The sequence below is a fragment of the Pseudolactococcus piscium genome, assembly GCF_002441695.1.
Lineage (GTDB): Bacteria > Bacillota > Bacilli > Lactobacillales > Streptococcaceae > Pseudolactococcus > Pseudolactococcus piscium.
Genome location: NZ_JXJW01000016.1, coordinates 1 through 57,671, shown reverse-complemented (window position 1 = coordinate 57,671; position 57,671 = coordinate 1). Strand labels below are relative to the sequence as shown.

General features: G+C 33.9%; 63 protein-coding genes, 1 tRNA gene, 1 other RNA gene and 1 pseudogene (1 of these 66 running past the window's edge). 41 read left to right on the top strand and 25 right to left on the bottom strand.

What is annotated here, in order from left to right:
* Together RU86_RS08605 and RU86_RS08600 are read left to right on the top strand one after the other, a co-directional pair.
* Positions 1-189: the 3' portion of a MerR family transcriptional regulator gene (locus RU86_RS08605; protein WP_096814943.1), read on the top strand. 186 nt of this gene lie to the left of the window's left edge; only the last 189 of its 375 coding nucleotides appear in the window; its start codon lies off the left edge, out of view; the stop codon is at positions 187-189.
* 194 nt (positions 190-383) lie between these two features.
* Positions 384-1,325 carry a DMT family transporter gene (locus RU86_RS08600; RefSeq protein WP_096814942.1) on the top strand — a complete coding sequence of 314 codons (942 nt, stop codon included), beginning with the start codon at positions 384-386 and terminating at the stop codon, positions 1,323-1,325.
* Between the two features lie 379 nt (positions 1,326-1,704).
* On the opposite strand, the gene RU86_RS08595 is transcribed toward RU86_RS08600, so the two are convergent.
* The 6 genes from RU86_RS08595 to RU86_RS08565 form a co-directional block, all read right to left on the bottom strand.
* Positions 1,705-2,484 (bottom strand): hypothetical protein, encoded by a 780-nt coding sequence (locus RU86_RS08595; protein ID WP_096814941.1) that lies wholly within the window; start codon positions 2,482-2,484, stop codon positions 1,705-1,707.
* Between the two features lie 63 nt (positions 2,485-2,547).
* A complete protein-coding gene (locus RU86_RS08590) occupies positions 2,548-3,018 on the bottom strand; it encodes a MarR family winged helix-turn-helix transcriptional regulator (RefSeq protein WP_096814940.1) in 471 nt (156 codons plus the stop codon).
* 319 nt (positions 3,019-3,337) lie between these two features.
* Positions 3,338-4,093 (bottom strand): ABC transporter permease, encoded by a 756-nt coding sequence (locus tag RU86_RS08580; protein WP_096814939.1) that lies wholly within the window; start codon positions 4,091-4,093, stop codon positions 3,338-3,340.
* On the bottom strand, positions 4,090-4,794 hold the full coding sequence (locus tag RU86_RS08575; RefSeq protein ID WP_179296255.1) for a hypothetical protein: 705 nt from the start codon (positions 4,792-4,794) through the stop codon (positions 4,090-4,092). The genes RU86_RS08580 and RU86_RS08575 overlap by 4 nt, the downstream gene beginning before the upstream one ends.
* Complete coding sequence (locus RU86_RS08570; RefSeq protein WP_096814937.1) at positions 4,791-5,702, bottom strand: ATP-binding cassette domain-containing protein; 912 nt, start codon at positions 5,700-5,702, stop codon at positions 4,791-4,793. The genes RU86_RS08575 and RU86_RS08570 overlap by 4 nt, the downstream gene beginning before the upstream one ends.
* Positions 5,703-6,081: 379 nt before the next feature.
* Positions 6,082-6,705: a class I SAM-dependent methyltransferase gene (locus RU86_RS08565; protein WP_096814936.1), complete on the bottom strand. Its 624-nt coding sequence runs from the start codon at positions 6,703-6,705 to the stop codon at positions 6,082-6,084.
* 481 nt (positions 6,706-7,186) lie between these two features.
* On the opposite strand from RU86_RS08565, the gene RU86_RS08560 reads away from it, so the two are divergent.
* From RU86_RS08560 to RU86_RS12505, 6 genes and pseudogenes are all read left to right on the top strand, one after another.
* Positions 7,187-7,543, top strand: a complete 357-nt coding sequence (locus RU86_RS08560; RefSeq protein WP_096814935.1) for a hypothetical protein — start codon at positions 7,187-7,189, stop codon at positions 7,541-7,543.
* Positions 7,544-7,563: 20 nt separating this feature from the next.
* Positions 7,564-7,896, top strand: coding sequence for a hypothetical protein (locus RU86_RS08555; protein WP_245810509.1), 333 nt, complete (start codon positions 7,564-7,566; stop codon positions 7,894-7,896).
* A 504-nt stretch (positions 7,897-8,400) separates the two neighbouring features.
* Positions 8,401-9,657, top strand: coding sequence for an MFS transporter (locus tag RU86_RS08550; protein ID WP_096814933.1), 1,257 nt, complete (start codon positions 8,401-8,403; stop codon positions 9,655-9,657).
* Complete coding sequence (locus RU86_RS08545; RefSeq protein WP_096814932.1) at positions 9,644-10,609, top strand: ThiF family adenylyltransferase; 966 nt, start codon at positions 9,644-9,646, stop codon at positions 10,607-10,609. The genes RU86_RS08550 and RU86_RS08545 overlap by 14 nt, the downstream gene beginning before the upstream one ends.
* 243 nt (positions 10,610-10,852) lie before the next feature.
* Positions 10,853-11,434: a transposase gene (locus RU86_RS12370; RefSeq protein ID WP_245810508.1), complete on the top strand. Its 582-nt coding sequence runs from the start codon at positions 10,853-10,855 to the stop codon at positions 11,432-11,434.
* Positions 11,344-11,824: pseudogene (locus RU86_RS12505) on the top strand (transposase); the annotation flags it as partial. The gene RU86_RS12370 and the pseudogene RU86_RS12505, both read left to right, overlap by 91 nt.
* A gap of 418 nt (positions 11,825-12,242) precedes the next feature.
* On the opposite strand, the gene RU86_RS08535 reads toward RU86_RS12505, so the two are convergent.
* Together RU86_RS08535 and RU86_RS08530 are read right to left on the bottom strand one after the other, a co-directional pair.
* Positions 12,243-12,536, bottom strand: coding sequence for a hypothetical protein (locus tag RU86_RS08535; protein WP_096814931.1), 294 nt, complete (start codon positions 12,534-12,536; stop codon positions 12,243-12,245).
* 338 nt (positions 12,537-12,874) lie between these two features.
* Entirely contained in the window at positions 12,875-13,552 is a 678-nt protein-coding gene (locus tag RU86_RS08530; RefSeq protein ID WP_096814930.1) for a LytTR family DNA-binding domain-containing protein, read from the bottom strand.
* 397 nt (positions 13,553-13,949) lie between these two features.
* Here RU86_RS08530 and RU86_RS12115 point away from each other — a divergent pair, with 397 nt between their 5' ends.
* Positions 13,950-14,120: a hypothetical protein gene (locus tag RU86_RS12115; RefSeq protein ID WP_179296254.1), complete on the top strand. Its 171-nt coding sequence runs from the start codon at positions 13,950-13,952 to the stop codon at positions 14,118-14,120.
* Between the two features lie 140 nt (positions 14,121-14,260).
* Here RU86_RS12115 and RU86_RS08525 read toward each other — a convergent pair.
* The 6 genes from RU86_RS08525 to RU86_RS08500 all read right to left on the bottom strand — a co-directional run bounded on the left by RU86_RS08525 (position 14,261) and on the right by RU86_RS08500 (position 20,578).
* Positions 14,261-14,333 (bottom strand) — tRNA-Lys (locus RU86_RS08525).
* A 116-nt stretch (positions 14,334-14,449) separates the two neighbouring features.
* A complete protein-coding gene (locus RU86_RS08520; RefSeq protein ID WP_096814929.1) occupies positions 14,450-15,004 on the bottom strand; it encodes a TMEM175 family protein in 555 nt (184 codons plus the stop codon).
* Between the two features lie 197 nt (positions 15,005-15,201).
* Entirely contained in the window at positions 15,202-16,386 is a 1,185-nt protein-coding gene (locus RU86_RS08515; protein ID WP_096814928.1) for a tyrosine-type recombinase/integrase, read from the bottom strand.
* 326 nt (positions 16,387-16,712) lie between these two features.
* Entirely contained in the window at positions 16,713-17,714 is a 1,002-nt protein-coding gene (locus RU86_RS08510) for a virulence RhuM family protein (protein WP_096814927.1), read from the bottom strand.
* A 266-nt stretch (positions 17,715-17,980) separates the two neighbouring features.
* Positions 17,981-19,036, bottom strand: coding sequence for a DUF6287 domain-containing protein (locus tag RU86_RS08505; protein WP_096814926.1), 1,056 nt, complete (start codon positions 19,034-19,036; stop codon positions 17,981-17,983).
* 939 nt (positions 19,037-19,975) lie between these two features.
* Positions 19,976-20,578, bottom strand: coding sequence for a helix-turn-helix domain-containing protein (locus RU86_RS08500; protein ID WP_096814925.1), 603 nt, complete (start codon positions 20,576-20,578; stop codon positions 19,976-19,978).
* A 156-nt stretch (positions 20,579-20,734) separates the two neighbouring features.
* On the opposite strand from RU86_RS08500, the gene RU86_RS08495 reads away from it, so the two are divergent.
* The 9 genes from RU86_RS08495 to RU86_RS08455 all read left to right on the top strand — a co-directional run bounded on the left by RU86_RS08495 (position 20,735) and on the right by RU86_RS08455 (position 26,472).
* Entirely contained in the window at positions 20,735-20,956 is a 222-nt protein-coding gene (locus RU86_RS08495; RefSeq protein WP_096814924.1) for a helix-turn-helix domain-containing protein, read from the top strand.
* Positions 20,957-20,976: 20 nt separating this feature from the next.
* Positions 20,977-21,639, top strand: coding sequence for a Rha family transcriptional regulator (locus RU86_RS08490; protein WP_096814923.1), 663 nt, complete (start codon positions 20,977-20,979; stop codon positions 21,637-21,639).
* A 264-nt stretch (positions 21,640-21,903) separates the two neighbouring features.
* Complete coding sequence (locus tag RU86_RS08485) at positions 21,904-22,158, top strand: hypothetical protein (RefSeq protein ID WP_096814922.1); 255 nt, start codon at positions 21,904-21,906, stop codon at positions 22,156-22,158.
* On the top strand, positions 22,145-22,429 hold the full coding sequence (locus RU86_RS08480; RefSeq protein ID WP_425435919.1) for a hypothetical protein: 285 nt from the start codon (positions 22,145-22,147) through the stop codon (positions 22,427-22,429). The genes RU86_RS08485 and RU86_RS08480 overlap by 14 nt, the downstream gene beginning before the upstream one ends.
* A gap of 11 nt (positions 22,430-22,440) precedes the next feature.
* Entirely contained in the window at positions 22,441-22,860 is a 420-nt protein-coding gene (locus RU86_RS08475; protein WP_096814920.1) for a hypothetical protein, read from the top strand.
* A gap of 60 nt (positions 22,861-22,920) precedes the next feature.
* Complete coding sequence (locus tag RU86_RS08470) at positions 22,921-23,250, top strand: hypothetical protein (protein ID WP_096814919.1); 330 nt, start codon at positions 22,921-22,923, stop codon at positions 23,248-23,250.
* Positions 23,251-23,254: 4 nt separating this feature from the next.
* Entirely contained in the window at positions 23,255-24,073 is an 819-nt protein-coding gene (locus tag RU86_RS08465) for a bifunctional DNA primase/polymerase (protein WP_096814918.1), read from the top strand.
* A gap of 10 nt (positions 24,074-24,083) precedes the next feature.
* A complete protein-coding gene (locus RU86_RS08460; protein ID WP_096814917.1) occupies positions 24,084-25,715 on the top strand; it encodes a DNA primase family protein in 1,632 nt (543 codons plus the stop codon).
* Positions 25,716-26,160: 445 nt separating this feature from the next.
* On the top strand, positions 26,161-26,472 hold the full coding sequence (locus RU86_RS08455) for an antiterminator Q family protein (protein WP_096814916.1): 312 nt from the start codon (positions 26,161-26,163) through the stop codon (positions 26,470-26,472).
* A 303-nt stretch (positions 26,473-26,775) separates the two neighbouring features.
* Here the strand turns inward: RU86_RS08455 and ssrS are convergent.
* From ssrS to yajC, 7 genes are all read right to left on the bottom strand, one after another.
* Positions 26,776-26,969, bottom strand: a non-coding RNA gene (ssrS, locus tag RU86_RS08450) — 6S RNA.
* A 399-nt stretch (positions 26,970-27,368) separates the two neighbouring features.
* On the bottom strand, positions 27,369-29,222 hold the full coding sequence (locus RU86_RS08445) for a proline--tRNA ligase (RefSeq protein WP_096814915.1): 1,854 nt from the start codon (positions 29,220-29,222) through the stop codon (positions 27,369-27,371).
* A gap of 171 nt (positions 29,223-29,393) precedes the next feature.
* The gene (rseP, locus tag RU86_RS08440) at positions 29,394-30,635 is read right to left on the bottom strand and encodes an RIP metalloprotease RseP (RefSeq protein WP_096814914.1); all 1,242 of its coding nucleotides are present in this window, start codon (positions 30,633-30,635) and stop codon (positions 29,394-29,396) included.
* 1 nt (position 30,636) lies between these two features.
* On the bottom strand, positions 30,637-31,812 hold the full coding sequence (dxr, locus tag RU86_RS08435) for a 1-deoxy-D-xylulose-5-phosphate reductoisomerase (protein ID WP_096814913.1): 1,176 nt from the start codon (positions 31,810-31,812) through the stop codon (positions 30,637-30,639).
* A gap of 58 nt (positions 31,813-31,870) precedes the next feature.
* Complete coding sequence (locus RU86_RS08430; RefSeq protein WP_096814912.1) at positions 31,871-32,665, bottom strand: phosphatidate cytidylyltransferase; 795 nt, start codon at positions 32,663-32,665, stop codon at positions 31,871-31,873.
* Entirely contained in the window at positions 32,662-33,411 is a 750-nt protein-coding gene (uppS, locus tag RU86_RS08425) for an undecaprenyl pyrophosphate synthase (protein ID WP_179296256.1), read from the bottom strand. Before uppS ends, RU86_RS08430 begins: the two co-directional genes overlap by 4 nt.
* A gap of 156 nt (positions 33,412-33,567) precedes the next feature.
* Entirely contained in the window at positions 33,568-33,924 is a 357-nt protein-coding gene (yajC, locus tag RU86_RS08420) for a preprotein translocase subunit YajC (RefSeq protein ID WP_096814910.1), read from the bottom strand.
* A gap of 255 nt (positions 33,925-34,179) precedes the next feature.
* Here yajC and RU86_RS08415 point away from each other — a divergent pair, with 255 nt between their 5' ends.
* Entirely contained in the window at positions 34,180-34,926 is a 747-nt protein-coding gene (locus tag RU86_RS08415; protein ID WP_179296253.1) for a DUF975 family protein, read from the top strand.
* 94 nt (positions 34,927-35,020) lie between these two features.
* Here the strand turns inward: RU86_RS08415 and RU86_RS08410 are convergent, their stop codons facing one another.
* The gene (locus RU86_RS08410; protein ID WP_096814908.1) at positions 35,021-35,566 is read right to left on the bottom strand and encodes a DNA-3-methyladenine glycosylase I; all 546 of its coding nucleotides are present in this window, start codon (positions 35,564-35,566) and stop codon (positions 35,021-35,023) included.
* 145 nt (positions 35,567-35,711) lie between these two features.
* Between RU86_RS08410 and trhO the strand changes: the two genes are divergently transcribed.
* A complete protein-coding gene (gene trhO / locus RU86_RS08405) occupies positions 35,712-36,671 on the top strand; it encodes an oxygen-dependent tRNA uridine(34) hydroxylase TrhO (RefSeq protein ID WP_096814907.1) in 960 nt (319 codons plus the stop codon).
* A 119-nt stretch (positions 36,672-36,790) separates the two neighbouring features.
* Here the strand turns inward: trhO and RU86_RS08400 are convergent, their stop codons facing one another.
* Entirely contained in the window at positions 36,791-37,036 is a 246-nt protein-coding gene (locus RU86_RS08400; RefSeq protein WP_047916452.1) for a GlsB/YeaQ/YmgE family stress response membrane protein, read from the bottom strand.
* Between the two features lie 512 nt (positions 37,037-37,548).
* On the opposite strand from RU86_RS08400, the gene RU86_RS08395 reads away from it, so the two are divergent.
* From RU86_RS08395 to RU86_RS08385, 3 genes are all read left to right on the top strand, one after another.
* Positions 37,549-38,646, top strand: coding sequence for a DNA adenine methylase (locus RU86_RS08395; protein WP_096814906.1), 1,098 nt, complete (start codon positions 37,549-37,551; stop codon positions 38,644-38,646).
* Positions 38,627-39,412, top strand: coding sequence for a protein NO VEIN domain-containing protein (locus RU86_RS08390; protein ID WP_096814905.1), 786 nt, complete (start codon positions 38,627-38,629; stop codon positions 39,410-39,412). The genes RU86_RS08395 and RU86_RS08390 overlap by 20 nt, the downstream gene beginning before the upstream one ends.
* Positions 39,413-39,573: 161 nt before the next feature.
* Positions 39,574-40,020, top strand: a complete 447-nt coding sequence (locus RU86_RS08385; protein ID WP_096814904.1) for a hypothetical protein — start codon at positions 39,574-39,576, stop codon at positions 40,018-40,020.
* 40 nt (positions 40,021-40,060) lie between these two features.
* Here the strand turns inward: RU86_RS08385 and RU86_RS08380 are convergent, their stop codons facing one another.
* Together RU86_RS08380 and RU86_RS08375 are read right to left on the bottom strand one after the other, a co-directional pair.
* Entirely contained in the window at positions 40,061-40,501 is a 441-nt protein-coding gene (locus tag RU86_RS08380; RefSeq protein ID WP_096814903.1) for an ImmA/IrrE family metallo-endopeptidase, read from the bottom strand.
* The gene (locus tag RU86_RS08375) at positions 40,502-40,837 is read right to left on the bottom strand and encodes a helix-turn-helix domain-containing protein (RefSeq protein WP_096814902.1); all 336 of its coding nucleotides are present in this window, start codon (positions 40,835-40,837) and stop codon (positions 40,502-40,504) included.
* Positions 40,838-42,377: 1,540 nt separating this feature from the next.
* Between RU86_RS08375 and RU86_RS08370 the strand changes: the two genes are divergently transcribed.
* The 18 genes from RU86_RS08370 to RU86_RS08285 all read left to right on the top strand — a co-directional run.
* The gene (locus RU86_RS08370) at positions 42,378-42,575 is read left to right on the top strand and encodes a hypothetical protein (protein WP_096814901.1); all 198 of its coding nucleotides are present in this window, start codon (positions 42,378-42,380) and stop codon (positions 42,573-42,575) included.
* Between the two features lie 130 nt (positions 42,576-42,705).
* Entirely contained in the window at positions 42,706-43,017 is a 312-nt protein-coding gene (locus tag RU86_RS08365; protein ID WP_031367055.1) for a hypothetical protein, read from the top strand.
* Complete coding sequence (locus RU86_RS08360) at positions 43,017-43,547, top strand: DUF961 family protein (protein WP_096814900.1); 531 nt, start codon at positions 43,017-43,019, stop codon at positions 43,545-43,547. The genes RU86_RS08365 and RU86_RS08360 overlap by 1 nt, the downstream gene beginning before the upstream one ends.
* Positions 43,548-43,575: 28 nt before the next feature.
* Positions 43,576-45,165 carry an FtsK/SpoIIIE domain-containing protein gene (locus tag RU86_RS12110; RefSeq protein WP_179296252.1) on the top strand — a complete coding sequence of 530 codons (1,590 nt, stop codon included), beginning with the start codon at positions 43,576-43,578 and terminating at the stop codon, positions 45,163-45,165.
* A 303-nt stretch (positions 45,166-45,468) separates the two neighbouring features.
* The gene (locus RU86_RS08350) at positions 45,469-45,669 is read left to right on the top strand and encodes a hypothetical protein (RefSeq protein ID WP_096814899.1); all 201 of its coding nucleotides are present in this window, start codon (positions 45,469-45,471) and stop codon (positions 45,667-45,669) included.
* Positions 45,647-46,909: a replication initiation factor domain-containing protein gene (locus RU86_RS08345; protein ID WP_096814898.1), complete on the top strand. Its 1,263-nt coding sequence runs from the start codon at positions 45,647-45,649 to the stop codon at positions 46,907-46,909. Before RU86_RS08350 ends, RU86_RS08345 begins: the two co-directional genes overlap by 23 nt.
* The gene (locus tag RU86_RS08340; protein ID WP_245325884.1) at positions 46,902-47,216 is read left to right on the top strand and encodes a hypothetical protein; all 315 of its coding nucleotides are present in this window, start codon (positions 46,902-46,904) and stop codon (positions 47,214-47,216) included. The genes RU86_RS08345 and RU86_RS08340 overlap by 8 nt, the downstream gene beginning before the upstream one ends.
* A gap of 82 nt (positions 47,217-47,298) precedes the next feature.
* On the top strand, positions 47,299-47,583 hold the full coding sequence (locus RU86_RS08335; protein ID WP_003139569.1) for a hypothetical protein: 285 nt from the start codon (positions 47,299-47,301) through the stop codon (positions 47,581-47,583).
* 45 nt (positions 47,584-47,628) lie between these two features.
* A complete protein-coding gene (locus RU86_RS08330) occupies positions 47,629-48,126 on the top strand; it encodes a hypothetical protein (RefSeq protein ID WP_096814896.1) in 498 nt (165 codons plus the stop codon).
* 54 nt (positions 48,127-48,180) lie between these two features.
* Entirely contained in the window at positions 48,181-49,236 is a 1,056-nt protein-coding gene (locus RU86_RS12355) for a toll/interleukin-1 receptor domain-containing protein (RefSeq protein WP_245810506.1), read from the top strand.
* 1 nt (position 49,237) lies between these two features.
* Positions 49,238-49,552: a helix-turn-helix domain-containing protein gene (locus tag RU86_RS08320; protein ID WP_245810505.1), complete on the top strand. Its 315-nt coding sequence runs from the start codon at positions 49,238-49,240 to the stop codon at positions 49,550-49,552.
* A gap of 215 nt (positions 49,553-49,767) precedes the next feature.
* Positions 49,768-50,391: a hypothetical protein gene (locus tag RU86_RS08315; RefSeq protein WP_096814895.1), complete on the top strand. Its 624-nt coding sequence runs from the start codon at positions 49,768-49,770 to the stop codon at positions 50,389-50,391.
* Between the two features lie 131 nt (positions 50,392-50,522).
* Positions 50,523-53,474 (top strand): prealbumin-like fold domain-containing protein, encoded by a 2,952-nt coding sequence (locus RU86_RS08310; protein WP_096814894.1) that lies wholly within the window; start codon positions 50,523-50,525, stop codon positions 53,472-53,474.
* Positions 53,475-53,543: 69 nt separating this feature from the next.
* Complete coding sequence (locus RU86_RS12500; RefSeq protein ID WP_096814893.1) at positions 53,544-53,894, top strand: helix-turn-helix domain-containing protein; 351 nt, start codon at positions 53,544-53,546, stop codon at positions 53,892-53,894.
* Entirely contained in the window at positions 53,887-55,104 is a 1,218-nt protein-coding gene (locus RU86_RS08300; protein WP_096814892.1) for a conjugal transfer protein, read from the top strand. Before RU86_RS12500 ends, RU86_RS08300 begins: the two co-directional genes overlap by 8 nt.
* Position 55,105: 1 nt before the next feature.
* Complete coding sequence (locus RU86_RS08295; RefSeq protein ID WP_061775292.1) at positions 55,106-55,336, top strand: hypothetical protein; 231 nt, start codon at positions 55,106-55,108, stop codon at positions 55,334-55,336.
* A gap of 1 nt (position 55,337) precedes the next feature.
* Positions 55,338-55,712 (top strand): hypothetical protein, encoded by a 375-nt coding sequence (locus RU86_RS08290; protein WP_031367045.1) that lies wholly within the window; start codon positions 55,338-55,340, stop codon positions 55,710-55,712.
* A gap of 4 nt (positions 55,713-55,716) precedes the next feature.
* Positions 55,717-57,671: ATP-binding protein (locus tag RU86_RS08285; RefSeq protein WP_096814891.1), on the top strand; the 1,955-nt coding region annotated here is incomplete at its 3' end.

Below are 57,671 nucleotides of genomic sequence, written 5' to 3'. Positions count from 1 at the left end.
CTAACAAAAATAATTGATTATGCTAGACTACGCGAAAAAGGCGATAGTACCATGCTAGATAGGATAAACATTTTGGTAGAACAAGAAACGATTTTACAACTTGAACAAGATAAATTACAAGCACATATTACATTTCTACAAGATAAAAAAGCATACTATGAAAACCTGCTAGACAATCCTAAAAAATAAGCAGTTAAGCAAAAATTCTGATAAGCCATTTCCTTGCTTAAAGTAAAAACCTATTATATGATTAACTAATCGGTTACATATTAACAGACGAAATAGGTATAAAAAACGACATGATGACAACAGTTTCCCAAGTCATTATATGATAGACATTTATACCAACAAAATTTAACTAATAGTTAGGAATTTTTATTGTCATGCATAACAAAACAAAAGCATATCTGGCCGCACTATCAAGTGCTTTAATCATAGGATTATCATTTTTATTCGTAAAAACAACGCTCTTATATGTCTCCCCACTAGACGCATTATCTCATAGATTCACGGTTGCATTTATCGTTGCTTCAGCATATCTACTTATTTCAAAGAAAAAATTAAATTTAAACATTCAAGATTGGCTATTCATATCGCCATTATCACTCCTATACCCAATACTTATGTTTTTATTCCAGGTACTTGGCTTAAGTCAAACATCTTCATCTCAGGCGGGAATGATACAAGCGAGTATTCCTATATTTACATTAATATTAGCAACCATCATATTACGAGAAAAACCTGCTTTGAAGCAAATATTATCCATCATCATTTCAGTTTCAGGGGTTATGATTATCATATCTATGAATGGTGTCAACTCTAAAGATACCAGTATCATAGGCGCAGTGTTAATTTTACTATCGACACTTTCCAATGCCTTTTATAATATCCTAGCGAAAAAATATGTTGCTAAATACGCTTTATTATCAGTGACATATGTCATGACTACCATTGCCTTTGTCGTGTTTAGCGTTTTATCCTTATCAAATCATATAGTTAAAGGCACTTTAGACCACTATCTATTACCTTTTACGAATCAAAATTATACCTTATCTATTTTGTATTTAGGGATCCTATCATCATTGCTTACGTCACTTATTTCAAATTACGCTCTATCTATATTGCCACCTGCACAAATGAGTATATTTAGTAATGTGTCTGTCCTAGTAACTGTACTAGCAGGTATCATTATTTTAAACGAAACGTTGACTAGCCTTCATCTACTTGGTGGCGTATTAATCATACTAGGGGCAATAGGAACAAATTTCTTTGGTGCTAAGAAAAAGAAACTAGAGGTTAACGCGCTTACTAAGCATAAAATATAATGCTTATCTTTAAAAACTGACATATACCTGAGGTTCTGTAGCATTTACGGTTGGGGAAGCGATTCCTTCATCTTTTTTACTGCACCAAAAAAGCCATGAAATCAGCTAATTTGGTGTTACTACGCAACATATTTAGAAGATTACATGGCCCACTATGATTCTATTACACTTTACCTCAAATAGCTACCTTCTCACTAAGACATATGATCCCAAAACTGCATTTCTTCAAAGTCTATTGGACGGTATAACTAATGAAAAAATCATAAGTAAAAATAACTGTGTATAGATTTTATGATACCAATCAGATGAAAAGTCTAGTTGAACCAATCATAATGATTTGATACGCTTTATCCAGCTAATACCTGTATTTCACTACTGATTATTTTATACCATTTATGATATAGCCTATCCAATGACGAAATTCACAAGCTAAATGATATTGATGCATGCGAAAATTGTAGTTGGGTAATGCTTTTGGAAACTCGATAACGGCTTTAAATTTAATGACACCATCTTCTTGCTTAAGTTGATGATTCATAGCCCCCAGAACAAGTCCATCCTCAAGTACTGCAGATCCTGCTAGTCGCATCGTATATCCTTTGGTAAACTCTGAATGAACCTCTGATGCGGCATCATAGTTGCCCCAGAATCTGAAGGGTACTGGTGAGTTAGCAGGGGTTTCTAATACTTCAGAAGTGTTCCCTTTATCCCCCAGTAAAACGTAGTGGTCTGGATTTACAGCAAGATTCATAAAGAAATGTTTCTTTGTATTATTCATTAGTATATCTTGCATCGCATCAAAGAAAGCTTGAATCGTCATATCTGTTTCAAAAGAAAAGTCAGCTACACAGAACTTTCTTTTTCCTCTTGATAACTTTACCATCGTATGTGCTGCAAAATCTCCTAGCTTAGTACCTGTACTAAGCATTTTTCTAACTTCATCTGGAGATTTCGTCATCTTAACCTCTGCTAAATGCCTTCTTGCTTCATCCAACGTGTCTAAACTTAATAAATTTTTATCAACTTTAAACCCTTTTTTTCCTAAAAAACGATATACCTTTTTTAATCTTTTTAGTTCATAATTATCTATCTCTTCGTGAGATATATCTTTATTATTGATAAAAATCTTGATTTTTTCTAAATTATTTTCTATTTTCATGTCAATTACCTCCCTTTTGTATAGCACCTATACAATATGTGATTTTTTTCCCAAGCATACCAACTATGCTTGGGATTTAACGGTATTATCTAAAAATGTTTCTGTAACTTTGAGGAAATCTAAAATGACATCAACTTGATCTACTTCCAAATTACTGAAATAATTGATAAAATTACGATTGAGATTTTCATGGAATTGGCTATGTAATGCAATAATATATTTTCCTTCTTCAGTAATCTGAAGTAAAATATCTCGGTCATTTAAAAGAGATTTTCTCTTCTCTAATACGCCTTTTCTCTCTAACTTATTAGCAAGTTGAGAGATCATTCCTCTAGTAACATTGGAAGTTCTTGCAAGTTCACTCATATTTTGATTTGGATTCTCATCAATCTTTACAAGTAAGTGAATTTCTGCTCTATATAGTTTTTTTCCATAGCGCGTTTTAATCCCCACATCTTCCAACGTATTTACTTGTTCGACAAGTTTTTCAAAATATGCTAACATATCCTCATAAATAATCTTTTTTTCTACCATAATCCCTATTGTATAGCATGTATACAATGATGTCAAGAAAAATGCTATGAAAAGAAATCTTTAGATACATCGAAACCTACTACAATACAAAGAGGATGCATTCAGTTCTTGATTACAAGTCTCCAAAAGATTTTGAAAAATATAATTATTAAATTCTCTTAACTCTGTGTCTAGTTTTTCGTTGACTTTCCAAATAATTATTCGAGCATTTGTCGAGTTTTATGGGTGCACATCATGTTGCTGTCTATACTTTTTTGATACCCTTTGCAGTAAGCAGACTTCTTATGTACTAAATAAACCTATGGACAAGTCTATTTCCCTAAGCATTATCCCACTTCCAGTTCTTAGAGGAAATAATTTTAACACCTAATACCAGGATAACGGTGATAAAAGATATCAGACCTAACTTACTATATAAAGAAATATCTAAAAAATAAGCCAACTGGAGTAATTGCCTAAAACCATCGATGCCATAAAAAAATGGGTTAATATAAACTAAATATCTAAGTGGTACCGGAATATAGTCAACTGGATAAATATAACCCGAGAAAAATTGGATGATACTAAAAATATAAAAAGTTGTTTTAATGTTATTTTTCTGAACAGCAAAATAAGCAATCACAAACCCAATGCAATAACTTTGAATTGTCAAAATGACGATGACAAATACTGTCTCTAATAAATGACTTGATAACACAGTGATATGAAAGATGAAAATTGAGAGACTAAACGTTAAAATCGTTGAAAAGGAGGAAATAATTATCCATGGTATCATGTTCCCAAGGACAATCGTATTTGGCTTAATGCCTATCACTTGATAATAATTCCCTCGTCCCTTTCTTTTCTCTTCCAAGGCATAGATGCTGCACATGATCACATTATTACCTATAAATAAGGTCAATAAAAATGAGGTTAAAATAAAAATGGTCTTGTCGTTTTGTGATGTTCCTACTATCGTCATAATCAAAAATGGTAGCAGTGTTGTCATCGTTCTAACTTGGATAGATAACGTGTCAATACTATTTTTCAACAACAACTTAAATCTAATTTGCGATAAATATAAGAGAGATATCATTTTTCTCCTACCTTAAAATTTTTATTAGTCATATATATTATCAAAGATACAGATGCTATGAATAAAATTGGTTCCAACCCTGAATACGCTGATTCTCTATTCAGTAAAGAAAAAGGAAATGCTGTCGGAATTAAGTAAAAAATTATTGCACTTTGCCCCAAAAAATGAATTGGAAACATGACCCCTGAAACAATAAATAATAAATCAATCAAACTATTAAAAATGTTGAAAATCTGTTTCTCTTTAAATCTGATTTGTAAGGAATTAATAAAATTTACAGAGATAAATACAGAGAAAATAATCAACAACAAAGAGATGACTGATAACTGATTGACAGTTACTATTTTCAAAAACATGAGTACTTCAATCAATATAGCATATAAAATAGCATGCATTGCAAATAGTAGACCATTAGATATTACCCTAAATTTGTAATAGGAGTTTCCTGTCAATTTGATATAAGTCACATAATTATTTTTCAACTCATAATCTGATATAAAGTAGCTATCAAACATAACCGTTGTACAACACACCCAAATAATGACCGATATCATGATATTATTTTGACCTAGTTTTAAAAAACGCGTTAAAAAAAGGATTGGGAAGAGCAAAGAAAATGGTATTCTAACAAACGTTTGTATCATATTTTGCTTGTCTAATAAAATTTTTTTCATCAAAAGTAAGTTAATCGCACCAATCATTTGATCCATTCTCCACTTTCAATTCTGAAAACATCTGATAAATTGGTAGCTCTTGTACCAAATCGAATAATCTGGTCACAAGGTATACTTATCTCATTAGGACTAACTAGCCTTTGAATCAAACTATTTTCAGGCGTATCAGAAAAAAATAACTGCTCATTTCTTGAAAGGTGATTTTTTATCTCCTGTTCATTACTGACATCAAAATCAATGAACTGCAATGTTTTAGGGTAGCTATTCAGTAATGCCTCTTTACTCTGGGAAAAAACAATTGAAGCATCCGAAACCATTGTCACCGTATCAGCATACTGACTAACCTCAGATAAATTGTGTTCCACACTGATAATCGTTAGACCATCTTTTTGCTTTTTTTTCAATATACCATACATCCTTTTAATCTGTATAATATCTAACCCAGTTGTCGGTTCATCAAGAAAAATAATTTTAGGATCATTCAAAAAAGCCCGAATAAAATGTAGTTTTTGTAACATACCATTTGAATATGCTGACAATGTTTTTTGCAAATCTTCTTTTGATAATTCAAAATCATTCGCTAAATTTTTAATTTTTTTACTTGCTTCCAACTTCTTAATGCCATAAAGTCTAGCAAAGAAAAGACAATTTTCCCATCCGGTCAACTCTGGAAAAAGTTGTCTGGTATCAGAAGAAACATAATTAATTGATTTCAAGTACTGTTTTTGGTTCTTTAAAGTAATCACAGCATCATTATTTTTTAAAAGGCCCGAATTAAGTTTATTGAGACCAATCAATGCCTTTAGCAATTGTGTTTTCCCTGACCCATTTTTCCCGATAATGATGTGATATAAGCCCGAATCAAAACTAAGATTGATATTATTTAAATAAAATGACCCTTTCATTATCTGTCCATCAATAACCTCAAGACTCATTTTTTCTCCTTAATATATCTTCAAGATAGCCATATAAATCGATATCAGTTTGCTGTGGCCTAACCTGAATTTTTTCGTTTCTTTTTCTATTACAAAATAGTTAGCAACAAAATCATTGTACGATATTTCACAATAAAAATCAATTTTTATTCAAGTCATGTTCTTCATTCGAACTTGATTATCGATTATTTAGGAACACTTATGTTTTCATTCATAAAAAAGCGTTACACCAAGATGTAAAGTCCTTTTTAGTATGTCCCAATTTCATGAATTACTCTCATTTTTAAATGAGTTTAAAATGTTAGAGGATGCCTTTATCTATATATGATACTTAATCGCTGCATCATAGACCATCTGTTTTAGTTCATTGCAAAATTAACTATTCTTTCATAATTTTATAGAAAATCCATCCTCTATTCTTTTTTGTTTGTATTAAATTCAAATTTAACTTATCCAGGTATACTTCAAAATCCTCTCTAGACTTTAAGTCTGGTAAGAAATAGTTTATTTTAGTATACTCACACCCTATCACTAATATCCCGTCTTTAGACATAATTCTTTTTATTTCTAAAAAACTTTGATGTAAATCTTCCCAATGAAAATGGTTTTGAAAAGCACAAATTAATTCAAAGTATTCAGAAGGATATGGTGTTTCTTTAATATCTCTTTTTTCAAACCTTATATTATTTTCTAAATTTTTGGTTTTAGCCTGTTCAATTGCTTTGTCAGATATATCTATTCCGATGATTGAATTACAAAAAAAATGATGACTAATGTACTTTGTTGTAGCACCATTGCCCACGCCTATATCTAAGACGTGATCATATTTTCTTTTATCTAAAAAAGATAGACTCCATTCTGTCATGGGTAAATAAGCATTGTTCCATATTTTCATCATCAAACTTCCGATAATTCCTGTGGGCTTTTTTGACTGTGCTAATAAATAGTTGAAACTTACATACAAGATGATTACTAGGATAATAACTACAAAAAAAAATTTCATACTTCTCCTTTTAAAAATTGAAATAAAATTCAAATTTCTGTTTTAAATCTTTTCTAAAATAAATAGTATGATAAAAACAACTAAAAAACAATTGATAACTATATACGTTGCTTACTATCTGGCACTCACACTTATCATATTCGCTTGAATCTTGTCAGACTATCGCTTATTGACATGCAAAAAACTGCCTAAATGATGGGCAATTCTTTGATTTAATCATAACTAAATAATCGTTTAGAGATAAATAAGTATTGCATAAATAATTGACAAATATTCTAAAGATTCGTATAATTCTAGGAGTATAGTAGGTAATAGGTAGTTCTTTCTGCTCATAAAACTGATCAGTTTTTAACAGCTCTTGTTCTTTTTGTTGTGCAACTTTGTCTATACTTGCTAAGTAAGTTAATGGGAAGATGTATATGTTGAATTTTAGAGATTTAGGCGCTCACTATCGAAAGTGAGGGAAGCTAGGGGCTACTCCATGGGAGATGTCACAGGTGATAATTTGAATAAATCGCAAGTATCAAGATTTGAAAATGGAACACAAATGTTATTATTAGATGGTTTCATGCATGCAATTAACGGCTTAAATATGACCGTTAGTGAATTTTTTCTAACGATTGGCAATTTTGAAGTAGGTAATCTGCAAATATTTGGCGAGAAAATACAAGATTTAATCAATGCACAAGATATAGATGGGCTTGAAGCGCTGATTATCAGAAAACCACGAACAAATGAAAAAAAGATTTTTAATATCAAGGTCAAGTGCGCTATTCATGAGTTATCCGGGCAAAACTTACTGACGGTGAGGAGACTCAATTTATTGATAAATATCTGACAGATTGTGAAGAGTGGTCGATGTTTGACACAACTTTTTTCAGCATGTGTTTAGAAGCTTTAGATACAGACTTGGTTTATCAGTTGGGTTTACAATTAATTGAAAAAAACGCATTTTATAGACCTTTACTTTACAATGCACAAATTGTAAAAAGAACACTTGTCTATGTCTACATGATATTTCGTGGTTGTTTCGTGTATGCTGAGGAATTTGAAAAGCAACTTAATACTTTACTAAAACCGACTGATACAGATGAAAAAATAACTATTCAGATTTTTAAAAAAATATTAATATCCCGGAAAGAAAAAAACCAGAACTTTTATCAGGAATTAGTAGAGATATTCATGCTTTAAAAGATTTAGGAGCACAAGGATTGGCGGAAAGAATTGAAATTTTCTTGTTTAACTACAAATAAAAGGAGATTGGAACATAAATAAAACCTTTGTTCCAATCTTCTTATTAAATTCCCTAGTCGCCTAAAAGTCCGCGAAGAAAGCTGAACATATGCACTACTTCCTTATTTGATAACGATATCTTATCAAATTAAAAAAAGAAAAATGTAATGTTGCTAACTTGCAACACTTTTTGCAACAAACCGTTGCAAGCTAGCAACATTACGCACGGAGGTGTTAGAAGTGATAGTATTGTTTTGTAAGTTAGTTTAAACGATTTATGAGAACTGAACAAGACTGACAGCTAAGGTTTTGTTAAAAAGGAGGAAACAAATATGACTTTTGAAGAAAAACATGTATTGGATAGCAATGATATCACGATTTGCATCATTTCATAAAACTTAAACGGCGATGAATATGAAGCAATTTATATTTATCGTTTTTTTAAATTAATCTGGAGATTTTATGAACCTTTTTTTAAAAAATAAAGTGTTTAGATGGATAATCATTTCTGATTTTTTAAACAACTCGGGCGCATCTATCTATAATCTAGTTTTCATTATTTTTGCTTCAACGATGCCTAATCCAAAAATCATGGTATTCATTGCAAATGCTATCATGCTCATCCCTATATTTTTTCAAATTTCTGTGGGTATACGGGCTGATAAGACTGAGCGTAAGGTGAAGTGGGCAATTAACATTGGATTTTTTCAGGCATTTTTATTTATTATAGTCGCATTACTACAGAGAAACATGTCCTATCTTGCTTTTTCTGCAGTATGCTTTATAAACATTATATCTGATACATTTAGTAATTTTGAGCGTGGTTTAAAAATGCCCATTTTACAAAAAAATATTCCAAAAAATACTATGATGGCTGCATTCTCGTTCAAACAATTTGTGACTTACATCAGTTCTTTACTAGGTCAAATCTTTGGTGTCTGGCTATTGAGTGTGAGTTATCAAAATTTTTCGTTTGTTGCTATTGTAAATGCGGTAACTTTTTTATTGTCAATTTTTTCACTGATGATCATCAGAAAGGAGATGTCTTTTGATTTCATCTCTTCTGATAGTAAGGATAGTAAAAATACACTAACTGCAAGATTGAAATCAATTTTATCAAATGCCAAACAAATATTTGGTAAAGAAGGGGCATCTGGTTTTACTAGGATGTTAAGCTGTATTATTTTAGTTAATGTACTAGGGAGTGCGATTTTACCAATTTTCAATATCGTTTTACTGGATAAGACAATTTTAAATCTTCCATTTGGGACGTCTATCTTAATCATGCAAAGCGCTTATATTCTAGGTGTGATTGTCAGTAGTCTATTGCCACATGATGTTTTTTCAAAACTCTCACTCACCACCTTAATTTCATTCGTATCAGCTAGTTTATTAGGCCTTTCAGTTTTAAACATATCACAGTTTCCACCTTTAATGAGTACAATATTTATCGCTTTTATCGGGTATGTGATAGGTAAAATTAATCCTAAATTGTCATCGCAATTATTGAACGCCCTATCGCCTGAGGTATTAGCACAAACAGGTGCCTTTCTTGATACCTTGTTTATGCTATCAATTCCAGTTGGTACAGTTATATTTACGAGTCTTACTTTGTGGCATGTAAACATTTCATGGTTCATCTTCTCAGTATTATCTCTAGTGGCACTTATCTTGATATTAACAACTCATAGAAGGAAGCAAAAAAATGAAGCAATTTAGACTAAAGTCAGAATTAATTTGGATGAAAAAAGAAACAGGAATAGAGATATATCATGGTAATAATCGTTTAAATATGTTAATTAATACTGATGATAATGATGCTTTTTTTTCATTTTTACAGTTTATTAGTACCGCAAAATCTAGAGAAGAAATCAATAATTACACGTCAATATCACAAATACAAAAAGATGATATTCTTTTATTTTTAGAAAAAAAAGGTTATGGTTACTGGATATCTGACACATTGAAGCCACTAACAAGAACTGAAATGTTTATTAATACTTTTCCTCAAACGTTCTATCAAAACTATGAGATAAAAGTTTCAAATCAAAGAATTATTATCATCGGTTTAGGTACAGCTGGTAGTTATTTAGTTGAAGCTCTGAGTAAGTTGAAGTTCAATCATTTTGTTTTAATTGACGGAGACTCTATCGAAGAAAAAAATTTAGAGGCACAAAATTATTTAGTAAATGAAATAGGAAAATATAAAGTTGAAACATTAAATGATAGGTATGGCGAAAAACATCAGATCACACCACATAGAAAATTTATAGCTAACTACGAAGAACTAAATAGATTAGTTGGCGGACTTACGGATAAAGATATTATAATAAATGCTTCTGATGATCATGAATTAATGTTAAGTTTAACGCAAGCCAAAGTTGATAATAAAATTAATGGTCCTATTCTCGTATGCGGTTATGGTGTTTTAGCTCAAACAGCCTATTTAATTAAAAATCAACAGACAGCGATAAAATTTATTGATAAAATTAAATCGCTGATTATCAGTAAAAAAGATGGGATTATAGCAAATAGTGGTTCAGTCCTAAATGCATTTCTAGGTACATATATGGTTTCAAAACTGGTGCTTGATTATATGTTAGAAAAAGAGACTGTTTTAGCATATGGCAATTTTGAAACAAATGAAATTCGTTTTGATTGCAAATTATAAAATGAAGTTAGCTACTCAATTCGCGGCAACCTTTCCGCGGATTAAAACATCCTGGGAAATTTAGCTACATGAATACCAGCTACTATTAATTTCTATATAATTTTAAAAAAGAAAAGGCTCTACACCAAGGTTGATGTGACCACTCCGATGAAAAACATAGTATTCTAAGCTTTATATAAAAAATACCTATAAAAATGATGTGAATCCCAGAATATAGACTTTCCAAAAGGAAGGTCTTTTCTAATGGCTAAATATTCATTTGATTTGAAACTAAAAGCAGTTATAGACTATGAACAAGGATTAGGTAGCTATCAATTTATAGCTGATAAATACCATGTTAAGACGTCAGGTCGAATCAAGGACTGGGTACATATATACCGAGCTTTTGGAAGTACAGGTCTTCAGCGTAAACGGAAAAACACAGTTTATGATACACAATTTAAGCTCAATGCTGTAAACTTATACTTAACAAGTGAAAAATCTTATCGAGAAATAGGTGATCAATTAGGCATGACTAATAATGCCTTACTCGCGCGTTGGGTGCTTGATTACTGTGAGAAGGGTGAGTTTGCCTTTTCTAATTCTCGTGGGAGACCTAGAAAAGAGCCTGACATGTCAAAACAAAAGTCTTCAAAGAAACAGTCTGATTTGAGTGAAACTGAACAAAAACTCGCTCAGCTTCAAAATGAGAACCTCAAACTAAGAATTGAGAACGAGTATTTAAAAGGGCTGAGGAGGCTGCGAATGGAACGACAAGCGAGGGAAAATCCAGGCTTGTTCAGGCCCTCCAAGGAGAATTCAAGTTCCCACTCAAAGAAATCTTAAGTATGACAGGACTACCAAAAGCAACTTATTACTATTGGGTCAAACGTTTCAAACGTGCTAACAAAGATGACGCAATTGAGAAAAAAATGCTTGAAATACGTGCAGAACATCCCAATGCAGGTTACCGCCCCATGGTAGAACTCCTCAAACAAAAAGGCACATCGTATTTTTCAATCCATGAGTCGTAAAGGGAACTGTCATGATAATTCAGTTATGGAGAACTTTTTCGGACTCCTCAAGCAAGAAGTTTATTATGGTCGAGTCTTTCAATCGTTTGAAGCACTTGAACGAGCAATAATAGATTGGATTCATTATTACAACACAAAACGAGTTAAGAAGAAATTAAACTGGATGTCGTCAACCCAATATCGGATGGCATTATCAAACTAACAAAAAAATCAAGCAGTAAATACTTGATTTCAAAAGTTTATATTTTAGGGTGCACATCAAAAGCATTTAGGTTCTTTTACTTTAACTAATTCTACTACATTTACATAGGCAATCCATTTTTTCATAAATCTTCTTATTGATATTTTTGAAGATGATGTACCAGTAGAATCTTCAAAAATCACTATAAATAAAGCCCTGAGTCATTTTATAGTTGTGTCATACAAGGATAAGCAATTTCATCAAATACCTCTTTTAAATCATAAAAAGAGGTTCCCAAAGGCGTGTTTTTGATAAGCGGTCTTATTTCACAGATAGAGATTTTTTTGAGAAGTAATTATCCATAATCTAGCAACACAAGCAGCGCCACAATCTTCCTTTCCAATCTGTGGAATTGTCTTATACTTCATTTTGCTTCATCCTATAAAATATCTTTAAGTGGTTGTGCTCCAGGAAACCAATCATGAAGTTTTGTATGCGCATCAAATTTCTCATTATTTTCAATGGTTGCCTTCGGATACTTATCTTTAATAGCTCTTTCGTATGGCGCCATAAATTTTGAGAGGTAAATTGTTACATCTTCTCCATCCCTATTTCCCAACGCTTTATACAAATCATCTAAATATACAATCTGTAGATTCTGAGTCTCCTTATCAATATTATATGCACCTGTGAAACCATAGTTCCCTACATTCTTGACATAGTATTTTTGCATGCTAAACTCCTTATTATTTATAATGTGATGAAGCTCACTAAAGATACCATCTAAATATGACGGCTAGTTGCTTGTTCCCTAAAATAGCGAACTGGCCGCACATCCTGCAGTTAGTCCAGGTAATGTGTGCATAGAATCTACATGAGGAACTAACTCCTCCAATTTTATACGATGCTGTAGTCAACCAGCCTAATACAAATAAGCATTTTTATTTAAAGTATTAAAATAAAGCGCTTACAAGATATAGTTTATCACTCGTAAATGCCAACTACAATATTTTGTAAAGTAATTGGGATAATATACTGAATTTGGGATGTTTTTATAGTTTGTTGTCCACCTCAATTAAGTAAGGTAACCAAATTGTGAATATGCTTTTCAGAAACATAAGTTGTTCTCGAGCTCCCATAAAACTGAATGTTTCCCGTACCTATATCAATACTTTTTATTTTATTAATATTGACAATAAGAGATCTATCGATGCGTATCAGATTATGTCTTAATTTTGAAAAGTTTTTTAAGGGTTGTCGGATTAATCTTTCTTCATGTTCATATAACACGATACAATTTCGATATTCTCGACTAGACTCAATAAAAAGCACTTCATCTGGATTGAACCTTACGCCATATACCTCAACATAGCAAGATTTTGAAAAAAATACTAGATTAATTGTTCTTTGGATGACATCTCTAATAGAAGCTAAATTGTCTACCCCTACAGATAATAAGAACTGATCTCCATTTTCTATAATCAGCTCATTCAATTTGACATTATGAGACAGTATACCAATTACATTTCCCCTATTATGCGTCAATATTGTTTCAAATTCAAGGAAATCGGCTATACTTTCCGCCTGTAATAAAATAAAGTGTTGACACGGAAAATCTATTTGTAATTTAGCAATTTCAGCAACAGAATCATAAGATGTAAAACTTATAAACTCCCTCTCTTCATTTCTTAAAACTTTACAAATTTCATTCAAAATCTCATCATCAACAAGTGCTACGAACTTTTTCATAATATCTCCATCAAGTGTTGAACATTATATATAGATATTATAATACTTTGAACTTAAACACACAATTTTTTACAAAATGATATCTATAATTTCATTAAATCCCAAAAAACGAAACTTGAATAAAGCAACATTTCTGTTTATTTATATAGTATTTGAAAATATACATAATTATGAAATCAATACTAAAAAACTGTCGTATCAAAGCATAAAAAAATCAATTAGCTAAAAGATATTAATTAATAGGTAATTTTTAAAAGTAATAAAACTCTAGTAAAATTGATACTAAATTTTTTTCATTTCCTTTATAAGTCAGTTTCGAAAATACGACTTTTGTATGATTTTTTAACATTTCATTTATGGTTTAATAAGTATAGCTATTATTCATGAGGAGGGATATATGAAAAAATTTTTAAAAAAACATGGGTATCTACCCTATTTTTTAGTATCAATATTATTATTAGTAAATTATCTTTTATTCCATAATAGGATATATATCATTTTTTCCTCTTTTTGGTTATTTCTTGCTTTTGTTGATTTTGCAAAAAATAAACGTAATGATGATAAATAATAGGAATGCTGTCAATATTCTTAGTGATGATAAGAGTTATTGTCCCCAAAGCTAAACCACTTTAAAACAGGTTATTTATCTCAAATTTAATTAAAACAAGAAAAAATCCCTATACAGTGACTGTATAAGGATTTTTAATATGCCCCCTGCAGGGCTTGAACCTGCGACCCATGGATTAAGAGTCCACTGCTCTACCAACTGAGCTAAGGAGGCAATATGATCATGAGAGATGCTTTTCTCAACAATTTATTATAACCAAATGCGCTCAGAAATGCAAGAATAAAGTCAGGTTTACTAAATAGGGAAACATATTTAGCAACGATATCAGCTTAGTCGAACTCAATGTGCCTTCCCCAAGATATAGCCATCAGTAGGGTAACGATCGGCAAGGCATATAACCAAAATAGGGAAATTAAAGCCCCTGGTAGCAGAAAGATAAAGAAGATACGCAGTCTTTGCTTATTACGTAGGCGAAGTGTCTCGCTTTTGTTACATACTCTATAGATTAACTCGCTAAAACAAATCAGCACTAGCCAAGTGAGTAGATAAATTACCACATAGGAGATGCTGGCACTTGTCGATTCAGGATGCTCAGCGTGAGCTACTGTAACAAAAGGAAACAGACAGACAACTAGTAAAACCAAGTGATTGGCCCACAGGATTAACTCATCCACTTTAGTTTGCTTGAGAAAACTCATAATTTGATGATGCGCATTCCAAATCGAGGCTAGGGCTACAAACGTTGTGACATAGATTAACAATAATAACAACATATGATGTGAAAATAAGTTGCCATCTTCTGGCACTTTAAACTCTAAGACAGTTAGCGTCATGACAACAGCAAATATCCCATCGGTAAGTGCTTCTACTCTGCTTTTATTCATAGGGTAATTGTACCATAGATAGTACCGAACATTTATGAAAGGCAAGCATTTTTTTGTAAACAAAAAAAGCACTGATTGAATGCCGTATACGTACTAAGTAGAAACTCTAGGAGTGTTGGTATATCTACCTCTACAGGTTTTCTATTTTTCGAAATCCTGAATTTATTACGAGATTTATTACGACTAGTGTTTTTTTGTTAGAAATTTGCGATTGATTCAAAGCGTTCTACTGCCTTTATTTGATTGTCAGTTTCAAGGTGGCTGTATATATCCATAGTCATCTTTATACTAGCATGACCTAAACGTTCTTGTATCTCTTTATAAGGTACACCAGCATTAAGCAGTAGGCTAGCGTGTGAGTGCCTAAAACCATGAAAGCCAACTTGTGGTAAGTCACAGGCTTTAAACCATTTTAATAAGACTGGCCGTATGATTTGGTAGTCGAGTACCTTACCAGTTATACCAGGGAATACCAACTCATGCTTACCTTTACCTATACTAAGAAAGTGTTTAGCTTGAAATATCCTCCAGTGCTTTAAAACTGCTAATACTTTGCTATCGATCAACACTACCCTATTACTCTTATTAGTCTTAGGTGTTGGCTGTATGATGGCCCTATGGGTTGTCTTACTAACAGAAACTGCGCCATTATCAAGATCAATATCAGACCAAGACAATGAGACTGCTTCCCCAATACGTAGCCCTGAAGCGACAAGTAACCTACTGAGGGCCAACATCAATTCCGTTGTATATCTTTCTTTTGGCAATGATTCCGCATAACCAAAGAATACTTTTAGTTGATCCACAGTAAGGTGCTTTATCTTCTTCTCAGTGCTTTCAAGTCGTACTTTTGGTACAATGACATTAAGACAAGGATTGTCCTTTACCAGCCCAAGAGACAGCGCATGCTTAAATATACGCTCAACGATATTAAAGTATATTTTAAAGTCTTTACCTTTCCCCCTTGGCCTATGATAAGCCCCATTTAGAGGCTGACTAGCGTTTAAAGCCCACTGATTGACTATTTGCTGAAGTAGAATAGAGTTTACTTTGTCAATTCTATAAGCTCCTAAAGCTGGCAACACATAATTATTTAGCCTTGTTTGCATAATCTGCACTGTTCTAGGTTTTACACTTAGCTTATAACTTTCAAACCACATCATGGCCATCTCTTTAAAGTTATCTATGCTAACTTTTCTAACAGTATTACCTTGTTTTTCAAAATCATTGATCGCTTGGTTGGCTTTTATATTACACATCTTTTCAGATTTAGCAGTGACAACTTTTCTAGCTTGCTTACCCGTTAAACTATCAATACCAAGATATATATTAGTACGGTACACAATAGTGCCGTCTTTTTTTGTGACTTTCTTTATATTCATTTCTTTTGCTCCTGTTCTATTGCCAGGCAAGGTAATTGAGGTATGAGAAATGAATACGCGAACAGAAGTTAATCAGTCTATCTGTCAGAAGTATAGGTAAAATTATATCTAACTTAGTATTATTTAAGGTAACAAGGTAACAAAGTATTATAAAGCTATATATATCAATGGTCTAGAGTGTTACCGTTCTAAAAAAGTAGAGTAACGCAAGGGTAACACGGTAACAGTATATGCAACCCTCCTTTTTCTTTTTGGCTAATTAGTTGCGGTCAATCAAAAATGGTACAAACGATAACAAAGTTGGTAAATTCTGACTTAAAGATAAACTATTTTTTGCGACTTTCTTTTTTAGCTTGTTTTTCAAGTCTGTTGATAAGTTCTAAATAATCTTCCTCTACAGGATCTAGTGTTTTGGCTTTATATCTTTTCAATTCTAGTTTAGCTTTTTCTTGAGCTGATTTTGTAGTAACTTTACCAGCTCCCTCAAGAACATTACGACCGGTTGACTTTAAGATATTGTCAAGTTCAGTCAAATAATCAGTCATTCGCATTTCTTTTTCTTCAATAGCATTCAACTCAGCCAAATCAAAATAAGCAGAAACCAAATTATTCAATACCCTAAGTTCCTGTTCTGTTAAATAATTCTTAGCAATCATTGCTTCAGCTTGAGTAGGTTGTTTACCTTTAAAACTTGTGAGACCGGCAAATGGTTTGTCACTGTCTACCCGATAATAGATAACTTCTGAAGCTGTATGACCATGAGCCCCAAAATGTAGTTTATTTTGAACAATTTTAAAGAATAAAACACTAGCATCAGCTTTGGGATCGTAGTCAATAGCGGTAGCATACAAATCTAACACTTGTCGGTACATCACTTTTTCACTTGATCTGATATCACGTATTCTTGTGAGAAGTTCTTTCCAATAATTCCCACCACCTAAATTTTTAAGTCTGTCATCGTTCATAACAAACCCTTTTTTAAGGTACTCTTTAATAAGCTCAGTAGCCCAAATACGAAATTGAGTAGCTGTTTTTGATTTTACACGATAACCAACTGATAAAATGAGATCAAGATTATATGATGTAATTTCTCGTTTAACTGCGCGGTTACCCTCTTCTCGAACTTGTAAGAATTTCTTACTAGTTGCCTCCTCGTTAAGTTCTCCCTCTAAATAAATGTTCTTTATATGAGCGGTAATATTTTCTCGGGAAGTATTAAATAATTCTGAAATCTGTTTTTGATTAAGCCAAACCGTTTCATCTTCAAACATAGCTTCAATATGAATATTTTCAGTATCATCATTGTATATTATTAAATTACTATCCATGTCAACTTCCTTTCACGCGCTTATGCGCTTTTTTATTTTGTAAATATTATTAATTCAAGTAACTAAACAGTATAGGTACAAGCAAAACAGCTATTACACCTAAAATAGTCACTATTATAACTTTAGCCATTGCTTTTTTATTTTTAGTTGTCATAGGGTTTCTCCTTATTCTTCAGGACGTAATCACGCGCGTGATAGTACTACAAAATACTACATTCTAGTAAATTGACTTAGTAAGCCTTTATATTTTATTTGTGCTTCCAAATTTACTTCCTATAATAGTAAGCTTCAGGCGCATAATTCCCTTCACTTTGTGTACCAATAATACGTGGTCTTTTAATATCAGACCGATCGCCGTAAGGGTTTTTAAAACCTATTTTGAACAATGCAAATACAAAACCTCCAATTGCAGGAGCATCAGGACCGGCACCTATATGAGGAATTCTTGATTCACTACCTTTTGGTGCAATTTTAAAATTAGTTGATGCTTGTTGTCCTGATTGAGCTGAACTCACAGAGTGATCAGAGTTGATGGTAATTACATCACCGTGGCCATTTTCCCAACTACCCACTAAAGAACTAATATCGCCATTGCTGATAGCGGTGATATCTAAGTCTTTCTCACTAATATTTGACTGATACAACTCTACTGGTGTTACCATTTTTAATGCCAATGTTTCAGTAGTTTGTTTAGCGGTATTTGTTTGGAAATAAGTAGATAAAATAGAACTTATCTTATCTTTTTTTCGTTCGGATTGTCCTGTATTACCAATATAACTGAAAGAGATTGTCTCGTCATTTATGAGTACATCTAGCCTATGTAAGTTATTTGTCGCATCATACCATTGGATAAACCCATCATTAACGCCTTTATCTCCATTAGCTGTCATTGCAATCTTATCAGCATTTAAAAGACTAATTTGTAGGTTTATTGCCGTATAAGATTGTGCTAGTAAAGCAATTTGTTCGTTTAAAGTTAAATTTTGCCATGTTGTTAAGTCTTGCTGAGAAGTGTCCGAGGAACTAGATTGAGACGAACTGCTAGAACTGGCTACACTTTCAGTAGAACCAGTATTAAAACTTTCGGTATGATTGCTTTTAGGCGCTGGAAAGAGTAGTAAAGTCGATACAAATGTTATGATGATTAACAAAAAAGCACCAATAATAATGCCAATAATGACATAAGTTTTTTTAGGACTATTATTTTTCTCATCAGGTCCTTTTACTAAACCATTTAATACAGCTTTTTGATACTCCTTTTCATTTGGCTCTCTACCATTTACTTTTCTAAAAGATTTTTCCCATGCTTTTTTATTAATCATTTTTACTCCAGTTTAATTTCATGTTTAGTATTACTTTTTGTTACTATGTCACGCGCATGCTGCCTCTTAACAATTCTAAAGAATCTGCTATATGTTAAACGTGATAAAAACCCTATTAAGCACGTCTCAGAGGTTAGACATAATCACACTCTTAGTACTTTAAAGTCTAACTAGGTTGATTTTATGGGCTGTGAGTATATTACAACTGACTCGTGGTCGTTCTTAACGGCTACTTTAAAATCAATACTCATAAAACAGGTCATTCTGAACGACTTGTTTTAAGTTGATATTTTTCTAAGTGGATCAGACCCACTTAGAAAATCAATAATATCAACACTATCAATAAATCTTTTTCAATTTATATTTATCTCAAATTTAATCGTAACGCTCTGTTTCAATCGGAACGCTCCGTTTAGATTTAATTGGCTTTTTTGCTGATATGGCCGATCATATAAACCTGTTAAATACTTGTTCTTACTGGGTTATATCCCTCTAGACTATTGGTTCCTCAGTGTTTCTACAATACTATAAATTTGTGTTTTGTTTCGTAAATTACAGTATTGTAGCACTCGATAATCTGTGTTTGTTTTGTAAAAATTAGACAATATCAACCATACCGAATGCTAACAAATGCTAACATTTGAAACTATATAGTCCAACATGTTCATACCTATAACTTAAAATGCGAGTGTTAAGAAATGTTAAGGTTTGAAACCGTTATGGCTGGTAGTAATGATAACAAACCCAATAAAACCCACATACCTCATGTAACGTACCTAATATTTTGTAGTAGTCTGTGTGAGGTATGTTGTAGCTGTCTAGGAAGTTACATACGTTTAGTGTATCTTCCATAATTACATCAAAGTAGCTTATATAATCAACTGTATATCTTTTGGTAGTATTATAATGTAAATTTTCAAAATCCTAAGCTTACTATAATTAAAATACTAGACCTTCTGAAAATGATAAGTTCATTTCTCCAAAATCATCAATTTTGAAAAAATATTCGGGATTACCTGTAGCCATTAGAATTGGATTTTCTAGATAAGCGTCAATAGCTGTCTCTATTTCATATTTCGCTTGTCGTAGAAGAATTGTGCTTTTGGCCGTATCACTAGTCATATGTAAATAGGTGGTTTGATTATTTTTCCAAGTATCTTGATTATCAAAATCTAGATTACATTCATGCAGTCCTTCTTCGGTAGCTTTCCAAGTTAATTTTCCAGTATATTCAAGAGTTTCCACCTCTTTTCTATAACTAAATATTTTTAAAAAAAGAATTAATCTAGCTTCTAAAATATTAGAGTCAACATCTTCTATTATTGCACTCATGGAAAAATCTAATGGTGAATATTCAAAAAATTCTGTTGGGGTAATTCTTAAATATGTACAAATAGTATTTAAAGTATCGTTATCAATTCGTTTACTATCATTTTGAGATAATGCAGTAAGAGTTGTTCTAGAGATACCTGTATCGAAAGATAATCGCGATATTTTTATATTTTTTTGAGTGAGTATAACAGCTAATTTATTTAACAACATTGATAGTCTCCTTTTGTTCACTTAATTGTACAATACGCTATCCTTTTAGTCAAGTTGTTCATTTAGTTGTTTACAAGGTCCTTTTTTTATTGTACAATAACCTTGTTGAATGTTCAACTAGTCATACAAAAATAGAAAGAAAGGTTTATTTTGAACATGAATAATAATTTATCTAAAATAATGGGTGAGCGTCGATTAACGGCAGTCTCTATTGCAAAAGCTACAAAAATATCTCGTACAACAATTAGAGCTATTTATTACGAAGAGGCTGAAAATGTAAAATTAAGTACACTAACTAAGATTTGCGATTATTTAAATTGTTCTTTATCTGAACTGATTGAGTATAATCCGGAAAAACAAATTTATACAACTAATTAATTTAGGTAGAAAGAGGATAAATGAAAGACTTAGCATTTCTAACCAGTCCTGACATGAGTAAAGCAGAGGTAGCAACTAACCATGTTGTTATTGCTGAGTATGCAGGACTAGACAAAATTTCAGTACGTAAGCTGATCGATAATAATATCGCTGACCTTGAACAGCTAGGTAAGGTGTCATTTGAAATGACAGCCTTAGATGATAGTCGAGGTCAAAAAGTAAAGGTTTACCAGCTTAACCGGAATCAAGCAATGTTAGTCATTACTTGGTTAGATAATACAGAACCAGTTAAAGCTTTCAAGCTGGCACTAGTTAAGAGATTTGATGAACTTGAAAAGGACTTACAAGCCCGACAGATTGCTCGAGCAGTTGAAAAGCCACAGGGTAAAACATTGCACCAATCCATATCAGAATGGGCACATTTTCCAAGACACGGTAATAGGTGGCATACTATCATTAGAACATTACTAGCTAGTACAGTCACTGGTTTAACCGCAAAAGGGATTAAGGCGCGTGATGACAATTGGCGAAAAGAAAAAACGCTCCTTGATCTCCTCACATTGGAAGAAATGGAACGTTATAAGTCACTTGAAAATATTGCTATAGCTATGATTATGGCAGGGTCAGATTATAATCCTATCAAGCAGGCTATAAAGAATACGATTGCAACAAAAAAGCCGTAACTGTTCCCCAACAAAACGACTTTTAACTTAGTAGAGCAAGCCTTACAGGGCTTTGCTTTACTCTTATTTTAACAGAAATAGGAGAATTACACAAATGAACAATACAATAGACGTATTACTTCCCACTCACGGCATACAGGCTGGATCACAGGCGCAGTTTAACCCAGTTACTCATAAGTGGACCGTATGGACTAAACACGGCTTAGAACGCACGTTTAGCAACCTAACAAGTTATGTAATATTTATGACGAAGGGGTAATAGAGATGATTGATAATGTTATTGAAGATATTTTATCGTTAAGAGCCGACATTTCAGCCCTAAATACTCTCATTTTTGATGCTGTTACACACATTAGTAGCTTGAGAGAAACAGAACAGGTCTATGAATTGGAACGCTTGAAAAATGTATTTACCCCTACCTTTTACATGATTGATAAAAAATTACAAGAAATAGATAAACTAGCTACAGACTTCTTGGACCAAAATATGAATAAAGGGGTAGATGATGGACCAATTTGACCCATTAACCACGCTTACCAGTCGTTTACTTACTGAGAATATTATTCGGCGTGTGAATGAATATGAAGCCACACAAGCTAAGTTAAAGGCTAGCACGCGCGTGCTACCTTATATATCTAAACAGCAAGTCATGGACGAGTTGGACATTTCAGATAGTACTTTATCGAATTTTGAAAAACATGGCTTAAAGCGGTACAAGCCTAGGTATAAGACATCATTAATCTATTACTTGATTGATGATATATGCCAATTTGTTGTACTGGATAACTAGATAGGAGCTAAATGGATAAGTTTAGAAAAGCTAAGATAGACCAAAAAGCAGAGAATGAACGGGCAGAGGTATTTGCTGACGTTATGGACATGATAGCCAGAGAACGATCTGTAAAGCATTGTATGGGTAACAAAAAGTTAATATACACTAAAAGCTTATGGCATGCTCAGAAATTGGTTGAAACTCAACTTGACCAAGAATATAGTGATCTAATGACTAATACTCCTATAGAGGAAATCACTATCTTTAGAAATGGTGCGCTTATCCTTTACACCTACTGGGGCAATGCTAAAAAACTAGATCCAAAACTAATCAAGTTGCTATCATATCCCGAAAGATTTGAAACATTCAATGATTACATAAAAGAACTGGTTTGTTTAGCAGAACTAGAGCGAGTGATTAAGATACTAGGAGAACATGAGTATCAATAAGTAAAAACAGTTAAAATTTATAAATAAAATTTGCCAGGCAAGGTAATTGAGGTATGAGAAATGAAACTTAAAGATTTACAGATATTAGATCAAAACATTGTAAAAATACTCTCTAATCATAAGGGGATAGATAGGGCCATACATGGTAAAGTCTTGGCCAAGTCTCTTAATATTGACTTACGGACATTACAGAGTAGGATAGAATACCTACAAAAGAAACGGTGTGCCATTGGCTCACTTGATAATCTAGGGTATTTTATCCCCTTAGACGAGGAAGAACGCAGAGCAGGTATAATCAAAAAGCAACGATCTGGTATTACCATTAATAATGCAGTGAATGGGTATACCTTGGCTGAACTTGACTGGATAGACCAGCTAATTAAGGAGTGAGCCGATGACACCAAAAGAACAAGCCTTATTTTGTATTGATCGTAATATCCATGTTGTAGCAGGCTACCCTCCTGGTAAAAGTGAGCGGGCTATTATTAAAGGAACAGCAAGCGGAACACTTGATCATGGATTAATAGAACAATGGTTTAACTCAATACCCAACCGTAATATTATGATTAACCTTAAAAATAGTGGGCTGATTTGTATTGACCTGGACCAACACCAAAATGGACAGAACGGTGTCAAGGCTTTTGACAGGATATGGAGCGATCATGCAGAAGCTGAAGCATTAAACACCTATGTTGAAAAAACACCAACAGGCGCAGGCGTTCATATATTTTTTAAAGTCCCTATAGAAACTTTTGATAAACCAATTGTAAATGAGCTGGTAGATGGTGTAGAGATTAAAACACACTTTGTACCCATCTATCCAAGTAGACGGACCGATGGCGATTACATGCCTTTCACTGATAAAGTTAGCAATCAAATGTTAACACTTGATGATGTTCGAGATTGTCCAGAGTGGTTGCTTAATCTGTTAAACCAGGCACCGACATCACGCGTATCCTATCCATCATCTTTCTCAAGATCTGGCGGAGTTAGTCGCACTTATGGTGCTGAGATATGGGAGCTGTTCAATCAAGGGGCAAATGAGGGCAATAGAAATATTGACACTAATAAAGTATTACACTATTGGCGCAAGATTGGTATAGAGCCAAATACATGTATGGACTTATTACAGATTTTCAATAATCGAACAAGTCCGCCATTAGATGATAGTGAACTCTCTACAATATGGAAAAGTGTATTTAAGATGAACTAGAAAGGACAACATGACATCAGAAGATTTAAGAGAGTTGGTAGCACAGACACCACAAGAACCAATGAGGGCAAAGAAACCCAAGCTAGATGATTTTACCGATTACTTGGAAGATGGGGCAAAGACTGTTCATACAGACGAATTTAAACAAGCCCTGGCCGATTGGGCTGACCAAGAAAAGGAATTGATAACAGATCCCGATTATATAAAAGAGCAGACACAGACTTTAAACGGTGTACGTGCTTTATTTTTGGAGTATCGAGATGTTTATATGAGTGGTGCAAGGGAGGACGGATCAAAACCTAAGAATTTACCGCCACTTGAAACGGCTAAGATAGTTTATAGTGTGCTAAAAGTAATCAAACTAGACAATCAAAACGGATTACTAGGTATCTATAATCCTGAGCATGGCATATATGAAACTAATGAACCTTTTTTTCATCGGTTGATTTATTGGCTAGAACCTACTTATAATTTAGCAAGATCAAAAGAAGTCTTATTTAAGTTGGAAACATTATCTAGTGTTAAGCAACAGACAACTGAGCCTCACTTAATAACAGTTAAAAACGGTATCTTTAACAAGAAAACTCAGAAATTAGAGCCGTTTAACTCTAAATATATCTTTACATCAACTATTGCGACTAAATACAATGTACAAGCTAAGGTACCTAATATTAAGGGGTGGGACGTTGACAGTTGGCTATTGGATCTAATGAGTGGAGATAAGGAACTCGTACAATTACTATGGCAAATCATATCAGCAAGTACCAATGGTAATTACTCTTACCGTAAAGGCGCGTGGTTAGTTGGTAAAGGTAATGACGGTAAAGGAACATTTCAAAGCCTGATCATGAACTTAATTGGCCGTGAGAATGTGGCTAGTGTCAAAGTAGAACAATTTTCGGAAAGGTTTGCGTTATCTCAAGTAGTGGGTAAGACTTGTATTATTGGAGATGATAGCCAAGTCAGCTACCTAGATAATGCTGGCAATTACTTTAGTGTTGTGACAGGCGACCCAGTACCAGTTGAAGCTAAAGGTAAACAACCTACACTGGCCGTGTTCAACAAATTGGTTATACAGTCTACCAACTTTCTACCTAAGTTTAGGAACAAGTCAAATGGTACTTATAGACGGTTGCTTATCGTTCCTTTTGAGAAGTCATTTACAGCAGATAATGACAATTGGAAGATAAAAGATGATTATATCAAGCGCCCTGAGATATTAGAGTATGTGTTAAAAGTAGCATTATCCTTAAACTTTGATCGTTTCATTGAACCCAAGGCAACTAAGGCACTACTAGATGATTTTAAAATCACTAATGATACCATATTAGCCTTTGTTACTGAACCTTTTTCAGAATTAGTTAGCGACTTCCTCCCATCATCTTTTATTAGTGCCTACTATCGTGCTTGGTGTGAATTTGAGGGCGTAAAGCCATTTACTAAGCGAGAATTTGAACATAGACTACCTGATCATATAAAAGAAGAGTGGGAGAAATCTACCCAAAGACCAAATACTGCAGGCTTTAATAGAGCATTGGATCTGCATAGGGCCGAGGAGATAGAAAAGTTTTGGCATTACTTTTATTGGAATGATGACAAGCACAAAACCACAACAAAAGGGTATTTACGTAGAAAAACATAGGCTTGTTACTGTTACCGTTACCACTTGTTACTGTAGTCAGTAACGTCCTAAATACTATGGTTGTCACGTTTACATGACTTGTTACTCTGTTACCGCAAAAGTACTATACCGCTACGCATTTATCAGAGAAATAGAAATCAGACTATAAGAGCATATTAACATCCATAGTAGTAAAAAGATACCTGGTCAATTGACTAGGTATTTAATCTATAATTTGTTGGAAGATGTTGGAATTTGAAAAGGTACGATAAGTGACAAAAGTTACACCCTAAAAGGGACGATATTGCTATTTCTACCGTCCTTAAAAAGGGTACGAAAACCTGACAAAACTTAACTTTATTTTTATATATAGGAATGGCATAACAGTACTGCAAAATACTACATCATTACTATATAAGAATGGTACGATAACTTGATAAAACTTGTCATAATTAAGAGGGAGTATATGAGTAAAGCAAAGATCACTGATAAAGAGTATAGGCGTTTTGAGGAGATATTTTATAGAGTATGGCATTATCACACGTTCGGTCATGATAAACACGTCAAGCTAACGAGCCAAGACTTAAAGCGCGTGACTAATACATTAGAAGAACTCAAACAGACACGACACCGTGAGCATAATATTATTGTCCGCCATTATATCCACAAAGTCTATTACACAACGATAGCAAGAGAACAGGGAGTATCTGAGGGCTATATCAGAAAGCTGGCCAAGAATGGTGCTTATTATTTCCTACAGATATATGATAAGCAATAGGGGTATACTAACCCCACGCGCACTAGACAGCGACATTCAGCAGTCACTGCACATATTTTCTCATGATGAGATATAAAAAACCGTGCATCACAGATACACAGTCCCTTGCCTGACAAAAATTTATTACGAGTTTAAAATTTGTAGTTCTTGCTAAAGCCCGTTGTTAAGGCTTTTTTGATATAAATTTATTACGAGATTTATTACGAGTTGCTTCATATCTGATGGGGTCTGGTGGGGTTCGTTTTTTTGTAAATCGCTTAATACCGCGTTTCATGGGGTCTGGTGGGACCTGGTGGGTACACAAAAAGCACTGATTGAATGCCGTTACTCACTCTTGTATTGAACCCGCTGTAAATGTTAAACAGGTGGGCGTCTCGCTCTTACTTAGCAGCTTCCATCTAAAATGGCTTGCACGCGGTAAGATGTCTCAAAGACTCCCTAGGTAATACGATTTAGTCGGTCAAAAATGTGAGTAAGTTCGCACATTCCAGTGCTTCTTTATAAATACATCATATCATGATTCCCCATTTTTTGCAACGATAAGACCAGAAAACGCTTTCTTTTTTTTAAAAAGTTCTTTATCTCAATATCTCAACAAGCTCTTTTCTGGCCGCTAGATTAGCTGGTATGATAGAAAAAACTAGCCCAATTAAGATCGTTATGACCAAGGTCAAGCTAATGGTAAACAGATCAGGTGAGACCTTAAAAGGTAATATCAAGGAGATGACAGGTGACATAAGATAACCTAGTATGTAGTAAACCACACCTCACAAGTATTCCATCTGCTGATGTCTAGTGTAACATAATAAAATCAGATTTATTTAATGTAAAAAAAAACAGAAATCCAAGATTCAGATTTCTGTTTTCTATTTTATCAAGTTGTCCGAACGACTTGCTTAGTGGTTCAAAATCGCTAAGGTATCAGAAAGGTCATCTACATTAACCTCTAGCATATCCCCTGTAGCACGGATTTTAACTTCGACGATGCGATCAGCCGCTTTTTTACCGACTGTCACACGAACTGGTAGCCCGATCAAGTCACTATCAGCAAATTTAACGCCTACACGTTCTGCACGGTCGTCTTCTAAAACTTGCATGCCTTGTTTAGTCAGTGTCTCAACAATTTCAGCTGACAAGGCAACTGCTGTTTCATCTTTGACATTAACAGGAATCACATGCACATCAAATGGTGCTAGTTCTTTAGGAAAATTCATCGACCAAGCAAATTTGTAATCACCCTTAAATGTTTTCTCAACATTAATTCGTGCAAACTGCTCTAAGATTGCCGATAACATGCGGCTGACGCCGATGCCGTATGACCCCATGATGATTGGCTTAGCCTTACCATTTTCATCAAGCACGTTAGCCCCCATACTCTCAGAATAGCGTGTGCCTAACTTAAAGATATGACCAATTTCGATACCACGCGCAAATTTCAACTTACCTTGACCATCAGGAGCAGGTTCGCCTTCTTTTGCTGTACGTAGATCGACAAACTCGCTCACCTTGAAATCACGATCAAGATTTGCATTTTGATAGTGGTAACCATCTTCATTAGCGCCTACAGTCGCATTCACAACTGTTTCAACGACGCGATCGGCGATTACTTTTACTGATTCTGGTAAGCCAACTGGACCTAATGAGCCAAATGTTGCACCAAAAAGTTTGATTGTGGCTTCTTCTGAAGCAGGTTCAAGGAAGTCTGCACCCAAGTGATTGGTCAACTTGACTTCATTTAGCTCATCATCTCCACGAAGTAACACAACGACGAGTTCATCATCAGCTTGATAAACTAATGTTTTCAAAGTCTCTTCAGCTGGTAGGTCAAGGAAAGCAGACACTTCCTCGATTGTTTTAGCATCAGGTGTCGCAACCTTAGCTAACTCAATATGCTCTGTATAAACTGTTGGTTTAACAAATTCGGTTGATGCCATCTCTAAGTTTGCTGCATAGTCTGACCCGTCGGAGTAGGCGATTGTATCCTCACCTGCAACCAACCATTTTGTCAGTTCTGCCTTAATATCTTTGATAACACCATCTGGAATTTCAGAGATATCAGCAATTGATTTATCTAAAATCAACCATTTGTCTAAATCTGTACGGTCTGGTGTGATTGCCATAAATTCTTGGGAATCTTTACCACCCATTGCCCCACCATCACCGATGATCCCCTTAAAATCGAGACCAGCGCGCGTGAAGATAGCACCATAGGCTGCTTTATAATCGTTGTAAGTCTCATCCAATGAATCATAGTTAGCATGGAAGCTATAGCCATCTTTCATGATGAATTCACGACCACGAAGCAAACCATAACGTGGGCGTTTTTCATCACGATACTTGGGTTGGATTTGGTAGATATTTAATGGTAATTTTTTGTAAGACGTAATTTCATTTCTGACAAGAGCTGTCATCGTCTCCTCGTGCGTTGGCCCAAGGATAAAATCTGATGAATCGCGATTTTTAAGTTTGTAAAGGTCAGCACCGTAGGTTTCATAACGGCCACTTTCTTTCCACAAATCAGCTGTCAAAAGTGCTGGAGCTAATAACTCTACTGCACCGATGCCATCAAATTCTTGGCGCATGATGGTCTTGAATTTTTCGAGTACACGGTTAGCAAGTGGTAAGTAGGCATAAATCCCAGCTGATACTTGACGGACATACCCTGCACGAACTAAGAGTGCATGACTGATGACCTGTGCATCAGAAGGCATCTCGCGTAAGGTAGGGATGAGCATTTTAGATTGTTTCATGTGAGTGATAGTTGGATAACCCTATCAAGCCCTGTGCTTGGAGATTATCCTTTCCTTTCATATAGTGGTTTCATTATATCAAAAAAAGTGCGGAAAATCAGCACTTTTGGTGAGATAGACAGTAAGTTAGCCCTGATATGACTGAATTTACGCATGAGTTTGATTGCGATATTACCTAAATAAGCGCAAAATATCATTCCAAGTAACAGCGATCATCAGTAAGACCATGAAGCCAACACCGACAAGGGTAATGATCGTCTCATGCTCTTGTTTCATTGGTTTACGACGGATTGCTTCGATGATATTCATAACAATTTTGCCACCATCAAGCGCAGGAATTGGCATCAGGTTAAAAATCCCTAGATTGATAGATAGGAGTGCCATAAAGCCAATAACTGTTGTTAGACCTTCACGCGCCGCTTGACCAGTCATCTGATACATGGCAACAGGACCACCCAGTTTATTGAGACTTGGATGCAGGATTAAGTTTTTCAAGGCATTAATGATTGTAAAGGCATAAGTAGCAGCTTTTTGAACACCACCACTCACCTTATCAAAGAACCCTGTCTTAAGATTAGGCGAAATACCGATAATATAGGCTTTATCTTGTTTTTTAGGCGTAATGACTAAACTATCTTTAAGCGTCTTGACTTTAATCGCCTTACCATCTGATTTGATGATTTGATCAGATAGACTTTGCCAATCAGATACCTCAGTACCATTGATAGCTTTAACCGTATCGCCAGTACGCAATCCTGCTTGATAGGCAGGCAGATTTTTATCATTCACCGTAATTTTGTTACTAGATAGATCCTGAACACTACCTTGCATGAAGGCTACTAAAATACAGGCCACGATCCCCAAAATAAAATTATTAAGCGGTCCAGCAAAGTTGGTCATCATTCGACCAGGTAGACTAGCACTTTGGTATTGGACATCTATCGGTGCGATGCGAAGCTCAGTCCCATCCTCTTCGACAACTGTTGCATCATGGTCAACTGAGTATGTCTTGACTTGACCATTAACTTCACCTGTAATCGTTAAGGCATGCTCAAAATCATAGGCAGTCACTAACATAGGAAGAGACTGTTCAAATTGAACTTTATCACTCAGATTAATGCGTGTCACGAACATACTGTCAGAATCAAGTGTTAAGCTGACAGGCGCACCCGTTTTAATCTCAGTTGTATCCTCACCCCAGCCAGCCATACGTACATAGCCACCTAATGGTAAGATACGGATCGTATAGACGGTGCCATCTTTGGCTTGGTGTGCATAGATTTTTGGTCCCATCCCAATAGAGAACTCGCGAACTAGGATACCCGATTTTTTGGCGAAGTATAAGTGACCGTACTCATGTACACAGACGATGATACCAAATATGATGATAAATGTAATAATACTTTGAATCATATCATTTCTCCCTTTCTTCGGCTAATTCAGCAATCCAATGGCTGAGCATTTGACGCGTTTGTCGATCTGATGCTAGTATTTGATGTAAGGTTTGACCATCAAACTCCATATGTTCAAATACAGCACGTGTCACCAGTTGTTCGATGGCTAGAAAAGTGATTTTTCCTTCTTGAAAGGCAAGATTGGCAACTTCATTTGCCGCATTATAGACAGCTGGATACCCACCACCAAGTTTACCAACCCGGTAGGCCAAATCTAGCATGGGGAACCGCACTAAATCCATTTTTTCAAAATGCAAGCGACCGATTTCGGTCAGATCAAACGTTTTTTCATTATGTATGGGAATATGTCTCGGATAAGATAAGGCATACTGGATAGGTTCACGCATATCTGATGGTCCTAATTGGGCCAACACAGCACCATCATTCAGGGTAATCATAGAATGGACGACAGATTCACGATGTAAGACAACATGAATATCCTCATAAGCGAGACCAAACAAGTGATGCGCTTCGATGACTTCCAAGCCTTTATTGACCATCGTAGCAGAGTCCAAGGTAATTTTTGCACCCATAGTCCAGTTAGGATGTGTTAAGGCATCCGCTAGAGTTACATCGACCAACTCAGCTCTTGTTTTATCTCTAAAGGACCCACCTGATGCTGTAATCGTTAGACTACGAACATCACGCGCTTGAACCCCTTGTAAGACTTGGAAGATAGCAGCATGCTCACTATCAACTGGTAAAATTTGACTACCTGTTCTAGCTGCTTCAAGCATGATTGTATCCCCAGCAACGACTAACGTTTCTTTGTTTGCCAGAGCGATATCACGACCAAGTTTGATTGCCTCAAGTGTTGGTATAACGCCAATAGACCCAACGATGGCATTCAGTAATACATCGTAGTCTGCTGTTTGTGCAAGTTGACTTAAGCCAGCATCACCTGAGTAACAGAGCAATTCCGGAAATTCCGCTTTAAATTGATCGATGATATTTGATTGTGACGACACAACTACCTTCGGAGAAAATTGCTGGATAATCTCACGTGCCTTGTCTATATTGTTACCAAAAGCAAAGCCGACAAGTTCAAATAAGTCTGGATGTGCTGCGATAACATCTAAAGCTTGAACGCCAACACTTCCCGTCGCGCCTAATAGTATCACTTTTTTCTTGTTCATTACCTTACTCTTCTCCATCCAAATAGTACACAGTTAAACTTAACCAATTTAACGCAATTTAAAACAACCCTAGCAAATGCATGATGGGGAAGACAAAGATTAAACTATCAAATCGATCTAATATCCCACCGTGACCTGGTAAAATTTTTCCAGAATCCTTGACACCAAAATGGCGTTTTAAACTTGATTCCACCAAATCGCCCAGCTGACCGACGATAGAAAATATAGCAACCAAAATAATCAGTTTAAAGAGATTGATATCCGGTGCTTTATTTGGGTAAAGAAAGACCATCAAGACAGCAACAACAATTGCACATGCAATACCACCTAGAGAGCCTTCGACCGTTTTATTCGGCGATACACTGGGAATAAGTTTCGTTTTACCGAATTTTCTGCCGATAAAATAAGCACCTGAATCCGTTGACCAGACAATGAATAGCGCTAAAAATAAAATAAATAGGCTACTTTGTTGAGCTGCTAATAAATTCTGAAAGCCAATACCAATATAAAAAGCTGATAGGAAAGGAAAGCCTAAGTCCTCAAAAGAATAGTTGCCTTTGGTGAATACCATGATACCCATCATGATGAATAAACATAGGGTAAACAAGGTAAAATGGCTATCTGTACCTAGTTTTGGAAAATACTGTGTTGTTGGTAATGCCAATGCTAATGCTGCAACTGTAGCTAAAATACCTTCAAATGATAAAATCTCTAATTTACGCATTTTAAACAGTTCACTCATGGCAATAATCGTGAGCAAACCAACTAAAATATGAAATGGGGTACCACCCATAATCGCTAGGCCTAAAAATACAGCGCCCGCCACGACACCTGTAATAATTCTTTGCGTCATTTTTTAACTCCTCCATATCTGCGATCACGTTTTGAAAAGGCATCAAATGCTAAATCAAGTGATGCTTCATCAAAATCTGGCCACAAAGTTTCTGTAAAATATAATTCACTATAGGCCGTTTGCCACATCAGAAAATTGCTTAATCTATTTTCTCCCGACGTCCGAATCACCAAATCAGGATTTCGATAAGCTGCTGGTAAAACTGATGTTGTTAGTCTCTCTTCAAAACTTTCTATCGAAATTGACTCAGCGGATATATCCCCAGATTTGACATCTGTTGCCAAAGATCTAACCGCATCTAAAATCTCATTTTGGCCACCGTAATTTAGGGCAATCGTTAAAATCATCCCCGTATTAGCAGCAGTATCAGCCATTGCTTGATCAATCGATTTAAGTGTTGCTTTGGGCACACCCTCTCTTGTCCCAATCATGGCAATACGAATATTTTCTTTGTTTAATGTTGGGACAAATTTACCATAAAAATCAATCGGTAAACTCATGATGAATTTCACTTCAGCAGCAGGTCTCGTCCAATTTTCTGTTGAAAAAGCATAAACTGTCAAAACTTTAACGCCCTCGTGTTGGGCATGGATAGCAATTTTTTGTAAGGCATCCATACCAGCTTTGTGTCCAAATACACGGGGCTTTCCTTGATGCTGGGCCCATCGACCATTACCATCCATGATAATCGCCAGATGGTTTGGTACTTTTTTATCTGTTTTATCTTTATCAGCTATTATTGTCATCTTAGTTTGTACCTCTAATTCGTAAGCCATTAAGTTCTTATCCATACCTAACAGCAACCTGTGATCAGTATGCAAGCTATAAAAGCTTCCATTAATTTTACCATATTTTTAAAAATAATTCTAAAAAAATAAGCCCTAGAGCTTACTTCTTCTTATTTATTCAAATGGTGAATCTGGTGTAGCTGATTTTTCAGTTACCTCTGTCACATCAGATTTTGCTTCTGAGATAACGCCATCTAAAGCATCAGATGTTGCAACTGATTCAACTGGTTTAACTGATTTAACTGCTGAGCGATCAAACGTTAAAATCACACCTTCAGCATCTAATTCGATCGTTCCTTTTTCGCTATCAACACTTGATAGAATACCATGTAAGCCACCGATTGTTACGATTTCAGAACCTGGTGTCATGCTATTAAGCTGTTCTTGACGTTTGTTAGCTGCTTTCTTTTGGTTACGTTGCATAAACCACATCATACCACCAAATAGAATGATCAAAATTATAAAATTCATCTTTTTACCTCATTTTTTTTATATCTATAATTATAGCAGATTATCAACAATAAAAAAAGGATAGGGTAATTTAATTTTTAGAAAAGAACCCGAAATTTAATCTATTGGCTATTTTTCGATTATTAATTTTTAAAACAACACTTATTTATATTCACTTTGTTATCATTCTAGAAAAAAATGATAATAAATGTTATTATTAAAGGGATACATATAACACTTCTAACCTATTTAATCTGTATAAGGAGATACATCGACATGACAAGTTCAGAACTAAAAGCAGCCGCACGCCATGCCTTAAAAGACAATTTTTTCCAAAAATTACTCTTATTAATTGTCCCATTGGTCCTTTCCGTTGCTAATGATCGCATCACTAACTCATATTCAAATGATATCAGCTCAACGTTTAAAGATACTGCAGATAAGATTGCTGGTAATCCAGATGCTGCTTCATCTATTGACTTTGGTCCACTACTCGCAATCATCATCCCAATTTTTTTGATCATTTTACTGATTAGTTTAATAATGGGCATTATTCTTACTGTTTTTCAAACAGCAGCCTTGTTCAACTACATGGAAATTTTTCGTGGTGAAAAAGAGGAAATTAATTTATCAACTGATATTTTTAGAGCCTTTAAAGATGGATATTTTTGGAAAATATTCAACTTAACCTTTGTGATTTCAGTTATTATGTTTATTCTCATGTTTATTCCAATCATTGGATGGGGATTGATGATTTATTTTGGACTGTGTTGGTCACAAGCAACTTACGTCTTATATGATAAGCTCAAGCATAATGAATATCAAGGTGTTTGGGATGTCTTAAATACCTCAAAAATGATCATGACAGGCTATAAATTTAAGTATTTCGTATTTAATTTAACATTTATTGGTTGGTACATCTTAAATGCTATCTCTTTGGGTTGGGCACAAATTTGGACAATGCCCTATACAACCATGTCTATGGTTGCCTTCTATGAAGCACGTATTCAGGATCGTTTATAATAAAAAAACAGCCGAAGCTGTTTCAATAGGTCTGTCTTGACATGCGTCAAGTGGCTTATGCTAAAAGAAAACGCGCAAGCGTTTTTTTTGTTACTTATCTAAACTCACAGGCTTCAACATGATCATTCACCAACCCAACAGCCTGCATATAGGCGTAACAGATGGTCGGTCCAACAAAGGAGAACCCTCTTTTTTTCATATCTTTACTCATTTTTTCAGATATGCTATCTACTGCAGGGACATCTGACATCTTTTGATAATGATGATCGATTGGCTCACCAGCAACATATTGCCAAAGATAGCTTGAAAAACTACCAAATTCTGCTTGGACCTTGATAAAAGAAATTGCATTTTTGACAATCGCATTCATCTTTAATTTATTGCGAATCAACCCAGCATTTTGTAACAAGGCATCTATCTTTGTTTGATCATATCTGCTAATTTTTTCTACTGAAAAGCCATCTAATGCCTGACGGTAGTTCTCTCTTTTATTCAAAATAGTTGTCCAACTTAGTCCAGCTTGCATGCCTTCAAGTATCAGCATTTCAAAGAGGATTTCATCATCATATTTAGGTTTTCCCCATTCTTGATCATGGTAAGGCTCTTCTAATGCTGAATTTACCCACTCACATCTTATCATTTGGTCACCTTTCTTATTTGAGACTACCTAGATTGTAACATATTTTTTTTGTGTAAAAGAACACAAGCAAGATTGTTGCGTTTCAGCATTAAAGATGGGTAAATGGTAATGTTGTATTTTATACATAAAAGACAAGGAGAGTAACATGACCCAAGATTATCGTGTACTATTGTACTATCAATATGTCCCAATTGAGAATGGTGACTTATTTGCGCAAACACATCTAGCAGCTTGTAAAGCGATTGGCATTACTGGCAGAATTTTAGTGGCCGATGAAGGGATCAATGGTACCGTCTGTGGTACATTTGAACAAACTGAAGCATACATCAACATGATGCATGAAGATCCTAGATTTGCAACAACCATCTTTAAAATCGATTTATCTGATACAAATAGCTTTAAAAAGATGCATGTTCGCTACAAAAAAGAGCTCGTCAATCTGAACCTAGAAGATGACATCAATCCTTTAGAATTAACTGGTGCTTACTTAAGTCCAAAAGAATTTAAAGAAGCGATGTTGGATGACAATACCGTCGTGATCGATGCTCGTAATGACTATGAATTTGATTTAGGTCATTTTAGAGGGGCAGTTCGACCTGATATCAGAAATTTCAGAGAGTTACCCCAATGGATGCGTGATCACAAAGAAGAATTTTTAGAAAAACGTGTCCTTACCTACTGTACTGGTGGGATTCGTTGTGAAAAATTCTCTGGCTGGTTAGTCCGTGAAGGCTTTAAAGACGTTGGACAACTTCATGGTGGCATTGCAACATATGGTAAAGACCCCGAAGTTCGCGGCGATCTATGGGACGGAAAAATGTATGTCTTTGACAGCAGAATTGCTGTCCCAATTAACCAAAATGAAACAGTTATCGTCGGTAAAGATTGGTTCGATGGCACACCTTGTGAACGTTACATTAATTGTGGTAATCCTGAGTGTAACCGGCAAATTTTTGCTTCTGAAGCAAATGAAGCGAAATACCTTGGTGGCTGTGAACATGACTGTCGTGTTCACCCTAATAATCGCTATGTCATCAGTCATCAACTAACACAAGATGATATCCTATCACGCTTAATGGCTATAGGTGAAGTTGTCACGCAGTAAAAATAAGTTTGACCTTTTACCTATAGAGAGGATCAAATAAAAAAAGTCATCAGATCAAGCTTGATCTGATGACTTTTTTATATTCATGCTGATAGCTAATCTATTTCAGCTTTACGACCTTAATTTTTCTTTCCTGTGAAAAATGAGACAACTGCAACTAAAATCACAGCACCAAGAATAGATGGAATCAAAGCCATCCCAGCTAAGCTAGGACCCCAATTACCAAATATAGCTTGACCAATCATAGACCCAACTAAACCGGCTACGATATTCGCTATCCAGCCCATAGAATTACCTTTTTTAGTAATACTACCAGCAATTGCACCAATAATTGCACCAACAATAAGAGACCAAATCCAACCCATAGTCATACCTCCTCATATAATTAACGTCATATTTAACGTCCTTACTCTTTCATTCTATAACATTCAATAGAATAATGTCAATTATCTAACACTGAAATGAATATTCAATAGGTATTATTTTAATTTAATGTCCTATAGATGAGTAAATAGTATGGATCTTGTCAGCTTATGCCAGTGACTAAAAGCAAATTATTTTAAATAGGCACATGATGCATAAGACATGGTAAAATAGCAATATGGAAATTTTATTGTTATGAATACTTATAAACAGTGGGTTTGTAGCTATGAAATTTAATTGAAATTTCAAAACTAACCAAAAAACTAACCAAGCAATCAAAAATCATTAGTTGAATAAAAAATAAAGTCTATCAGCAAGAAAAAAACTGGTAGACTTTATTTTGTATTTAAAATTATATCTACTAATAAATTTCATTAATTCTGATATAATATAGAGGAAGAGGATTTTATGATAACGTTAATTATTTACTTTACTAAAATAAAAAGGGGATTTGATGAGTAATATTTTATTAAAACCCCTACTCAAATATCCAGGGGGGAAAAGTTCAGAGTATAAACATTTAAAAAAGTTTTTTCCGAAATTTGATACTTATGTAGAGCCTTTTATTGGTGGAGGTGCTGTCTATTGGGCTAGCAATGCAGATAAATGGTTTATAAATGATTTTTCGGAGGAACTAATTTCATTATATAAATATACTGAATCACAAGATGAATTATTTTTAAATTATCTAAGAGATATTAGTATAATGTGGAGTAAAAAAGCTGACTATGTGTCTGAAATTGAAGATGCAGTGTTTGAGCAGGTAGTTCCTGATGATAAATTGTTATTAAGTATATCTAATGACCTGTTAGAACTCGTTGATAAACTTCCTAAAAAACATCTGTCTTTATCTACATACCTGTATGATAGTATTTCAAGGAAAAGAAAATCTTTAGCAAAAATCTCTAAGAAAGAGACAATAAAAAACAAAGATGAAAATGCTTTAGGTGTATTGGGTTCAGCTCTGTATACGTATTTAAGGAGTTTATATAATCATACTTCATTTGAATTGTTTCCTGAACTAAAAACAGCTTTGTATTTATTTATTAGAGAATATGCGTATTCATCAATGTTTAGGTTTAATGCTGACGGTTTGTTTAATGTTCCTTTTGGAGGAAACACCTATGCAAAGAAAAATTTTTCACATAGATTAAATCAAATAACGGATATAGATGTTATAACAAAATTGAAAAATACAACTATAACTCAAGGAGATTTTTCTAAGGCAATTATAGATAAAGAAAATACATTTATGTTTTTAGACCCTCCTTATGATTCTGAGTTTAGTACTTACAACTTACATGTATTTGATGCTAAAGAGCAAATAAGGTTACGTGATGTATTATTAAATATAAAGAAAACTAAATGGTTAATGGTTGTTAAGTCTACCGAGTTTGTTGAAGATTTGTATGAGAGAGAGGGGTGGTATAAATTTAGATTTGATAAATCTTATTCGGTAAATTTCAAAAATAGAAATTCAAGAGATGTGAAGCATTTGATTATTACAAATTATAAATTGGAGGATAGTATTTATGGCGACTTCGGAAAGTGATATTAGAAAAGGTGTTTCCGTCTTGTTAAATCAGTATGGAACTTTAAATACAACAGAGGTAAAACAATTATTAAATACGGTAATACCTTTTGATGAAGATGATAATGAACCCAGTGCAACAAGAAATGAACCGTTAATAATTCAAAGAATTGGTAATGTTGTATCTCATCAGAAAGAAGATATTAAAGAATATCAAGATACATATTTAATTGATAAAAATAATAAGCCTGCTGTTTGGTCGTTGTTGATAGGTTTAAAATCAGATGACACATTAAAAAGAATATCTGAGGATAAAATTGTCGAATTGAAAAATTTAAGGTCACAATTTTTACCCAAAAAAATAGACTGGCAAGGATTGAATGATACCCGAACTGAGTTAGGACGTTTGGGAGAAGAATTTGTTATTAGATATGAAACGAAAAGAATATTGACATTTGCTCCACAAGATACAGACAGATTAATACATTTAAGCGAAGAGCAAGGAGATGGTGCAGGTTTTGATATTATTTCTTTGGAAGAAAACGGAGCTAATCGTTACATTGAAGTTAAGACTACAAAAGGAAGTCTCGATACTCCATTTTATATGACGGAAAATGAGCGTTTATTTTTTGAACTACATAAAAATCAAGAAAATTTGTTTATTTATCGGATTTATAATTTTGATGAGATTGAAAGAAAAGGAGAAATTGAAAAAATTCCAGCATTAAATTTATTTTCAAATTATAAATTTGACCCAATTTCCTATAAAGTTACAAGGATAGTTTAATTGTTTATATTTTCTTGTAATTTATTAAATTTTAAAAATAAAGTCCATCAGCAAGAAAAAAACTGGTGGACTTTATTTTGTATTTAACTTGAATATTTACTCGTTTTTGTAAAATTGATAATTTGAATTAAACATGGTATAGTTTATTAGGGGGAAAAAACATGATTGAATGTAGTAACTGTGGAAGATTTACAAGTCCAAATGAGGATTATTGTGAATATTGTCATGAGAAAATTACTCAGGAAGCGATTGAAAAATATGAGGAAAGAAAAAAAGATATAGTTGAAATTGAACAAAAAAATACTGAATTTTTAGACACAAAATCTAAAAATATAGTTGAATTTTTTAGTATTTTTAACATAATATTGATTGTCATTAATGTTATTGGTGTAATTTCATTTTTCTTTATAACTGGGGAACTTTTCGGTGGATATATAGAATTTCCTTTATCTATGAGATTGACGATTCTTGTTTTGAGTTTAGTATATACTTTATTTCTATACATGGCTGTTGAAATGGGTGTTAAACATTTTTTAAATGTTGCTGAGATAAAAGAGATGAAATTTCAGTCGTTGATACATGATGAAAATGAACAATCTAGTAAATGATTAAAAAAACGATAGATAGAAAAATCTAATCGTTTTTTGTTTACTCATAGAAATAATCTGACTCATGATAAGGAGTTAAACCAAATTTATCAGAAATAATGTTATTAAATTCATCAATTATAATACCGTCTAAATGATAGGGAAGATTTAAATTATCTATGATTTGTTGATAATTTGTGTCTGGTGTAAAATCATACTTATCATCTAACATTTTCATGACTTCTTGTATCATATATTTGTTAGCTTCATATTCCAAGTTATCGTTTTGAAAATGATTAGTGATGTACTTGTTACAATCTCCATTTAGAAAGTGTGCTGTCTCATGTAATATTGTGAGTGATATGTCTAGTTTATCCAGATTTTGATTAATTAAAATGACAGGTAAATCATTGAAAATACCAAAATGACCGTTATCTTCCATTTCTATATAATCAATTTTTATTCCTAGTTCTTTTACTTTTCTACATATTTTTGGCAACATTTAATATTTGTCTTTAAAGTTATCTATTAACCACTGTTTAATTGCTTCACGGTCATTTTCTGACATAGTTTTTCCACTAAAGGCATGAAATGATTCTAATGATTTTTCTAAATCTTCATCAAAGGTAGATTTTTTTACTTGGTCTGTTTTTCCGAGTAGATAGTCAGTAGATACATTGAATATATTTGCTAATTTTTGAAGTGAGTCATTGTTTGGTTCTCTTTCTCCTCTTTCCCAGTAGGAGTAACCTTTTTGAGAAATATTTAATTTATTAGCGATTTCTTTTTGGGTTAGTTTGGCTTCTGAACGCAGTGTTTTTAATCGTTCTGGTAACATTTTTATACCTCCAAAAAAATAAATTTAAATTTATTTAAAATAAGTCTTGACAAAAAGAACATTTTGTTCTAAAATGTAACTATAGAACAAAATGTTCTACAAGTTTTTGAAACAAAAGGCTATTCATTATATAATAAATAGCCGATTGGTTCAAGAACACTATTCAAAAATTATCTTGTTTGTCTTGATTAATTTTTCTAAAAGAAATCAAACAAAAATCAAGTCATACAAAAAAAGTAAATTTTGAATAATTGAACTTTGAAAAATAAATCATAATCGTTAAGATAATGACTTACAATCCAGTTGTAATATAAGGTGGTACTTTTATTATAACTGATTGTATAGCCGTTGTCAAAATGATAATGGCAGTGGAACTGTACAAGCCCAAGTAAGGAGTAGTGACTTACAAACCACTGCATAGACTTAGTGAGCCAAGACCTTTTAATAAGTGAGCCACAATCAAATCTCGGTCTATGTAGTGAACCTGTCTAACAAAGGAACGCATGGCGCTTGAAAAATGACTAAAAGTTTTTCGTATAGGTAATATGTTAGCTGACTTATGAAAGTATTTCAGCCTTGTTTGAAACAAGTACAAACGGTGGTAGGTTCGATTTTACCATGTCTTGAAAATGAAAGACTAGAGATTATATTGAATATTAATGTAACAAAAAAATACAGTATCAGTTCATTCTGATATTTTTTAATTTTCCGATAGAAAGCATTTGCTGAACATCATACAACATGAATGTGCTTGTTTCTATTAAATCAGGAAAACAATTATCAATGAGTGCCAACTTCGGTATGTTTGTTTCTTTAGTAATAAAGAAAATAATTGTCAATGAGTATCAACTTAGATATGCTTGTTTCCTGTGAAATGACAATAGACAATATTTGTCTGTTGTAAACTGCTTATAAGTATTTATCCCAACTTTCCTTATAAGCAGTTTAGAGCAGATAAAAATGAACGCTTGACCGAAAAGTCATAAAACTATTTAATACTTTCTAACCTTTCCTCTTGGTATAGTGGATATTTTGTCGCTTGGTTAGCGATTATTCAAGTAAGAACTCGACCTCTTACTTGTCCGAAAGACTAATCAAACTTACTGTTTGTGTCTTTTGTTTGTGCTTGGACTAGAGAAATCTAGTCTTTTTTGTTTGACCTGAGCAAGTCTTAAAACTGTATTAACTTGTGGAGGTATAGAAAATGTCAAACTGTTTTAGTTGTCCGATTACAAAAGATTATTTTTTCGATTTTGACCTGAACATGTCATAAACTGTTTAGCCATATATAAACGAGATTAATGACTGAATATATCAGTCGAGACTAGGACAGGGTCTTATCTACTGTCTGATAATTGAATTAACTGAGATTGAAAACAAGGTATTGAGTATCTTGTTTTTTAGTGGCTTTCTTAATGGTAAGATTATGCGTTTAAAATATCTAGTGTGTTTTTGGTTCAACGTGTAACAGGTTCAATCCCTGAAAGCTACATAAAATAAAAAATATAAGGAATAGTGGTATAGAAAATGGTTATTGGTTATGAGAAATAAGAGTGATAGCGCCTATAAAAAAGAGATTGAAAAAATGAGTGTTGCGGAGTTGACGGATAGGTTGCGTCCTTTTTTTCTTAGAGAGGTTGAGAATAATTATGAATTAAAGTCAAGAGTTACTTTAGAGGAAGAACAAATTGATTGGATAAGTCATTTTATTTGTACTGATTTGTTCGGTCCTTTTTAATAAGGTTGACTAAACTTGACCCTAACAAGTCTTTAAACTGTGTTTATGTTGTGAAGTCACTATAATCAAAATGCTGTACTTCCAGTTTTTTTTAATTTTGATTACAATGATTATTTTTAGGAGATAACATATGTCTGCATTAAAAACACTTTCAGTAAAACTGGAAGAAATTATCGAGGATAAGAAAATTTGGGTCAATCCTAACCCGACTAAAGTCAAAAAAACTATGACACAACCTGACTTGTTAGTTTACAGTGCTAGTGGTTTAAATGAGCCTAATTTCCGTGTGGTTGTACCTGCTAATAAAGGTTTTGTACCTAACAGTCGAGTACAGGTAAAAATCATTAAGCCTAAACTTGGTGGCTTTATGTTTGATGAGGGTATTGCTGGTTTGAAAGATTCCGCAGTGATTTTTGCGGATAGTGTAGAGGAGATGAAATAATGGCAAAAGCAAAGAAAAAATACGGTCTTGATACCTTTAATAAAGGGTATTCTGTTGATGTTAAAGAAACCTATGGCGATTTGATTTATCTTGATACGATTGCTTCTGAACGGTTTAATTATGAAGATACTGAAACTGGTGCTATCTATAACAGTCAAGCCGAACTGGATAAAGAACAACCTGATAAAAACTTGCAAAAGGTTGAAAATACACATGAAATTGAACATTTGTATGTGCAGGTTTATTCAGAAGTCCAAAAAGACAATATGGATATTCGTGTACCAGTAGACTTTGACGACACTAAATTCAATATTAATGACCGTGTACGTCTGACTGGTAAAGTTGTTGCTCGATTACAAACTGGCACAAAACGTGTTGATGTAACTACCGCAAATGGTCGAACTCGCCAAGAAACAGTAGCTGACTACTTTTTCACGGTTTCAGCTGAGGGGTTAGAAAAATTAACTAATCAGTCTGCTACTCCTGCACCACAACCACCACAACCAAAAGAAGAAAATCAAAAGAAATAATCTTTGATTTTTAGAAAGTTGGTGCTAAATGAAGTTAATTAAACAAATTTTCCATTTTAAGGGTATAAAAATTGGTAAGAAAGATAAAACATTACAAAAAATAATTGTGATTGTTTTGCTCTTACCTTTTTTGTTACTATTTGGTTTTTTGACTTATCTTTTGTTGCCACAATTGCTTTCAAATTATATTCTTTTGATAGTTTATACTATTTTGTTTATTGCAGTAAGTGCTTTAGCTACTTTCTTTTTTTATCGTCTACTCCATATCAAATTTTGGTTTTTCAAAAAGTTAGAAAATCGAAGATTGTTACTGAGACACTTGACAGAAAATCGGATATTTTATCCAATTAAGAGAAAGGATAAGAAAGATAAGATTAAGTATCCTGCTGTTTATCTTAAACAAAACAAGTACACGATAATTGTTACTTTAGAATTACGTGGTGGGCAATTTCAAGATAAGTTTTTGAATATTGGTGGTGCTTTAGAGGTAACTTATTCAGCGGACTTAATGGGTAGGATAGATGAAAAGGGCTTTGTCTCTTATGTTTATTCTGCTGATACTATCCTAGGACGTATCTCAGCTAAAGATGTACGTGTTGTTGACAAGGGTCTCATGCTTATGGAAGATGTTTTTTGGGATTATGTGCATGACCCGCATTTATTAGTTGCAGGTGGTATAGGTGGTGGTAAAACCGTATTTTTACGTTCTATCTTAAATGGACTACTTAGAGTAGGTGTTGTTGAAATACTAGACCCTAAGCAATCTGACTTTGAATCTTATAGTCAATTAGATGTTTTAAAAGATAGAGTTGAAATTGATTTAGTTCAAATGATGAATAAAATCAAGCAATTCAAAGAAAACATGGAAATCAGATATGCCACAATGCGTCAGTTCAAGAAAGATAGAAACGAAAAAGAATTGGGCAATTTTCAGTCGTATGATTTGAAACCTGCGTTCTTGATAATTGATGAGTTTCCTTCATTTCGTGCAAGTATGCTTGAACAAAGAGAGTTAGTACCAGAAGCTGAAATTGTTATGGGTGCTTTAAAGCAAGTTATCTTAAAAGGTCGTCAAGCTGGCTTTTTTGCGATTATCGCAACTCAGAATGTAAAAGCTGATGATTTGCCTTCTACTCTCAAAGATAATATCATGACACGTGTTTCAGTTGGTCGTTTATCTCAATATTCTTATGAAGTGATTTATGGCGAGGAAAACAAAAATAAATACTTTAAGTATATTGAACAAATTAATGGGGAACGTGTTTATGGTCGTGGTTATTATGGTGTATTTGGCAATCCTGCTAGAGAGTTCTTCTCTCCCTTAATGCCTAAACCTGAGGAATGGGAATATTATGATGAGTTTGAAACTTTAGAAAGACTTGAACTTGAATTTGATAAACAAGTAACAGTAGCTAAAACTTATACAGGTCAAGAACTGTCTGAGGAGTTAGCGATTGATTATCGTGTGTTTAAAAAATATAAGTCCGAGTTTGAGACTGCTGGTCAAGAATTTGATAAAACTTATAGTACTACTGATTTGATTATGTTTGAAAGGGCGGTTGACTATAGAAAGTCTGGTAAAACTTACCAAGAAGCTATTAGTGAAGCGATATTATGATGAAACAATCAAAAAGAAAAACCTTTGAGCGGTGGACTTGTCTGTGGAACGAGACCGTAAAAGACGTGGCGAAAAGCGGAGCCGAAAGGCGGAAGCGTATTGAGTGCGGTTTTTACGGTCTTGTTACGCAGTTACAAGACCTTTGCCTATGCCCGCAAGGGCATAGGCAAAACAGCTTACACCCCGAATTGTAATACGGGGTGTAACAATATAACCAACTTAACAAACTCTTTATTTAAAGGCCTCTAGGTAAGCTTGATTGGTTATATTGAAATCAAGAAAAAATTAGAAAAGAGATTTAAAATGAAATATTATGCGGTTGTTGTAAAAGGCGAGATGAGTGTTTTTGATGAAGCATACGTGATTAGCGCTAATAGCTTAATGGAAGTCGAAAGTGATATTAGTACACACTATTGTGGTAATAATTTTTCTTTAGCACGCTATCAGATAAAAGAAATTACAGAACAGGAATATTTGAAACATGACGATAGACGAAAATTTTGATTTAAAAGGTATCATGAAAAACTACCTTTTATCTCAAAAAGACGTTGGTAAAATCGTTGGTGTTTCACAAGTATTTATTTCTAATGTGCTTTCTGGTAAAAAAACATTAAGCTCTAAAAAGAAGCAAGTTCTACTTGACTATCTGAGTTATAACTCAAAATATGAACTTGAAACAAGTGTTGACTATCTAAGAATTAGACTTAAAACTTTGAAGTGGTTTGAAGTGATTGAAGATTTACTCCTCATGGATAGTAACTTATTCAATATTGATGTATCAAGTATGCACAACTACAACATGAGTATGTCTTATGGTAGTATACGTATTTTACGACATAGTGAAAATATTGATATGGGTACACTTGTTGAGTTTAATGGTGGTGGTTGTCGTGAGTTTGAACAGGAACTCAAAGACCAAAATAGAACATGGAAACAGTTTTTTCAAGATTGTTTCCATTTTTCTATGAAGAAAAAACAGGTAACTGATTTTGAAGATTTAGATGATTACTTAAAATTTACTCGTCTTGATTTAGCGACTGATGAAATGTACTCAAAAAAAGGTAACTATGACTTACGTAAACTTTATGACAAAATGTTGGCAGGTCAAATTCAAACACCTTTCAGGCAGTTTTCTTCAAATGAAAGTTTCTTATATCGAGACGGAGAGTTTATCTCTACTGGCTTATCGTTGTATTTTGGTTCACGTAAAAGTAAATCAATCTATATCAATTTCTATGAAAAAGATAAAGAGCAGTCTATGGCTCGAAACTTATATCTTGATGAAATTCATGAGCTGTACGGTTATAAAAATCGTTATGAAATTAGGTTATTTGGCGATAAAGCGACACAAGTCATTTTTGATTTCTGGTATAACGATATTCCACTACAAAATTTAGCAGGTCAAATTATCTCTCATTACTTGGATATTAAGGACGATAAAGGTAATTGGGATATTGAATGGTTAGATGTTTTTGGTTCAGATAAAAGTTATGGCTTTGTCAATAAACCTAGGGAAGTCAGTTATGACCGAACATTAAAATGGCTTGATTCATCTGTTTTTGCTTCTTTGAAAAGAAACTTGGAGATTGATAGATTGACTGGTTCTCAAAAGACAATGGACTTATTTCACGAAAAAGAACTTGATGAAAAAAATCAGAATTTAGTAGATTCTATTGTTAAACAGAAAAAGGAAAGGGCATTTTATGACAACTTTCATGAAATGAGTGAACTTGAATATGACTGATTTAACATTTTCTGAAATTGAAAAAATCAATGAAGCACGTGAAAGACGATTGATTGAAGCGTCCTTAAAAGTGAGTACTCAAAGATTTCGTGGCACTTATGAAGCAAAAAGAAAAATCATGATGAAAAATATCAATAGTGAAGCGTGTCAAATTATGCGTATAAAAATTGATGTTCTGTCTCATCATCATTACCTAATGAAAGATTGGCGCTGGCATGGTTTTGAAATGATGTATTTTGGTTGGACTAGAGAGGAGAAATTACAGGAACTTAAAAGATTAAATATTGAATATGATAAATTACTTTAAAAAGAGTGATTAAAATAATGATTGGGCGGGTATTGAACTTTTAAATAAACTAACTTTTAATAAAAGAAAAGAGGTATAACCTATGGCAAATGCAACACAAGAATATCCAAAAATTGACCCTAAAAAAACTAAACAGTTGATTAGTACTTTAGGGGAGCTGGTAGAAAAACACAATTTTGATGAAGCGTGGACGATTGCAGGACAGCTAAATAGTATTTTGAAAGAACAAGCTGAAAATTTAAATGGGGCTGAATACAGCGCTTTGGAGGGTGTTATCAAGTCCTATTATTCTCTTAATGAACAACACAAAAAATTCAGTCAACGTACCTATGCTTTTGCACGTAAGGCAAATGATGTAGCGAGTTAATCTGAATGTGGGTGGTATTATTTTAATCAATAGAAAGAGGACAAAATGCAAATTAATGTTTATGAAATGATTGAAGATGATAAATTCTTTATCGGTAGTTATCCTGACAATTTTTCAAAAGGTCGGTGGTTTACTGTTGAGGAGCTTATTTATTCTAGTTATGAAAAAATTGAAGCTGAGTATTTAGAGAAATACAATCCTATCGAACAGCCTGAATTAGAACTTGGTGTGTTTGATATAGACAATGTTTCTGGACTGTGGAGTGGAGAATATGATGTTTCATCTTTAATTGATAAATTACGTGAAATTGAGTCAACTGAATATTATGAAATTGACTTAGAAATTTACGAATTTACAGAAGAATTTTTTGAAGAAACAGGTATGTCAGTTTATGATGTCGCACGTGCAGTTTATTTTGGTAATATCAAAGGCTGGAATGATGATTATATCGGTTTCAATGGTTACGGTAACTTTGAGACTTATTCTGAAACAGATTACCAGTCACAAATTGATATGTATGTAAAAGACTTAGGTCTTTTTTAAATTTCAGGGGCGCAAATGTCGAAGTTTGCGTTCTTATATAAGGAGATGTTACAAATGGGCATAGACGATATATTTACAGATGAATATTTAAACAACTGTTTAAATAAATATAGTCATAATTTCACTAAGTTACGTTACGTCATCTCATTCTCGGAGTTGTTTGAACAAGTAGTCGAAAAATATATTATCACAAGAATGCTAGGTCTGTTAAAAACGGAAATAGAACTGTATTTTGAATATGTAAAAAGAAGCAAGGTTATGCTAAAATTGGATTATGAAAATAAATCAATTTTAGTTATGGAGCTTCGAGAAGATATGTATGAATTTAACTTTGTTTTTCCGTATGAGAAATACGACAATATGATTGAAGTTGTTTATGATTTGAATAATCTTGTCTCTAGTGATGGCATGATTGTAGTCTATGCAGATAATACTCCGTGGCGATTAAAATCAGGTATTTTAATAAGGACGACTAAAAATACAGAGCTAATTAAAGAGATTGCAAGTATGAATGGTATGGAAAATGATACAAGTTATGGCTTAGAAGAATATATCAAGGGTATATTCGGGAAACAACATAATAGTTTTTCTCTGCCCCCAAGGGCGACTTTGGAAGATATTAGGAGGTATTTTTCTACTATATTTAAACATGCTAGTGAAGCAGATTTGACGAATCAAAATTATGATTTTCAGAATTATAGAAAATCAAAAGTTTTCGTTTCATATTCTCATAAAGATAGTGATGTTGTATACGAAACTATCAAAAAATTAGAAGATAAAGGTTTGAATTTTTGGGTTGACTATAAAGAAATAGATTATGGCGATAGTATCACTGAAAAAGTGGATTCGGGAATAAGAGAATGTGATATCCCGATTATCTTTTTGAGTGAAAATACTAAAACATCATTATTTGCAAAACATGAATTGAAAACTTTTTTGAGAAAAATTATTTATGCTCAAAACAATTCGAAACCTTGGTTGATTATAAAATTGGACAGTGTCGACTTAGAAGATTTGTTTGTTGGTTTATCTGATTATAAATATTTCAATAATCAAGTTCAAACTATTGAGGAGTTGGTTCAAATAGTTCGGAATAAAATAGCAAAATAGAATGCAAATGTTGAAGTTTGTGTTTTTTTTAGCCCAAAAAGAAAGGTTTGTTATGACTTTATTTTCTGAAAGATTGAAAAAAGCACGCAAAGAAAAAGGCTTTTTACAAAGAGAATTAGCTGAAATGCTTGGTGTTAGACAAGGGAGCTATACACATTGGGAAACAGGAACGCGTGAGCCTAATTTTAAGAAATTAATATTGCTTGCAAAATACTTAGAAGTCTCAACTGATTATTTATTAGGAGTGACTAATATTAAAGGAGAGAGAAGTATAATGTTTAGTTTTTTTAAAAGAGACAAAGAAAAAGAAGTTTAGACTTTACCAAATATTGAAATTGATAATCATGAAAGTTACGATTTTACAAATTCTGAGTTAAAAACACTTGAATATTTAGTTGGTATTTAGATATGGAGTGAGGGAGTGAAAAATTGTAAAAACAGAACCGCCAAAAACCTTGTAAACCCTTGGTATATATGGTATAATAAGGCATAGGTAAATAGCAATTATTGCTTAGAATACGGATAAAAATTATGAAAAATTTAGTAGAAAAAATCAAAAAAACGACTTTAAAACAAAGAGTTGCAACTGGTGCAATTATTTTGTTATTGCTAGGCGGTGGTACTGGTCTTGCGGTCAATCGTCATAATGAAAAAGTTTTAGCTGATAGCAACGATAAAATCGTCAAGGCTAATAAAAAAGCAAACCTTGAAAAGCATTTAAAAGCTGACAAGGAAGCCAAAATTAAAGCTGATAAAGAAGCTAAAGCCAAGACAGAAGCTGACAAACAAGCTAAACTAAAAGCTGAAAGTGAAGCCAAGGCTAAAGCAGAAGCTGATAAACAAGCCCAAGTTCAAGCAAAGGCACAAGCTGAACAAGCGCAAGCGGTCGCAACACAACAAGCTGAACAGGCACAAGCCCAAGCGGTTGCTGAACAGTCTCAGGCGCAAGTACAGGCTACTGAACAAGCCCAAGCCACTTATACTGCACCTGCCCAACAAACACCCGCTACACCGTCATACACAGCACCTGCACAGTCTGCACCTAGCCAACCCTCTTATCAAGTGGATTGGTCACAAGCAGGTCGTGACCGTGACGAATACAATGCAAGCCAAGGAAATTATGATAAGTCATTAATGGCTGGTGCTTATGATTAAAACCAAGAACTTTTAAAGGTTCTTTTTCTTTTATAAAACCTTGACCGAAAAGTCCGAAAACTAAGTTATCAGAAAGTCTTTTGGCTTTCTTTTTTTTATTGAAAAAAATTTTTAGAAAGAAGGTACTTTTTTTGAATAAAGATAAAAAAGTAAAGCAGTCACGTTTTCGTCAATGGAAGTCAGGAAAGAAATGGTTATACAGTGCTACTGCTCTAGCCTTATTGGTAGGTGGTGGTTTTGCATTAAGCCAAGTTTCTCATGTTGAATTTCCACAAACTTTTGTCTTAGCTGATGTTGTAAATGCCACACAAATTGGTACAGTCAACGGACAACCTATTGTCAAGGCACAGTCCAATGATATGACATCTGCTAGTTTCCAAGGTACGGTAGACGGTCTACTTGCTAGTGCAAATTTAGACGGTGCTAAGTATGTAGCTGATAATATCGGTTGGCAAGCTGATACAATGCTCTACAACGGTCAAGCTCTTTCAACCTTTGGGACTGGTGCAACGTTTCCATTAGGTCAAGACGGTTTTCAAAAATCAGATTTAGCTATTCATGTTGACTTAAACCAAGGTTTTTTGATTAAAAATGTTGGTACAATTACAGACACTACAACTGGCGAAAAAATTAAAGTTAACTTAAATGTAGTAAACAATGGCTTTGAACATGGCAATGACGGACAAACTAACCAAGATTTAATCTTTGGTGTTCGTAACGAGGGAGGCACTTTAACCTTTGGTGCTGTCACACCTGTTTCTGGTACTAATACTGGTGGCGGTCAATCTGAAAATGGCGGTGGCGCTGGTGGTGCAATTGGTGACGGTTCAATGGTTGGCTTTATTAATAAAGTCCGTACGACTGTCTCGTTAGTTCGTTCTGACAACGGTCAAGAAATTCCTAACAATGAGTTGTTAGTTGCTATGAAAGTTTCTGATGTAGACGCTAACCAACTAGCTGAGGTAGGCGCTAACGGTGCTTTGGGCTACATTGTCAGCCCTGATACTGCTCTTTCAGTCTCAGGCAATGGTCTACGCTCTAATAATAATGGCGCTGTTATTACAGATTCTCCACTCTTGACCTCTAACTCATATGTGGTCTTAAAGCACTTTAATAGTTCATTAGTTGACTTTACCTACTTAGACGGTAAGGGCGACCACATGGATATTGTCTGGGCGTTGTTTGGATATTTGCCTTTCAAACTGAACGTGACAGGCGATTTACAGGTCAACAAAACTGGTGTTGAATCTGGCGCTAACATGTGGAATGGTAATTACACGCTTAAAGGCAATACCTTTACTGCTACAAACAAAAAGACTGGTAAGGTCTATACTGCTGTTTCTGACGAAAAAGGGAAAGCATTTTTCAAAGGCTTGCCTATCGGTATGTATGGTGTAAAAGAGACTATTTCATCTAATGGCTTTATTAACTCATTCAAGGAACAAACGATTGAAGTTAAACAAAATGCTAAAACTGCCAAGGGCTATAATGAAGTCTCTGGCGACAACCAAGAAATTAAGGGCGAAAATGAACTCTTGAAACTTGATAAAGATACTGGAAAGGCAGAAAGCCAAGGTAAAGCCGAACTAAAAGGTGCTGAGTATAAACTTGTCTATTTAGATGATAGCACTGGCTCTAGCCCTCACAAGAAAGGCGATACTGTCAAATGGTCTGACAATCCAAAAGCAAAACTCATTTCAGGCGAAAAAGTAACTGAATCAGTCATTGGTGGTAAGAAAGTTTCTCATGGCGATAATATCGTTGTTCGTATTGACGGTACTAAGTTCAATGCTTATGTTGGTAACTTAGCAAGTGGAGAATATGCTTGGGAAGAAATCAACGCACCTATTGGCTATGCTTCTGATAAAGAAGCACATAAATTTGAGATTAAGAAAAAGGATGATAAAACCCAAAATATCATCACACCTCAATCTAAGTCACTTGAACAAGTGATTAAAGCAAAAATTTCAATTCAAAAGAAAGTTGAAATTTCAGGCGAAAGTGCTGAAAGTGGCTTCAATGATATTAAGTTTAACCTCACACCTATCAATGACACCAAAGCTGATACACAAACAATCACAACTGGTATTAAAGATGATGAGGACGGTTACGCAAATGTTGAACTCGTCTATGGCGATTGGAAGCTAACAGAAGATGAAGCAACTGCGCCTAAAGGTTATGACTTAATCAAGCCTATCTATATCCATATGACGACTGACCCTGAAACGGATATTATCACAATTTCCGCAAGTTATCATGAGGACTTCTCAAAACCATTCTCTACACGAACATTCTCACAAAGTGATAATACGGACGGTAAGAATGAAAATATCAAAGGTACTGTGGCAGGTAGTGTGTCTAGTGATGTACCGTTCATTAGTCTATCAAAAATCAATTTGACAGACAAAGATGTACCAACACCACCTGAAACACCGTCTATTGATATTGAAAAATCAAATGAAAAAATTCCACAAGCAGGTCAAGGTAACAATTCGGATAAAGATAATAACTTGGGCAAGGGAGACGCTGATACGAAAGATACTGCTGTTAAATTGACTGATAAAGCCCAAGCTATCAACTTCCGTGTCACAAACAATGGCTCTGAAACACTCACGCATATCAAATTGACGGATAAAACCATTGAGGGCAAACAAGATGTGAAAGATATTAAGTGGACTTATCAAGGCAAGGCGCTTATTATCAATCAAGACGGCGAGTTTGAACTTGACGGTAAACTACTTGAATTGCCTGTAGATGATTATATTGAAGCCACTGGTACGCTTGATAAACTAGCTGATAGCGAAACACACGCTGATGAAGCGACTGTCTCAGCTAAGGGTGCTATTTCTGGTAAAGATGTTGGCGATAAGGATAAATGGTATGGCGAAAAACCTAAGACACCTGCTAAACCTAAAATTCCAGAAACTCCTACACCTGCTAAACCTAGTCTGCCTATGACTGGGGAAGCTAAAGCAACACTTGTAGGTCTTATTGGTGCTGTGATTGTTGCGGTCATTGCTTTCTTGAAACATAAAGAAATCGCAAAAGCACTAGGTGCTATCAAGTCCAAAATCAAAAAATAAAAATCAAGACTAAACCACAACTAGCTGAGTGTGCAAATGGGGTGCGAAGCCCAATAGAAAAGGTAAAGCATGATAGAAAATTTCAGTAGAAATTTAACTCGATTACGACAAATGAAAAATATTAGTCAATTGGAACTGGCAAATGATTTGGATATAGGTAAACAATCTATCTCAGATTATGAAAATCAAAAAGTTTATCCAACTTTTTCAAACTTGGATAAGATAGCTCGCTATTTTAATGCTACTGCTACTCAATTATTTGGTACTGAGTTAGAAATTCAACTAGAAATAGGTCATGATACTATTGATGAGTATGTCAAGAAAGCGACTGTAATTTTAGAAGCTAGAAATGCAATACCTGAAATTTTATCATTTCAAGAAAAAATAAATAATATGGTAAGGAGTGAAAAATTTGAGTGAACAAGAAGAACTCTACTATGAATTAAGTGATATTGCGCATGAAATGAAAATCAGAGTAAGTGATTTAATTATAGTTGCTAAAGAGTTAGAGTTTGGCGAGGTCAAACCTGATGATTTATTTACTTTATCAGAAGCTAAACAACTCATTGCACGGTATGATGAAAAACAAAACAAGCCTGAAAAAGTGCCTGAGAAAAAAGACAAAGGTTTACTGAAAAAACTCAGAACTAAGAAAGATGAATTGTTTGCGCCTAAAGATGATAAGAAAAACAAGAAAACTGTTACTTTCATCAATAAGCCCAAGAAAAAATTCACACTTAAAGGTTCTGGTACTTTCAAAAGTAAAGTCATTGTCTATGGCACAATTGGCTTATTATTGAGCTTATCAGTTGGTGCAACAACTTTATCCATTATGTCACGGTCAAAAGCCTTATCTAAACCAACTGTCTCAGTTGTATCTGATAAGCGTATATTGAGTGAAACAGACAATAAAGTCAATGTTTATATGACTAGCTTTATTAATAGTTATTTTAACTACTCGTCACAAAATACTGGCGATTATTCAAAAAAATTAACTGAGTATTTTGGCGATAATGTCAATATGACTTATCTACCTGAAAATAAAAGTGATATGAAATTAGTATCAAGTACTTTACTTAAAATTGAAAACAATTTAGCTACATATGTTGTCAATTACCAAGTAAAAGAAAATTCAGAAGATAAAAACAGTAAATTTCTTGATAGGTCTGTAGAATTTAACATTCCGTTTGCTAGTAAAGCTGACAGATTTTATGTGTCAGATACACCTTTCGTGACTGCCCTAAGCGAGTTACAAGGTAATAATGTTAAAAAACAAGGTCTGACAAAACAAACACAAGACTATACAGAAAGTGAAGTTAAAGAGTTTGGCACGTTCTTAGAAGCCTTTTTCACAGCTTATACAACTGATGATAAAACACTTGCCACTATGAGTGCTGATATTGTCGGTATTAAAGGCTATAAGTTTGATAAGTTACTTTACACTTATTATACTAAAGGTGCTTCTGGTACAACAACTGCTGTTGTAACAGTCTCTTTCAAAGACAGTCTCAATTCAATTCATAAAGAAAATTTTGAGTTGTCAATTAAGAAAAATGGGGATACTTGGTTTGTCAAAACATTAAATCATGGTGTCTCACAAGATTATTTTAAAGAAGAAAAGGAAAAATAAAATGACAAATATTTTAAACGCTGTCGCATTACTTATTCTAATCGGTGCTGGTATCGGTGCTTTGAAAGCCTTTGCGAAAGGCGATAAGACAAACGCATTAATGACTGGCTTAATAGGACTTACGGTATCTAGTATTCTAAGTCCAACAACATTTGAAGCATGGAAAGTAGTGATTAGTTCTGTAATTTCTGGAATCGGTAAAGTAATTAACAGTATTTCTGGTTCTTTGTAATATGGAAGATAAAGAGAGATACCCTGATAGAGATACATTTTCATACCAATTATCATTAGAAGCGCCCTCATATCTACCGCCAATACCTTTGGTTGGCGAAAAGAAATTATCATGGGCTTTCTATTTGATTTTAGAGTTTACTTTGTCAATGCTATTCTTTTGGAAAGTATTGTTTTTCTTTTCAGTATATTGGGCATTTATATTTTCGGCTTTAATTGCTTGGAACTTTGCTGACCCTGTGGCTGATTTAAAGATTGACGGTAAATTCTTTCATAGATATTTGTTTGATAAAATCATGTATTGGTTGATTTACGGTAGAAGAAAAAACACACATTACCTATCACAAGGTAATCTTATAAAGAAAATAAGGAGTTAGAAATTTGAATAAAAGAAATGGGATTGTTGCTTTTCACGGTAATTTGATGTTACGGTCAAATCTTGATGTCTATGCAATGTACGAAATTCCTGAAACGATTGTTAATACAGTAGATATTACACTGAAAAATGAATTTAAGGAATTGGTAGCTGATACTTTATCTGATTTAGAAATTTTCGGTGGCTTTGAAGTCTCAACGATTCCATTTTCTACAGAAGCAACACATAATTATAAGTTTTTGGAGCAGGACTTAGCAGAAGATACTAAACCAGTTGGCTTGTATCTTATGAAAAGGCAAGCTGAGGAGCTTAAAAAACAAATTGGCGAAACTTCTCAGGATAGATTCTTTTTAACTATACCGCTTAGAAATAATCATGTATCACTTGATTTTAAAGACGGTCTTAAAACAGCTATTACTGATTTTTCAAATAGAGTAATGGCAACAATTGGTTCTGATGTTACTTTTGATGAAGATTGGTATGAACGATTTGAAGAACTCAATCATGAAATTTATCAAACACTGTTGCCACTCAACGGTTATATGCCAAAACAAGACCAGACAATTTTCGTCAATAATAATCACTATTTACGTGGTATGTCGGTTGATAAAGAACTTGAAATTATTCAAATTGAAAATAACATTGATAATTTTGGCAGTGCTGGTGTTAGTTTTGAAAATTATGGTATTTTAACTTTAAGTGACGGTGCGCAAACAACTTACTTAGCTATATTGCCGATTGCCATACCACCGTCAAACTTATCTTATAATCACTTTATCGAAAGACGGAGATTACTAGGTTTTGATACAGAGGTACAAACAAAGGTTATCTTTGCTAAGAAGAATGGCTTTAATTCAATGCAACAACGTGCCAATCGTGCTAAGCAAAAACATAAAAAAACAAATGAAGATATTGCTATGAGAAATGGTATTGTTCGTGATGAAATCGGACAAGCAGAAGCCCTTTCAGAAGATTTAGTAAAAAAATCAAACCGTGGCGAAACAATTATCTCTTATCTTCAATCAATTTTTGTCTATGATGATGATTATGACCGCTTACAAGAAAAAATAAAAATTGTCATGCGGAATTTCAAAAAAGCTAACATTGAGTTAGCACGTGCTAAAGATGACCAAATTTATCTCTTTTATAAACATAGATTGACTGAGCCTTTATTTGAGAATGAACGCAGATACTTACAGACAACCACAATGGCAGGCTTCGCAGAAAGTCTGTTTTTTACTGGTCAAAAAGTAGGTTCTGATGTTGGCTTGTATATGGGTAGAGTGGATTCAAGATATGACCGTTGGTCTGGTGGTTATAAAGAAGCACTCCAGAATTCAAGAAATCTTGTCTATTATAATCTGTTACAAGCTAATAAGTTAGATGTCGAGGGTAAAATTAGCTTTGACGGTCTTGTAAAAGTAACAGGTCAAATGGGCATGGGAAAATCATTCTTTGTTAAGCAAATGTTTGTCATGAATAGTATTTTGAAAACAAAATTGCTTTACTTTGACCCCAAAGCAGAAGTTAGAAAACAATTCATGAAAGTTTTACATGATTATGAAAGTCAAGGTATTTATCCTGAAATTTGTGACTATATCAAACAGATTAATTTTGTGACCATTGACGCTAGAAATTCTGAAAATCATGGTGTCCTTGACCCATTAGTATTCTTGACAGGACAAGAAGCTAAAAACTTGATTATTTCTATGATTGGCGAGTTTTACGACTTGAAACAAAATGAACAATTTGAAAAAGAATTGTTACAAATGATTGAAAAATATCTAGTCTTGCGTGAAAATGGCGAAAAAGTCGGTACTAAAAATATCATGGAAGCCCTCACTAAGAGTGATACTGACAGAGTGAGAATTACTGCTGAGTTACTACTTGAAAAAATTAGCAATTCTACTCTATCTCTTTGTTTCTCTAATGGTCAAAATGAAGCAATCAGTATGTCAAA

What these genes read in the sequence shown, in the direction of transcription:
- RU86_RS08600 (WP_096814942.1), top strand. Translation starts at nt 384, where the DNA reads ATGCATAACAAAACAAAAGCATATCTGGCCGCACTATCAAGTGCTTTA.
- dxr (WP_096814913.1), bottom strand. Translation starts at nt 31,812, where the DNA reads ATGAACAAGAAAAAAGTGATACTATTAGGCGCGACGGGAAGTGTTGGC.
- RU86_RS08495 (WP_096814924.1), top strand. Translation starts at nt 20,735, where the DNA reads ATGAATAATAATTTATCTAAAATAATGGGTGAGCGTCGATTAACGGCA.
- RU86_RS08555 (WP_245810509.1), top strand. Translation starts at nt 7,564, where the DNA reads ATGTTTGACACAACTTTTTTCAGCATGTGTTTAGAAGCTTTAGATACA.
- RU86_RS08475 (WP_096814920.1), top strand. Translation starts at nt 22,441, where the DNA reads ATGGATAAGTTTAGAAAAGCTAAGATAGACCAAAAAGCAGAGAATGAA.
- RU86_RS08480 (WP_425435919.1), top strand. Translation starts at nt 22,145, where the DNA reads ATGGACCAATTTGACCCATTAACCACGCTTACCAGTCGTTTACTTACT.
- RU86_RS08460 (WP_096814917.1), top strand. Translation starts at nt 24,084, where the DNA reads ATGACATCAGAAGATTTAAGAGAGTTGGTAGCACAGACACCACAAGAA.
- RU86_RS08385 (WP_096814904.1), top strand. Translation starts at nt 39,574, where the DNA reads ATGATTGAATGTAGTAACTGTGGAAGATTTACAAGTCCAAATGAGGAT.
- RU86_RS08400 (WP_047916452.1), bottom strand. Translation starts at nt 37,036, where the DNA reads ATGGGTTGGATTTGGTCTCTTATTGTTGGTGCAATTATTGGTGCAATT.
- RU86_RS08500 (WP_096814925.1), bottom strand. Translation starts at nt 20,578, where the DNA reads ATGTTGTTAAATAAATTAGCTGTTATACTCACTCAAAAAAATATAAAA.
- RU86_RS08430 (WP_096814912.1), bottom strand. Translation starts at nt 32,665, where the DNA reads ATGACGCAAAGAATTATTACAGGTGTCGTGGCGGGCGCTGTATTTTTA.
- RU86_RS08410 (WP_096814908.1), bottom strand. Translation starts at nt 35,566, where the DNA reads ATGATAAGATGTGAGTGGGTAAATTCAGCATTAGAAGAGCCTTACCAT.
- RU86_RS12355 (WP_245810506.1), top strand. Translation starts at nt 48,181, where the DNA reads ATGGGCATAGACGATATATTTACAGATGAATATTTAAACAACTGTTTA.
- RU86_RS08390 (WP_096814905.1), top strand. Translation starts at nt 38,627, where the DNA reads ATGGCGACTTCGGAAAGTGATATTAGAAAAGGTGTTTCCGTCTTGTTA.
- RU86_RS08565 (WP_096814936.1), bottom strand. Translation starts at nt 6,705, where the DNA reads ATGAAATTTTTTTTTGTAGTTATTATCCTAGTAATCATCTTGTATGTA.
- yajC (WP_096814910.1), bottom strand. Translation starts at nt 33,924, where the DNA reads ATGAATTTTATAATTTTGATCATTCTATTTGGTGGTATGATGTGGTTT.
- RU86_RS08455 (WP_096814916.1), top strand. Translation starts at nt 26,161, where the DNA reads ATGAGTAAAGCAAAGATCACTGATAAAGAGTATAGGCGTTTTGAGGAG.
- RU86_RS08375 (WP_096814902.1), bottom strand. Translation starts at nt 40,837, where the DNA reads ATGTTACCAGAACGATTAAAAACACTGCGTTCAGAAGCCAAACTAACC.
- RU86_RS08380 (WP_096814903.1), bottom strand. Translation starts at nt 40,501, where the DNA reads ATGTTGCCAAAAATATGTAGAAAAGTAAAAGAACTAGGAATAAAAATT.
- RU86_RS08370 (WP_096814901.1), top strand. Translation starts at nt 42,378, where the DNA reads ATGAGAAATAAGAGTGATAGCGCCTATAAAAAAGAGATTGAAAAAATG.
- trhO (WP_096814907.1), top strand. Translation starts at nt 35,712, where the DNA reads ATGACCCAAGATTATCGTGTACTATTGTACTATCAATATGTCCCAATT.
- RU86_RS08490 (WP_096814923.1), top strand. Translation starts at nt 20,977, where the DNA reads ATGAAAGACTTAGCATTTCTAACCAGTCCTGACATGAGTAAAGCAGAG.
- RU86_RS08290 (WP_031367045.1), top strand. Translation starts at nt 55,338, where the DNA reads ATGGAAGATAAAGAGAGATACCCTGATAGAGATACATTTTCATACCAA.
- rseP (WP_096814914.1), bottom strand. Translation starts at nt 30,635, where the DNA reads ATGATTCAAAGTATTATTACATTTATCATCATATTTGGTATCATCGTC.
- RU86_RS12110 (WP_179296252.1), top strand. Translation starts at nt 43,576, where the DNA reads ATGAAGTTAATTAAACAAATTTTCCATTTTAAGGGTATAAAAATTGGT.
- RU86_RS08520 (WP_096814929.1), bottom strand. Translation starts at nt 15,004, where the DNA reads ATGAATAAAAGCAGAGTAGAAGCACTTACCGATGGGATATTTGCTGTT.
- RU86_RS08350 (WP_096814899.1), top strand. Translation starts at nt 45,469, where the DNA reads ATGAAATATTATGCGGTTGTTGTAAAAGGCGAGATGAGTGTTTTTGAT.
- RU86_RS08510 (WP_096814927.1), bottom strand. Translation starts at nt 17,714, where the DNA reads ATGGATAGTAATTTAATAATATACAATGATGATACTGAAAATATTCAT.
- RU86_RS08530 (WP_096814930.1), bottom strand. Translation starts at nt 13,552, where the DNA reads ATGAAAAAGTTCGTAGCACTTGTTGATGATGAGATTTTGAATGAAATT.
- RU86_RS08580 (WP_096814939.1), bottom strand. Translation starts at nt 4,093, where the DNA reads ATGATATCTCTCTTATATTTATCGCAAATTAGATTTAAGTTGTTGTTG.
- RU86_RS08515 (WP_096814928.1), bottom strand. Translation starts at nt 16,386, where the DNA reads ATGAATATAAAGAAAGTCACAAAAAAAGACGGCACTATTGTGTACCGT.
- RU86_RS08590 (WP_096814940.1), bottom strand. Translation starts at nt 3,018, where the DNA reads ATGGTAGAAAAAAAGATTATTTATGAGGATATGTTAGCATATTTTGAA.
- RU86_RS08320 (WP_245810505.1), top strand. Translation starts at nt 49,238, where the DNA reads ATGCAAATGTTGAAGTTTGTGTTTTTTTTAGCCCAAAAAGAAAGGTTT.
- RU86_RS08395 (WP_096814906.1), top strand. Translation starts at nt 37,549, where the DNA reads ATGAGTAATATTTTATTAAAACCCCTACTCAAATATCCAGGGGGGAAA.
- RU86_RS08330 (WP_096814896.1), top strand. Translation starts at nt 47,629, where the DNA reads ATGCAAATTAATGTTTATGAAATGATTGAAGATGATAAATTCTTTATC.
- RU86_RS08465 (WP_096814918.1), top strand. Translation starts at nt 23,255, where the DNA reads ATGACACCAAAAGAACAAGCCTTATTTTGTATTGATCGTAATATCCAT.
- RU86_RS12115 (WP_179296254.1), top strand. Translation starts at nt 13,950, where the DNA reads ATGAAAAAATTTTTAAAAAAACATGGGTATCTACCCTATTTTTTAGTA.
- RU86_RS08295 (WP_061775292.1), top strand. Translation starts at nt 55,106, where the DNA reads ATGACAAATATTTTAAACGCTGTCGCATTACTTATTCTAATCGGTGCT.
- RU86_RS08360 (WP_096814900.1), top strand. Translation starts at nt 43,017, where the DNA reads ATGGCAAAAGCAAAGAAAAAATACGGTCTTGATACCTTTAATAAAGGG.
- RU86_RS08550 (WP_096814933.1), top strand. Translation starts at nt 8,401, where the DNA reads ATGAACCTTTTTTTAAAAAATAAAGTGTTTAGATGGATAATCATTTCT.
- RU86_RS08470 (WP_096814919.1), top strand. Translation starts at nt 22,921, where the DNA reads ATGAAACTTAAAGATTTACAGATATTAGATCAAAACATTGTAAAAATA.
- RU86_RS08335 (WP_003139569.1), top strand. Translation starts at nt 47,299, where the DNA reads ATGGCAAATGCAACACAAGAATATCCAAAAATTGACCCTAAAAAAACT.
- RU86_RS08505 (WP_096814926.1), bottom strand. Translation starts at nt 19,036, where the DNA reads ATGATTAATAAAAAAGCATGGGAAAAATCTTTTAGAAAAGTAAATGGT.
- RU86_RS08415 (WP_179296253.1), top strand. Translation starts at nt 34,180, where the DNA reads ATGACAAGTTCAGAACTAAAAGCAGCCGCACGCCATGCCTTAAAAGAC.
- RU86_RS08535 (WP_096814931.1), bottom strand. Translation starts at nt 12,536, where the DNA reads ATGCAAAAATACTATGTCAAGAATGTAGGGAACTATGGTTTCACAGGT.
- RU86_RS08575 (WP_179296255.1), bottom strand. Translation starts at nt 4,794, where the DNA reads ATGATTGGTGCGATTAACTTACTTTTGATGAAAAAAATTTTATTAGAC.
- uppS (WP_179296256.1), bottom strand. Translation starts at nt 33,411, where the DNA reads ATGACAATAATAGCTGATAAAGATAAAACAGATAAAAAAGTACCAAAC.
- RU86_RS08315 (WP_096814895.1), top strand. Translation starts at nt 49,768, where the DNA reads ATGAAAAATTTAGTAGAAAAAATCAAAAAAACGACTTTAAAACAAAGA.
- RU86_RS08560 (WP_096814935.1), top strand. Translation starts at nt 7,187, where the DNA reads ATGGGAGATGTCACAGGTGATAATTTGAATAAATCGCAAGTATCAAGA.
- RU86_RS08595 (WP_096814941.1), bottom strand. Translation starts at nt 2,484, where the DNA reads ATGAAAATAGAAAATAATTTAGAAAAAATCAAGATTTTTATCAATAAT.
- RU86_RS08345 (WP_096814898.1), top strand. Translation starts at nt 45,647, where the DNA reads ATGACGATAGACGAAAATTTTGATTTAAAAGGTATCATGAAAAACTAC.
- RU86_RS08445 (WP_096814915.1), bottom strand. Translation starts at nt 29,222, where the DNA reads ATGAAACAATCTAAAATGCTCATCCCTACCTTACGCGAGATGCCTTCT.
- RU86_RS08570 (WP_096814937.1), bottom strand. Translation starts at nt 5,702, where the DNA reads ATGAGTCTTGAGGTTATTGATGGACAGATAATGAAAGGGTCATTTTAT.
- RU86_RS12370 (WP_245810508.1), top strand. Translation starts at nt 10,853, where the DNA reads ATGGCTAAATATTCATTTGATTTGAAACTAAAAGCAGTTATAGACTAT.
- RU86_RS08340 (WP_245325884.1), top strand. Translation starts at nt 46,902, where the DNA reads ATGACTGATTTAACATTTTCTGAAATTGAAAAAATCAATGAAGCACGT.
- RU86_RS08545 (WP_096814932.1), top strand. Translation starts at nt 9,644, where the DNA reads ATGAAGCAATTTAGACTAAAGTCAGAATTAATTTGGATGAAAAAAGAA.
- RU86_RS08365 (WP_031367055.1), top strand. Translation starts at nt 42,706, where the DNA reads ATGTCTGCATTAAAAACACTTTCAGTAAAACTGGAAGAAATTATCGAG.
- RU86_RS12500 (WP_096814893.1), top strand. Translation starts at nt 53,544, where the DNA reads ATGATAGAAAATTTCAGTAGAAATTTAACTCGATTACGACAAATGAAA.
- RU86_RS08485 (WP_096814922.1), top strand. Translation starts at nt 21,904, where the DNA reads ATGATTGATAATGTTATTGAAGATATTTTATCGTTAAGAGCCGACATT.